General features: G+C 57.9%; 54 protein-coding genes (1 of these 54 cut by a window edge). 27 read left to right on the top strand and 27 right to left on the bottom strand.

The window, feature by feature from the left end; all coding sequences use genetic code 11:
- Positions 1–537: 537 nt before the first annotated feature.
- A complete protein-coding gene (locus tag TX24_RS21000; protein WP_157255559.1) occupies positions 538–1,794 on the top strand; it encodes a protein NO VEIN domain-containing protein in 1,257 nt (418 codons plus the stop codon).
- A gap of 62 nt (positions 1,795–1,856) precedes the next feature.
- On the opposite strand, the gene TX24_RS21005 is transcribed toward TX24_RS21000, so the two are convergent.
- Positions 1,857–3,026: a TRM11 family methyltransferase gene (locus TX24_RS21005; RefSeq protein ID WP_057711015.1), complete on the bottom strand. Its 1,170-nt coding sequence runs from the start codon at positions 3,024–3,026 to the stop codon at positions 1,857–1,859.
- A complete protein-coding gene (locus TX24_RS31130) occupies positions 3,023–4,525 on the bottom strand; it encodes a DNA methyltransferase (protein ID WP_082628840.1) in 1,503 nt (500 codons plus the stop codon). Before TX24_RS31130 ends, TX24_RS21005 begins: the two co-directional genes overlap by 4 nt.
- Positions 4,526–4,773: 248 nt before the next feature.
- Between TX24_RS31130 and TX24_RS21015 the strand changes: the two genes are divergently transcribed.
- Positions 4,774–6,207, top strand: coding sequence for a sigma-54-dependent transcriptional regulator (locus tag TX24_RS21015; RefSeq protein WP_057711017.1), 1,434 nt, complete (start codon positions 4,774–4,776; stop codon positions 6,205–6,207).
- Positions 6,208–6,324: 117 nt separating this feature from the next.
- Here the strand turns inward: TX24_RS21015 and TX24_RS21020 are convergent, their stop codons facing one another.
- Entirely contained in the window at positions 6,325–6,627 is a 303-nt protein-coding gene (locus tag TX24_RS21020; protein WP_057711018.1) for a hypothetical protein, read from the bottom strand.
- Positions 6,628–7,577: 950 nt separating this feature from the next.
- Positions 7,578–7,919, bottom strand: a complete 342-nt coding sequence (locus TX24_RS21025; protein WP_057711019.1) for a hypothetical protein — start codon at positions 7,917–7,919, stop codon at positions 7,578–7,580.
- A gap of 140 nt (positions 7,920–8,059) precedes the next feature.
- Here TX24_RS21025 and TX24_RS21030 point away from each other — a divergent pair, with 140 nt between their 5' ends.
- A complete protein-coding gene (locus tag TX24_RS21030) occupies positions 8,060–8,305 on the top strand; it encodes a helix-turn-helix domain-containing protein (RefSeq protein WP_057711133.1) in 246 nt (81 codons plus the stop codon).
- A gap of 87 nt (positions 8,306–8,392) precedes the next feature.
- Here the strand turns inward: TX24_RS21030 and TX24_RS21035 are convergent, their stop codons facing one another.
- The gene (locus TX24_RS21035) at positions 8,393–9,361 is read right to left on the bottom strand and encodes a DUF932 domain-containing protein (protein ID WP_057711020.1); all 969 of its coding nucleotides are present in this window, start codon (positions 9,359–9,361) and stop codon (positions 8,393–8,395) included.
- Between the two features lie 996 nt (positions 9,362–10,357).
- On the opposite strand from TX24_RS21035, the gene TX24_RS31140 reads away from it, so the two are divergent.
- Both TX24_RS31140 and TX24_RS21040 read left to right on the top strand, forming a co-directional pair.
- Entirely contained in the window at positions 10,358–10,591 is a 234-nt protein-coding gene (locus TX24_RS31140) for a helix-turn-helix transcriptional regulator (RefSeq protein WP_082628842.1), read from the top strand.
- A gap of 321 nt (positions 10,592–10,912) precedes the next feature.
- On the top strand, positions 10,913–12,004 hold the full coding sequence (locus tag TX24_RS21040) for a YagK/YfjJ domain-containing protein (RefSeq protein ID WP_157255560.1): 1,092 nt from the start codon (positions 10,913–10,915) through the stop codon (positions 12,002–12,004).
- Between the two features lie 2 nt (positions 12,005–12,006).
- On the opposite strand, the gene TX24_RS21045 is transcribed toward TX24_RS21040, so the two are convergent.
- The 11 genes from TX24_RS21045 to exaC form a co-directional block, all read right to left on the bottom strand.
- Positions 12,007–12,771, bottom strand: coding sequence for a hypothetical protein (locus TX24_RS21045; RefSeq protein ID WP_057711022.1), 765 nt, complete (start codon positions 12,769–12,771; stop codon positions 12,007–12,009).
- A gap of 308 nt (positions 12,772–13,079) precedes the next feature.
- Positions 13,080–14,294, bottom strand: coding sequence for a tyrosine-type recombinase/integrase (locus TX24_RS21050; protein ID WP_057711134.1), 1,215 nt, complete (start codon positions 14,292–14,294; stop codon positions 13,080–13,082).
- Positions 14,295–14,661: 367 nt separating this feature from the next.
- Positions 14,662–15,432, bottom strand: a complete 771-nt coding sequence (locus TX24_RS21055) for a LexA family transcriptional regulator (protein WP_057711023.1) — start codon at positions 15,430–15,432, stop codon at positions 14,662–14,664.
- A 211-nt stretch (positions 15,433–15,643) separates the two neighbouring features.
- Positions 15,644–16,171 (bottom strand): inorganic diphosphatase, encoded by a 528-nt coding sequence (ppa, locus tag TX24_RS21060; RefSeq protein WP_003176323.1) that lies wholly within the window; start codon positions 16,169–16,171, stop codon positions 15,644–15,646.
- 109 nt (positions 16,172–16,280) lie between these two features.
- Positions 16,281–17,096, bottom strand: coding sequence for a M90 family metallopeptidase (locus TX24_RS21065; protein WP_044269004.1), 816 nt, complete (start codon positions 17,094–17,096; stop codon positions 16,281–16,283).
- Positions 17,097–17,102: 6 nt separating this feature from the next.
- The gene (locus tag TX24_RS21070) at positions 17,103–17,759 is read right to left on the bottom strand and encodes a DedA family protein (RefSeq protein ID WP_003194521.1); all 657 of its coding nucleotides are present in this window, start codon (positions 17,757–17,759) and stop codon (positions 17,103–17,105) included.
- 793 nt (positions 17,760–18,552) lie between these two features.
- Positions 18,553–19,011, bottom strand: coding sequence for a GNAT family N-acetyltransferase (locus TX24_RS21075; RefSeq protein ID WP_014720105.1), 459 nt, complete (start codon positions 19,009–19,011; stop codon positions 18,553–18,555).
- Between the two features lie 89 nt (positions 19,012–19,100).
- On the bottom strand, positions 19,101–19,937 hold the full coding sequence (gene eutC / locus TX24_RS21080; RefSeq protein WP_057711024.1) for an ethanolamine ammonia-lyase subunit EutC: 837 nt from the start codon (positions 19,935–19,937) through the stop codon (positions 19,101–19,103).
- Positions 19,934–21,328, bottom strand: a complete 1,395-nt coding sequence (locus TX24_RS21085) for an ethanolamine ammonia-lyase subunit EutB (protein ID WP_003194516.1) — start codon at positions 21,326–21,328, stop codon at positions 19,934–19,936. The genes eutC and TX24_RS21085 overlap by 4 nt, the downstream gene beginning before the upstream one ends.
- 63 nt (positions 21,329–21,391) lie before the next feature.
- Complete coding sequence (gene eat / locus TX24_RS21090) at positions 21,392–22,825, bottom strand: ethanolamine permease (RefSeq protein WP_003194515.1); 1,434 nt, start codon at positions 22,823–22,825, stop codon at positions 21,392–21,394.
- A gap of 179 nt (positions 22,826–23,004) precedes the next feature.
- Positions 23,005–24,525 carry an acetaldehyde dehydrogenase ExaC gene (gene exaC, locus TX24_RS21095; RefSeq protein ID WP_032895131.1) on the bottom strand — a complete coding sequence of 507 codons (1,521 nt, stop codon included), beginning with the start codon at positions 24,523–24,525 and terminating at the stop codon, positions 23,005–23,007.
- 272 nt (positions 24,526–24,797) lie between these two features.
- Between exaC and TX24_RS21100 the strand changes: the two genes are divergently transcribed.
- Positions 24,798–26,708 (top strand): sigma-54-dependent Fis family transcriptional regulator, encoded by a 1,911-nt coding sequence (locus TX24_RS21100; protein ID WP_047711866.1) that lies wholly within the window; start codon positions 24,798–24,800, stop codon positions 26,706–26,708.
- Between the two features lie 357 nt (positions 26,709–27,065).
- Here the strand turns inward: TX24_RS21100 and TX24_RS32585 are convergent, their stop codons facing one another.
- Positions 27,066–27,248: a hypothetical protein gene (locus tag TX24_RS32585; RefSeq protein ID WP_125970747.1), complete on the bottom strand. Its 183-nt coding sequence runs from the start codon at positions 27,246–27,248 to the stop codon at positions 27,066–27,068.
- Between the two features lie 13 nt (positions 27,249–27,261).
- Here TX24_RS32585 and TX24_RS32330 point away from each other — a divergent pair, with 13 nt between their 5' ends.
- The 4 genes from TX24_RS32330 to TX24_RS21120 all read left to right on the top strand — a co-directional run bounded on the left by TX24_RS32330 (position 27,262) and on the right by TX24_RS21120 (position 30,415).
- Positions 27,262–28,053 carry a hypothetical protein gene (locus TX24_RS32330; protein WP_238348852.1) on the top strand — a complete coding sequence of 264 codons (792 nt, stop codon included), beginning with the start codon at positions 27,262–27,264 and terminating at the stop codon, positions 28,051–28,053.
- 109 nt (positions 28,054–28,162) lie between these two features.
- Positions 28,163–29,512 (top strand): UDP-N-acetylmuramate:L-alanyl-gamma-D-glutamyl-meso-diaminopimelate ligase, encoded by a 1,350-nt coding sequence (gene mpl / locus TX24_RS21110; protein WP_057711025.1) that lies wholly within the window; start codon positions 28,163–28,165, stop codon positions 29,510–29,512.
- Positions 29,509–30,138 (top strand): flavin prenyltransferase UbiX, encoded by a 630-nt coding sequence (gene ubiX / locus TX24_RS21115; protein ID WP_032895136.1) that lies wholly within the window; start codon positions 29,509–29,511, stop codon positions 30,136–30,138. The genes mpl and ubiX overlap by 4 nt, the downstream gene beginning before the upstream one ends.
- Positions 30,131–30,415, top strand: a complete 285-nt coding sequence (locus tag TX24_RS21120) for a YceK/YidQ family lipoprotein (RefSeq protein ID WP_047712257.1) — start codon at positions 30,131–30,133, stop codon at positions 30,413–30,415. The genes ubiX and TX24_RS21120 overlap by 8 nt, the downstream gene beginning before the upstream one ends.
- Positions 30,416–30,926: 511 nt before the next feature.
- On the opposite strand, the gene TX24_RS21125 is transcribed toward TX24_RS21120, so the two are convergent.
- From TX24_RS21125 to TX24_RS21135, 3 genes are all read right to left on the bottom strand, one after another.
- Positions 30,927–31,568, bottom strand: a complete 642-nt coding sequence (locus TX24_RS21125; RefSeq protein WP_057711026.1) for an oxidoreductase — start codon at positions 31,566–31,568, stop codon at positions 30,927–30,929.
- Positions 31,569–31,597: 29 nt separating this feature from the next.
- Complete coding sequence (locus tag TX24_RS21130; RefSeq protein ID WP_057711027.1) at positions 31,598–33,316, bottom strand: C13 family peptidase; 1,719 nt, start codon at positions 33,314–33,316, stop codon at positions 31,598–31,600.
- A 196-nt stretch (positions 33,317–33,512) separates the two neighbouring features.
- A complete protein-coding gene (locus tag TX24_RS21135) occupies positions 33,513–33,968 on the bottom strand; it encodes a MaoC family dehydratase (protein ID WP_003194496.1) in 456 nt (151 codons plus the stop codon).
- Between the two features lie 182 nt (positions 33,969–34,150).
- On the opposite strand from TX24_RS21135, the gene TX24_RS21140 reads away from it, so the two are divergent.
- From TX24_RS21140 to TX24_RS21155, 4 genes are all read left to right on the top strand, one after another.
- The gene (locus tag TX24_RS21140) at positions 34,151–34,504 is read left to right on the top strand and encodes a CidA/LrgA family protein (RefSeq protein ID WP_003194494.1); all 354 of its coding nucleotides are present in this window, start codon (positions 34,151–34,153) and stop codon (positions 34,502–34,504) included.
- Complete coding sequence (locus TX24_RS21145; RefSeq protein ID WP_032895141.1) at positions 34,501–35,217, top strand: LrgB family protein; 717 nt, start codon at positions 34,501–34,503, stop codon at positions 35,215–35,217. Before TX24_RS21140 ends, TX24_RS21145 begins: the two co-directional genes overlap by 4 nt.
- 22 nt (positions 35,218–35,239) lie before the next feature.
- Entirely contained in the window at positions 35,240–35,830 is a 591-nt protein-coding gene (locus tag TX24_RS21150) for an LON peptidase substrate-binding domain-containing protein (RefSeq protein WP_047711863.1), read from the top strand.
- A gap of 100 nt (positions 35,831–35,930) precedes the next feature.
- Entirely contained in the window at positions 35,931–36,146 is a 216-nt protein-coding gene (locus TX24_RS21155) for a hypothetical protein (protein WP_019818751.1), read from the top strand.
- On the opposite strand, the gene TX24_RS21160 is transcribed toward TX24_RS21155, so the two are convergent.
- Both TX24_RS21160 and TX24_RS21165 read right to left on the bottom strand, forming a co-directional pair.
- Positions 36,140–37,456 carry a bifunctional DedA family/phosphatase PAP2 family protein gene (locus TX24_RS21160; protein ID WP_044268980.1) on the bottom strand — a complete coding sequence of 439 codons (1,317 nt, stop codon included), beginning with the start codon at positions 37,454–37,456 and terminating at the stop codon, positions 36,140–36,142. The genes TX24_RS21155 and TX24_RS21160 overlap by 7 nt on opposite strands.
- A 161-nt stretch (positions 37,457–37,617) precedes the next feature.
- Entirely contained in the window at positions 37,618–38,301 is a 684-nt protein-coding gene (locus tag TX24_RS21165; protein ID WP_047711861.1) for a DNA-3-methyladenine glycosylase, read from the bottom strand.
- 175 nt (positions 38,302–38,476) lie between these two features.
- Here TX24_RS21165 and TX24_RS21170 point away from each other — a divergent pair, with 175 nt between their 5' ends.
- The 13 genes from TX24_RS21170 (at position 38,477) to TX24_RS21230 (ending at position 50,968) form a co-directional block, all read left to right on the top strand.
- A complete protein-coding gene (locus TX24_RS21170) occupies positions 38,477–39,742 on the top strand; it encodes a glutamate-5-semialdehyde dehydrogenase (RefSeq protein WP_057711028.1) in 1,266 nt (421 codons plus the stop codon).
- Complete coding sequence (nadD, locus tag TX24_RS21175) at positions 39,742–40,386, top strand: nicotinate-nucleotide adenylyltransferase (RefSeq protein ID WP_003194480.1); 645 nt, start codon at positions 39,742–39,744, stop codon at positions 40,384–40,386. The genes TX24_RS21170 and nadD overlap by 1 nt, the downstream gene beginning before the upstream one ends.
- A 66-nt stretch (positions 40,387–40,452) precedes the next feature.
- Positions 40,453–40,947: a ribosome silencing factor gene (gene rsfS / locus TX24_RS21180; protein ID WP_003176298.1), complete on the top strand. Its 495-nt coding sequence runs from the start codon at positions 40,453–40,455 to the stop codon at positions 40,945–40,947.
- 9 nt (positions 40,948–40,956) lie between these two features.
- Positions 40,957–41,424: a 23S rRNA (pseudouridine(1915)-N(3))-methyltransferase RlmH gene (gene rlmH, locus TX24_RS21185; protein WP_003176297.1), complete on the top strand. Its 468-nt coding sequence runs from the start codon at positions 40,957–40,959 to the stop codon at positions 41,422–41,424.
- A 15-nt stretch (positions 41,425–41,439) separates the two neighbouring features.
- A complete protein-coding gene (gene mrdA, locus TX24_RS21190) occupies positions 41,440–43,338 on the top strand; it encodes a penicillin-binding protein 2 (RefSeq protein WP_003194477.1) in 1,899 nt (632 codons plus the stop codon).
- 31 nt (positions 43,339–43,369) lie between these two features.
- Positions 43,370–44,473 (top strand): rod shape-determining protein RodA, encoded by a 1,104-nt coding sequence (rodA, locus tag TX24_RS21195; RefSeq protein ID WP_044268991.1) that lies wholly within the window; start codon positions 43,370–43,372, stop codon positions 44,471–44,473.
- A 17-nt stretch (positions 44,474–44,490) separates the two neighbouring features.
- Positions 44,491–45,501, top strand: a complete 1,011-nt coding sequence (mltB, locus tag TX24_RS21200; RefSeq protein ID WP_057711029.1) for a lytic murein transglycosylase B — start codon at positions 44,491–44,493, stop codon at positions 45,499–45,501.
- Positions 45,501–46,505: a septal ring lytic transglycosylase RlpA family protein gene (locus TX24_RS21205; RefSeq protein ID WP_014720084.1), complete on the top strand. Its 1,005-nt coding sequence runs from the start codon at positions 45,501–45,503 to the stop codon at positions 46,503–46,505. The genes mltB and TX24_RS21205 overlap by 1 nt, the downstream gene beginning before the upstream one ends.
- Positions 46,506–46,688: 183 nt before the next feature.
- Positions 46,689–47,846 (top strand): D-alanyl-D-alanine carboxypeptidase family protein, encoded by a 1,158-nt coding sequence (locus TX24_RS21210; RefSeq protein WP_057711030.1) that lies wholly within the window; start codon positions 46,689–46,691, stop codon positions 47,844–47,846.
- A gap of 85 nt (positions 47,847–47,931) precedes the next feature.
- Positions 47,932–48,207: a DUF493 domain-containing protein gene (locus TX24_RS21215; protein ID WP_003194466.1), complete on the top strand. Its 276-nt coding sequence runs from the start codon at positions 47,932–47,934 to the stop codon at positions 48,205–48,207.
- Complete coding sequence (gene lipB / locus TX24_RS21220) at positions 48,207–48,854, top strand: lipoyl(octanoyl) transferase LipB (RefSeq protein ID WP_032895159.1); 648 nt, start codon at positions 48,207–48,209, stop codon at positions 48,852–48,854. The genes TX24_RS21215 and lipB overlap by 1 nt, the downstream gene beginning before the upstream one ends.
- 25 nt (positions 48,855–48,879) lie before the next feature.
- Positions 48,880–49,881: a lipoyl synthase gene (gene lipA, locus TX24_RS21225; protein ID WP_161794304.1), complete on the top strand. Its 1,002-nt coding sequence runs from the start codon at positions 48,880–48,882 to the stop codon at positions 49,879–49,881.
- A 157-nt stretch (positions 49,882–50,038) separates the two neighbouring features.
- Positions 50,039–50,968, top strand: coding sequence for a S66 peptidase family protein (locus TX24_RS21230; RefSeq protein WP_057711031.1), 930 nt, complete (start codon positions 50,039–50,041; stop codon positions 50,966–50,968).
- A gap of 102 nt (positions 50,969–51,070) precedes the next feature.
- Here the strand turns inward: TX24_RS21230 and TX24_RS21235 are convergent, their stop codons facing one another.
- From TX24_RS21235 to leuS, 5 genes are all read right to left on the bottom strand, one after another.
- The gene (locus TX24_RS21235) at positions 51,071–52,396 is read right to left on the bottom strand and encodes a lytic murein transglycosylase (RefSeq protein WP_032895161.1); all 1,326 of its coding nucleotides are present in this window, start codon (positions 52,394–52,396) and stop codon (positions 51,071–51,073) included.
- A gap of 61 nt (positions 52,397–52,457) precedes the next feature.
- A complete protein-coding gene (gene arfA / locus TX24_RS21240) occupies positions 52,458–52,622 on the bottom strand; it encodes an alternative ribosome rescue factor ArfA (RefSeq protein ID WP_003176285.1) in 165 nt (54 codons plus the stop codon).
- 665 nt (positions 52,623–53,287) lie between these two features.
- Positions 53,288–54,325, bottom strand: coding sequence for a DNA polymerase III subunit delta (gene holA, locus TX24_RS21245; protein ID WP_032895162.1), 1,038 nt, complete (start codon positions 54,323–54,325; stop codon positions 53,288–53,290).
- Between the two features lie 39 nt (positions 54,326–54,364).
- On the bottom strand, positions 54,365–54,970 hold the full coding sequence (locus tag TX24_RS21250; RefSeq protein ID WP_014720078.1) for an LPS-assembly lipoprotein LptE: 606 nt from the start codon (positions 54,968–54,970) through the stop codon (positions 54,365–54,367).
- An 88-nt stretch (positions 54,971–55,058) separates the two neighbouring features.
- A protein-coding gene (gene leuS / locus TX24_RS21255; protein ID WP_032895163.1) for a leucine--tRNA ligase crosses the window boundary here: on the bottom strand, positions 55,059–56,587 show its 3' portion. Its footprint extends 1,078 nt past the window's final position; the window shows 1,529 of its 2,607 coding nt (coding positions 1,079–2,607); its start codon lies off the right edge, out of view; the stop codon is at positions 55,059–55,061.

The raw sequence follows: 56,587 nt of genomic DNA on the forward strand, positions 1-56,587 counted from the left end.
CTGGGGTGTGCGCCCAGTCAGAAACTGCGAGCCCGCTGGGCCAGTGACACTGAACCCTGAGAAAGAAACGACTATGAAACAAGCAGCTTAAAACGAAGAACAGTGACAACTACCTTGAAAAACACCGCAGCTGTTGGGCAATTGAACTGCATTCTTACAGGCATTAAAAAGCCGGCTTGTGGGCGGCGTTATTTTTTCTTAACTTATTGTTTTTATTGAGTATCGGTAAGAAGTGTATTCTTGTTCCCCCATTTGTCCCCCCACCTTATCATGCCGTCAGGCTATTTCGGGTTACTCGTGCGGAAATTTCGTAACGCTGCCTGATAATTTACCGCAATTGAATTTGCTAGGAATTTGGTCTTGCCTCGAAGCGGTTGGTAGGTGATCAGCTTCAGTTTAATCGCTTTCGTTGCCTAAGATCGACTTCAGGTATCTATCCCTTTGTCGGGTTTATTGACCTGTGGGGCAATATGCTATCTCTTCAGCGCCTTGAATTGTTGGGCTAAAAAGCTCATGGCCATAAGGGAGACAATGGCGATGTCACTGCAAACCGTTGAGAAGGCAATTGTAGATCGGCTTGATGAGGGAGATAGAGGCGACCGTGGATGGTTTATCATAACTCGTGTACACGTCGACTTGCATTGGCTGAAAGATATTGTTGAATATATATTTTCTAAAGCTGGGGATAGGCCGATTAGTCTAACAGCGAAAGATTACTCGTCGCTAGGAAAGTTGGTAGGAATCAGCTTGATTAATCCTGGTATTCAGCTTCGTCGACATCACCTGCTGGTAATGGATAAGCCGTTACAGTTGATACGCAGGACCGAAAAGTCTTCTTGGAATGAGATCCAGCTGACAGACGAAGGCGTTGCGCTAGCTGGAGCCTTAGATCCTGGAGATGTTTTAGAGAGATGTCTTAGCAAAATTAGATTTGCAGTTGAACCATGGTCCCCTCACGACAGGGTTGCACAGTATTCTACTTTTAATGTGTCTGTCTATCAGGCTACCAAACAGGTTCTGTTGGGGTGTGGTGGATATATCCATAGAGATGAATATGATTTTTTTGTCTCTCGTATTCGAAAAACCTCAGAGATTGAAATCGCAATTAAATGGATTTTGGAGTTTAGAAAGCTTAGCGCTGACGAACAAAAAACTTTACATGTTCATGTGTCAGATAGGATTGACGGTAAGAAACCGTATAGCAATTGGAGAGATCAGGCACTGCATACATTTTCCCTTTTCTCACTTGGCACCAGTATGATCAGAAAAGATCATCGGTTGCTGCTTACATCTAACTGGGTTGCGGAGCAAGTCGTAGATCCACCTGTAGGAGTCTTAGCCAAGGCTGACGCTGTAATAAATAAAGGATTGAAAATACCAACGCCCCCACAATCAGAGGAGCTGCTTGAACCGCCAATTCCGCCAGAAGGAAATGTCGGCGCAGAGGCTGAAAGCTTTGTAGCTAAAATATTGAAATCACAAGGGTGGGCAGTCTCATTTTTTACTAATAAGCGAGGATATGGTTTTGACTTATGGGCACGTAAGGACGACCTCGCGATGGTTTTGGAAGTCAAAAGTAGCGTGGGATCTTTAGGTCAAATAAACCTTACGCCGAATGAGTATAAAGCTGCTCAGCATTATAAAGATAATTTTTACTTGGCTCTTGTTGAAAATATTGGGTCTGTAGAACCCAAGGTAACTCTCATACAGAACCCAATTGAATGTTTGGAGTTTAGTAAGAAAATAACTGAGTTTCACGTTGTTAGTGAGCGGGCTTGGAGAGCGCTTGCTTAGTAATTAAAACTTATATAGGTGCATGTCCGAACCGGGTTTTACCGGTTCGGACAAGCAATATGTTATTTTTTAAATAGCACGTATTGGTGGTCAGTGACTGACCCTTTATCGCGGATTCCATGGCTTTCGCAATGGAGTACGCTTTCATCAAAAAAGTCTACTACTGATAAATATTTTTTCCCAATGTCTATAATCATCTTCGCCATATCGCATTTTGAACTTTTTCCGAGGTGAAGAGCGAAGTAGCCTCCTGCTTTCAATCTATTTGCAGATTGAGCGAATATAGGTTCATACACTGAAAAGTTTACTTTTTGCTTAACCTCGACAAAATTTGCTGGTTTAGTCGAAAAGTCCTTGGCATCCCAACCAGAGAACCAGAGCCGCATCCAGTTAGCAGAGTAAAAACGAGTGCTGTCGAAAAATGGTGGAGAAGTGATAACTGCATCTAGATTGTTTATTTCTTCTGGCCATAAACCAGCTGCGTCTTGATGGTACGCTTTGCTCTTATAGCTTTCGCCCACTGTGCTTTTTAGAACCCTTTTTAGTTTTGTTTCCAGTTTCTCTATCAGCGAGTGCTGCACGGCTTCGCCGGTAGGAGCAAAGGGTGTAATTGGGTGAGACCTACGGGATAGGGCGTATGGCCTGTTACCGTGGAGAATATGGAGCAGGCAGCTGAGGATCATGGCTTTCGCTGGGTCCGCGTAGCCGTGTTTTAAAAAATACTCTCGTGCAGAAATTATCTCGGCGAATGTCTCGGGATGAAAGTAATCTTCAATAGGACCATTAAATCGTATTCCACTGAAGTCATAGCTCAATGCAGTAAATTTATTTTCTTTAATCCATACGTCCAGAAGGTGAAGCTCGTTTAGCACAGCGTCCACTTTGAACGGCTCTAACTTAGAGCGTGAGATTGCAATCGCAGTAGGGCTAATATCAAATGCAAATGCTTGGTGTCCCTTAAGTCTCGCCTCAAAGGGAATTGTGCCTACGCCTGAAAATGGATCAAGCATGATCCCGCCACGTTCAGGTAGAAGAGCGTCAACTAGGGTGTGTGCTATGGATGGCTTCAACTTTCCTTGGTACGAGCAAATTGAGTGCCACGGATGTCCCCAGTTTCGCTTACTTAGCTCACCTTTTTGATGTGGCAGGTCTTGTCGAAACTTTATCCATTTCTCTGGGAGCTCGGTGGTGTTTACTTGAAGTTGTTCTAAAAATCCTTCGCGAATATTCATTTGTTGACTCCAAAGACTTGCAATGTTTGCCGAAGACGGCGCCCATCTCTTGACTGTCTTTCACGAAGAATAACTTCATCAATCAGCGTAAAACCTTCGAGCTTCATGATTTCCCTTAGAATTATGTCTGTCTGCACCCATACGCTCCCGTAGCAGGAATCTCCGAGGTCTATTGCTACCTTCGTATTCTCGTGGCACAAACTCTTAATTCTGCGAATGACTTCGGTCATTTCTGCAAAGTAAGAAGCTGCCATCATCGGGATACGTTTATCGTAGGACTCCTTTCTTAATTCCAATAGTGTGCTATTTAAAAGGTCTATTATTGGTGTGATACCCAATCCTGTTTTTGAATTGGTAACGTCATTTATTCCTGATGTCACAGCGCTGTCACGAAAGCGCCTTAGGTCAATTTTTTTGGATAAGTGACGTTGGAACCAGAGTTCGATTTTTGTATTTCTGAAGTAATTTGTGCCGTTCAAGTAGGGGGGGCTTGTAACCACAATGTCAACCGGCTCGATATTATCGGTAGCTAGGGATCTTGCGTCGGAGCCTACGAATGTGATGGTTTGATTGCTGCTATTAAGATCGTTTAAGTCGCTTGCAATCAACCTTAGGCGCTTAGAAACTAGGCTGATAATGTCTGGGAGATGTGTAAGAAGTTCTTTTTCGGTTCTAAATCGAAGGTCTCCCCTGCGAACCAAAAGAGAGCTAGGTATCAGAGCGCCAAGCACAGAAATCTCGAATAACTTACCTACTGCATTGTCGGAAGATAGAAGGTCGTCTGCCATTGATCTTAGCTTTAATACACTGCTAAATGTGCTGGCATCAAAAAAAGGTTTTGAGCTGAATGATTCCTCGAACGTTTTAAATAGAGCTTTATCTTCTCGATGAAATTCTATTTCAGTATTTAATAGCTCTGAAAGATTTTCTAGCTTTGTAGAGATGCGATCTCTATCTTCTGGCTTAAGTTGAATAGCCATTGATTTGGCATCTATTACGTCACGGCAGACTGGGTTTACTTCGCAGTAGATTGATTGTAAGCCCATTGCGGCCGATGTCAGTGCTGTGGTTCCTGAACCGCAGAATGGATCAAATACTCTTTTTGCTTGTGGGGCATATTGTGTGATCACAGTTTTTACAAAGTCTGGGGAGTAACCCTCGAGATAGGGGAACCAGTCATGCAGTGGGCTACCTTTTCCTCCAGAAAAAGTTGATTGTATGGCAGCATCATAACTTTCAATTTTATTGGTGTCAGGCGAGATAGAGCGACTTAGGGCTTTTCTAACATATGCGGACACTGAGAGTTGTGATTGATTTGCTGCTTTGACAATATCGCTATAAAAATTATGGCCGATAGCCGTTCGAATAGAGAAACTGCTCAGTTTGTTGACCGAGAGGTAAAGATTTTTTTCGCTATCTGAAAAAGAAATTGTTAGTCCTGATTTTCCGGACTCTCCAACCTGATAGTCGGGGAAATAAATAGTTTTGAAGCTGGACATCAGGAACGCCTAAGAAGAGTGTAGATACCAAGTGTAGTCAAAAAACTTCCGCGCAGAAAGGGAAATTTCTTCAAAGTAAGATATTTTGAATCGCTCAATTTCCCGTTGGCCTCCGTTGGTAGGGGGCTCGCTCACTGGGCTGGCATAATGGCTGGCGTGAGGTCATCATGGAGGTACAGCCGGCGCAGATCACAGAAAATTGATTCTTCTGAGAGGCTTACGACGGCGGCCGCAGTGAGAGTGTATAAATGCAGCACATTTTGATTGTTGAAGATGAAACTATCATCCGTTCTGCCTTGCGTCGCCTGCTTGAACGTAATCAGTACCAGGTCAGCGAAGCCGGCTCGGTGCAGGAAGCCCAAGAGCGTTTCAGCATCCCCACGTTTGACCTAATTGTCAGTGACCTGCGCCTGCCAGGCGCGCCTGGCACCGAGTTGATCAAGCTTGGCCAGGGCGCTCCGGTGCTGATCATGACCAGCTACGCTAGCCTGCGCTCGGCGGTGGACTCCATGAAGATGGGCGCGGTGGACTACATCGCCAAGCCGTTTGACCACGATGAAATGCTCCAGGCCGTGGCCCGCATCCTGCGCGACCGCCAGTCAGCCAGCAGCGCGCCTGCTGAACAGCGGCCCGCCGGCAAAGCGACCAACGGCGCCGACAAACCCGTGGTCGACAACAGCAACGGCGAGATCGGCATCATTGGCTCTTGCCCGCCAATGCAGGATCTGTACAACAAGATCCGTAAAGTCGCGCCGACCGACTCGAATGTATTGATCCAGGGCGAGTCAGGCACCGGTAAAGAACTGGTGGCCCGTGCCCTGCACAACCTGTCGAAGCGAGCCAAGGCGCCGATGATTTCGGTCAACTGTGCAGCGATCCCCGAATCCCTAATCGAGTCCGAGTTGTTCGGACACGAGAAAGGCGCGTTTACCGGTGCCAGTGCTGGGCGGGCGGGCCTGGTGGAAGCGGTGGACGGCGGTACGCTGTTCCTTGATGAAATCGGCGAGTTGCCCCTGGAAGCTCAAGCGCGTTTGCTTCGAGTGCTTCAGGAAGGCGAAATCCGCCGTGTCGGTTCGGTGCAGTCGCAGAAGGTCGATGTGCGCGTGATCGCGGCAACACACCGTGATCTGAAGGGCTTGGCCAAGATCGGTCAGTTCCGTGAAGACTTGTATTACCGTCTGCACGTGATCGCGCTCAAATTGCCGGCCCTGCGTGAGCGCGGCGCCGACGTCAATGAGATCGCCAACGCATTCCTGCTGCGCCAGAGTGCACGCATCAACCGTACCGACCTGAAGTTCGCGCCGGACGCCGAGCAAGCGATTCGGCATTACTCGTGGCCGGGTAACGTGCGGGAGCTGGAGAATGCGGTCGAGCGTGCGGTGATCCTGTCGGAAAGCCCGGAAATTTCCGCCGAGCTGCTGGGTATCGATATTGAACTCAGTGACTTGGAGGATGACGACTTCATCGGCCTGGCCCCGACACAGGGCGGCGGTAGCAATACCAGCCATGAGCCGACGGAAGATTTGTCACTGGAAGACTACTTCCAGCATTTCGTCCTTGAGCATCAGGACCACATGACCGAAACTGAACTAGCCCGAAAATTAGGCGTCAGTCGAAAATGCTTGTGGGAGCGTAGGCAGCGGCTTGGGATTCCACGGCGTAAGTCAGGTGAAACTATTTAAGCTTGCGGAATTGGCTTGCTGTTGAAATTTAAACTGTATTCCTCACTGCTGAATATGAGTTTGTTATCGCTAGATAGAGTCTTGCTGTCTAAGCGGAATATAATGGGCGGTTAATTATTAAAGCCAGTGCTTCGGTATTTCGAGGCTAAAGTTTTTGGATACGATAAGAATAGTTGCTAGAAGCTCCAAGTGTCGCTTTTTGTCGTCGCTAGTCCAGATCGTTTTTGATTTAAGAAGTATTTCAAATTCTTGCAGGCCGTACATCCCAATTCGATAAAAATTTCCCCAGTTAGGTATGCCAAATAAATTGTAGATGGTGGATGTATCATCACGCTCACTGGCTATTCTTTTCTCTCCTTTGAGCTTCTCTGCGGCATCTTCGGCGTCGTCTCGATCATCGTAAGTGTTAAGTAGTTTCATGCGAACCTTAGGGCGTGCCAGGAGAGATGGATTGTACCCGATACCAGGTACTCTAATCTTCGCCTACGCAAAAAGTGATTAAAGTGTGTTGTGACAATTACCAGTCCTTTCGGCTCCAGTGACCTATGCGTTCGTTCGAAAGGCGGGCAGCGTGACGGTTAAGTTTAGCCTTAATCAAAAGAGATTTAAATCGTGCAGCCGATAGAATTTCTCGACTAGGCTAATCCAGGTTTCTTTAAATCACTGTTGTTTTTCCGCCTCGCACAAAGCCTCCCACTCGTCAAGCATGTCAGCCATAGTCATTGCATCATCACCATTTTGTCTATGGAACGGGTCACCCATTGCTTAACACACCTATCTATAACGGCTTGGTCGAGTGAACTCCTTGAGACAACTCTTAAGGCTGGAGCGATTTTGCCGTTTGCCTTCGGTCCTGTACCTTTTAGGTACGCAACGATCCGCCCGTCTCCTGCGTTTCCTAAATAGTATCCACGTAATAGGACTATTGAGGTTTTTTGAGATTGCTGAATTTGTCCAGCATACTCACCTGTTGAATCCCAGAGACTGCTTGTCCGCTGATACTGATACTCACATATACCTTGCGTGCAAAATACGGGCCCGCGAGTATCAAGTGCTCTCACGATTCCATCCTGCATCTTGTAAGGCAATTTTGCCGGTACATCTTCTGGCACACCATCCAGTCAATCGGAGTTGCGTTTATTGGCTGGGCACTCTTGTATCTCGTTTGCTTGCCAGGCTGCCGCCCCAAAGGAATAAAAACTCGAAATAAAACTGATTAGTGAGAGCAGTAAGAATTTATTCAAAAGCATTTTCCTTGAGGTAAGAGGCTGGTGTTGCGCTAGATAAAGATGTCTAGAGGTGCCAATAAAAAGTGCAAGCTTGTCGGCGTACTTTGTGGCGCATCAGTAAAATAATTTGTATTGTGAATATTAATTTTTCATGTATGTAACTATGATCTTTTTCGTCACAAAGTATTTTGCTATTTCGTAGTCGGGATTGTAAGTGGCGATAATGTGAGCCGCGATTGCAAGTCCAGCGGCTAACCCCCCGAACATAGTCCACGCGGTAGCTGCCCCAAATGCAGCGATTCGGCCTGCGACATATACTCGGCAGCTTAAATTCTGAGCCTCAATGAGTTTTTCAATTGTCTCTACTGTATTCCCAAATGTGGAAGCAGGAATGTCTTTTATAGTAAATGTCTTTTTCTGCAAAATTAGTTTTGATATTTCTTCATTTGTAATGCTGGAGGCCGAATAAACACCAATATCCATTATGTAATTCCCTATTGTGCGTAGTTAATTTATGGCCTGCCATTTCGGTCGTTTCCGTCGTAGCTGGCAGAAAAGCGTCGAATCTCAATGGGTCGTAAATGCCGTGGCCTTAAATGCATCATAGCGCGACCATTTTCGCTATGGCAAGAATCTCAGCAAGTTTCGACAAAGACCTTCATCTCGTTAAGCTCGGGGCCGCAGTGCGGGCTCGCAGGGTCAAGCTCGCGCTTTCCCAAGAAGCTCTGGCGGATGCCGCTAAAATTGATCGGTCTCACATGGGTAAAATTGAGCGTGGGGAGAGAAATGTGACGTTCTTGAACATTTTGCGCATAGCGAATGCCATCGGATGCATGCCATCCGATTTACTCATCGATGCTGGGCTTTAATATCGGATTCGGATCACCCTAACCCTAGTCACTTACACACCTAGCCGGCTCCGACCGGCTAGGTGTGTAAGTGCAGAACGGCTTTCTTTAAGCAACAAGTCGCAATGCTGAGGCGAGCGCTTGTTGTTTTATCGTTACCCCTTGGCCGAACCAGGCTGCATCGAGGCGGTAGTCGAGGCTGCGAGCGCGACGCTCGTGGTCAACATACTCAGTTACGGCATTTAACAAGCCCCAGGCTGTTCCACGAGCGGATTCCAGATCGGAGCCACGACCTTTGCCTTCGTATAGGCTCTGTACCTTCTCTATTGCTCGCTTGTTCGGTAGCACGTCGGGAATCGGGTCGTGGGGGCGGGTGTTGCACAGCACCTCCATAAAGAAGCCTATCGCCTCATTCCACTGCACTTTACGCTCTGCGAGCATGCGCATCCGGTACATGAATTCGTCCCATTGCGAGACTGCGATACCAAGTTGCTTTTTTACTGCCTGTGGGTCAAAGCGCGTGTTGTGTGGAACCTTGATAGCGCGGGTGGCCCCGTTCAGGGATATGGCCAGTGTGTTATTGCAGACCACTCGAACGGAGGTGGGAGTTGCAGTGGTGGCAAGTGTGCCGTCACAGGATGTAGCCAGCAGCAGATAGCCGTTCACCACGTCGTTGCCTTTAATTGCAGTCGACAGTCCGGTTCTCGCCAATGCCCAGAGCTTTCGCCCTCCCTTCAAGACGCCGGCCGTTTCCAGTTCATAGCCAGAGCGCTCGGTAAGATCACGATAAAATTCCAAAACCTCACGCGGCTGGACGACTTGATAGCGATTGGAGACCACGGACAAGGGGGCTCTAGTGTCGGAGCGGTAAAGTACCTTCTGTTCGGGAAAGGAGTGGATGGTGCCGAGGTGACCGACGGCATCAGCCATGAAGCGTACTGGCGATTCTTGAATTTGCCAATTCATACCGGCCTCTTGTTGCCAGACCTCCAGCGGTTGGTTGGGAGATAAACGATTGCCTAGGCCATGCCACGGAATATTACCGACATAAGCCATTTGTTCGATGAGGTGGGCCATGGGAGTTCCTTTCATTGGGCACGGCGAGGCTGCTGAGCATTCAGCGAAAAAATCGACGTGCAAAGTGTTGATAGGGAGAGTTGAGGAGTGGCGATGAAGGTGGCTTTAAAAGGATATGATTAGATCAAACGGAGTGACGGCAGTTAAAAGACAGTCCGCAATCGAGGCAGAGGTAGTTGTCCAAAACACGGTCATCGACGATCTCGCCGAGTTTTGCACCTGCGATACACCCGGTCGCCGCACCCGCTAATCCGCCGAGAATAGCGCCGGCTAGACCACCAACGACTACGCCAGGTGGTCCAGCTACAACGCCTATAACTGCGCCGACTTCGGCGCCTGCCATTGCCCCTGTTACTCCTTGGGCGGCACCTCCCACTGTGCCGATTAGGGCACCCACTTTCCTCGCAAAATCTTTGGCTGTTACCGAGGCTGATTTGCAGCTTGGGCATTGAATAGTCATAAAAAATGTCTCATTTAGAGATGATCGCAAGGGGGTAAAAGCATCAGGCAGAGCGCACACACGCTCTGCCTGATGCTTTATTCCGTAGAAGCTAGGCTGTCATGGTTAAGTCCATACAGCTCAATTCGTGATGTGTGACTGAGATTTATTTAACTAGCCAAAGTTAAGGGTGTTGATTGGAAAAAATGTGAATAACACTCACGAAGAACTAACTTTTTGAGGCTGGAACTAATTTTTTTTCGAAAAAAAACAACTAACTCTGGAGAGAGGTGTGTCGAATTCCCTCAGGCTTCAGTCGAAAGGAGCTCGGTAAAGACTCAACAAGCCCCTGGATGACCCATTTGACCAACTCGCGGTGCTGCGGTGGAGGGCATGCAGAGGGTCATAGGCTGCTTTATTTCACTCAGATTTACTGCGGAAGGACGGAGCGCGAATTTTTCCGTAAAAGTTCTACCGAAGCACGAGTAATTTCCTATCCGAGATAGCCACTCTAAAGTAGGTCCCATTACGCATCAGCGCAGCATGGAGACTAGAAAATGGCTGAAAATAGCTCTACTCATCCCAGGGTCTTACGGCTTAGGCAGGTGCAGGATCGTGTAGGTCTATCGCGATCAACGATCTATGATCGAATGAATTCGGCTTCACCGCGCTACGACAGCTCTTTTCCTAAGCCCATGAAAATTGGTATTTCAGCAATTGGGTGGTTAGAGTCAAGTATCAGCAAGTGGATTGAAACGCGGCTTGAAAGTCGTCAGAGTGGCAGCGAATAAAAACTAACAATCGACACTTAACATATAAAGGTTATGCGTACTAACTTTTTAAAAAAACGAGCTGAATTATTCTCAAATCAAGTAGCCTGTCAGCACCTTTGTGATGGAGTTCCTGGTGTGGGAAGAAATCGTGCATATTGGTTTATATGTTATTAGGTGTTAAGTGAGTAATAGTGGTTAAGGAGTATCAAACAGTTGGTGATTGAAGTGAGTGTGCTATCTGTATCGGTATGCTAAAGGGGGCTGTTTATGTCGAAGTTGTACGTATTACTTTGAGGGGCAGTAGCTCGAATAGTCATGATGAGTTTGAGTGGAGGTATGATGTTTGAAGATGTTGATGCAATGGAAGCTTATAAAGAAAAGGTTGTTGAGGATTTTTATGATCCGGTAAAAGATGAAAGGTATTCCGTTATTGGCGAAGATGGAATGCTATTTGAATCTGTTGGTACTATCATGAAGGCAATGACTGTAATAGAAAAAGTGCCTGGCGACATTTTTACTTTGAGGTCGTTTGAAGGTGCGGGTGAGCCGTATTTGACTCGAAATCAACAATGCGTGCTTTCAGCCGTTTTAATTAATTATTTTGATATTGAGAGAGGTAGAGTTTTATTTAAAGTTAATCCTTATGTGAACTCTTTTTTAGAGTGTTACATGATTGTAAGACCATTAAATCCGTATAAGGTTGGGGCGTTGGATTTGGTTGAGTGCATTCGTGGGCTTAATCGGTTCGTAGCAGCGGTGAGAGATCGTACTTCTACAAAAGCTTTTTCGCGTGAAATAGCCGCACATACGCGTGCAGCTAATAAGAACTACTCCGGGCTATTGGGTTACATTGATGCACTTTTCGGCCGCTATTCTCGATTGCTTGTGTTAAGGATTGACTTCGCATACGGGAAGGGTAAGTTTGAAATTGAAGAATTAAGCGATTCTCGAGATAGGTTAGACGTACTGAATCTTGTATCAAAACAAATTATTAGTCATCGAGCTGAGTTGATTAGCTACCTAAAAAATAAGTGCCCTGAGCTGGGCGTCGTGGGTTATGTCTGGAAACTTGAATATGGGAGAGAGAAGGGGCATCATTACCACATGATGTTTTTTTTAGATGGCTCAAAGGTGCGGCAAGACATTGTCATTGCAAAGTGGATAGGGGAATACTGGAGCAATGTGATAACCCTTGGAAAGGGAGTGTATTACAACTGTAATGGTGATAAGAGTAAGTATAAGTTTTGTGGTGTTGGCATGATTAGCCATAACGAGTCAGATAAGGTGAACAATCTTAAAAAAGCTGCAGTCTATCTTGCTAAAGTGGATCGATACATCAGTGCCTGTATGCCAGAGAACAAAAGAACCTTCGGTAAGGGAGGCGCGCCAAAAGGCAATTGCCGCTCAGTTGGAAGGCCAAGGCGGAATTAATGTCATTTAGTTTCTTTGTCGGTTGGCGGTTGATTGCGGACCATCACGCAGGCGGAAACTAATGGGTCATCTTTTATCCATGTCCTCAGTGTTCTTTGTATATTAGATAGTGCGGGGTATTTGATCTTATTGTCGATAAGATATTTCTCGACTTGTTCTATTATAGCTTTAAAAGCATCGAGCTCTTGATTCCATCCTTCTTGAGGTGTTAGTGCGTTAAGTAAATCGCAAGCCTTCTGTTTGGTTGCTAAGTACTGCCTCGTGCGAGCGATCCCGCCTTCTGCTGCAATTTCTGAACGCGATTTTGTTTTGTTTTTGAAGTATCGATGTTCACCCGAGTAAAGGGCGTATAAGCCAGCGAGCAATATCTTAACCCCCGTGGCGGATGCTAAAGCAAGCGGGATGCTTGAATAAGCATCGTTTATGTGATGAAAGGCTGCGATTTTTTCCTTTGATAAAAAAGGTTGTAAGTTCTTATTTAGTTCTGGCTTGCTAGAAGGCTGGCTGCATTGGTTTGCAAGTATTTTATCAAGTCTGAGTTTGTGTTCGTCTGATAGGGTTCTGCGAAGTAGCATATATCGCTTGATTACTAACCCTAATACCTCGCTTGCGGCTTCTTCTACGCTGAATTTAGCTAAGTGTTTGTACTGGGGAAGGTCCTCTAGTTTTGGCTGAGGGGACCCTTCCTTGAATGGGAACTGTTCAAGTATAAGCTCTAGTTCGGATTTGGGGTTGTCAATCCAATCGTCATAAAGCGTGACCTCCATGATGAATTCTTTAGGCGTAGGGACGTCAACGGCTAGTCGTAAAGAAATTTTTATTTCGATTTTTCGAGTTCGCAAACTTCAGTATCCTTAGATTGGTCGCTGAGATCGCTATTGGTTGTAGGTCGAAGGCATCTGTTTGCCTTGCACCTTGAGCTTAGCGGAAATGATGGCTAGCAGGTATGAGGTTGTTCACTCCTCAAAATTCTTGGTTGGGTCTAGCTTCGATCTTATCTCGAAATTTTCTTGCAGTGCGTCCGGTAAAAGAGAGCAAGAAAGCTCCATCCTACTAGGATGGAGACACCGGTAGCTCAATTTTGGGATGTTGTCATATGAGCATTTATAAAGTTGCTCCAGTCACTCATCAGAGCGCGGCGTTTGTCGAGAAAGTCAGAGCGAGAATAAGCTGCTTCTGTTTGGCCTCGCTCATCATGCGCTAAGGCCATTTCACAGATCTCACGAGGGTAGTGGGTACATTCACCTGCCCAGTCCCGAAAGGAAGAACGAAAGCCATGTCGAGTGATGTGCTCGTATTCCATGCCATGCAGAAGTGTACGTATGGCATTTGCGTGCATGACCCTTGTCTTGCCCTGGCCTGGAAATAGAAAGGGACTTCCTTCATCTCGCGGAATGCTCTTCACCAGCGTTACAACCTGTTCGGCAAGCGGAATTACGAAAGCTATCCGCATCTTCATTCGTTCATCTGGCAGCGACCAAGTTCCAGCTTCTAGATCAAACTCATCCCAGCGAGCGAACCTGACCATGTGCGCGCGTGCGCTTGTCATGATCAGCAGTTGAGCGGCCCAAGACGGAGGTGTGGAGTTTGCTCTGAGCTTTTGCATCAGCTCCGGAACATCCTGCCAGCGCAGCGCATCAAAGTGCTCGCGCTTCCGAGCCTTCTTCTTTTCGGCACGGCTCAACAGATTATCTAAATGCCCACGCCAGCGAGCAGGGTTCTCACCCTGTCGCAGGTTGCGTGCCTTGGCGGCGTCCAATACCTGTTCAATCTGCCCACGTACCTCGTCGGCGGTTCTAGTCTTGGTAGCCCAGATGGGTCGTAGAACCTTAAGCACTTCTGGAGTACCTATGTCTCCGGCTGACAGCTTGCCTATGTGATCAAACGCATATAGCTCTAGCTTCCGCAGCCACCCTTTACGCCACTTCTCCGACCACGCCGCGCCGTGAGCATCACGGTATTCCGTTGCAAGGGTCTCGAACTTCAGTTGCTTGGCTTCACTTGCTCGCTGCGCTTCCCGTTGAGCTGCGCGCTCTATGTCGCGAGCGGCTAATGGGTCTATGCCATCACTCAATTGGGTGCGTTTAGCACTGGCATCTTGTCTGGCCTTCTTGAGACTCACCTCAGGGAATGACCCCAGCCCCATCTCTCTGCGACGGCCCGCCAGTTGGAAGCGAAGCAGCCAGGATTTACGCCCGGTAGGTTTGACGACCAAGCGAAGCCCATCACCATCTTCATAGGTGCCGGGTTCGGTCAGGTTTTCGACTTGTTTCGGATTCAGCTTACCCATTGGATTTCCCCTGTCGTCCGCTTTGTCCCCCCACCTGTCCCCCCACTTCATCGTCGGATGAGGTCGAATGGCGTTGAACACCATCGGACAGAGGAATGCCTGAAAGGCCCGGAATAGCTAAGCTATCAGGAAGATTCTTGGATGGGATAGGATTATTTCGGACAATTAAAAAGCCGGCTTGTGGCCGGCTTCTCGGGGACTGCCTCAGCTTGTTTTTGACAAACCTCACCAGCCTTCAAATCGCTCAGCCCACATTGCGTCAGGCTGAATAGTAGGGGCATCCGCGGGAACTCCTCCGCTTCGCCGGCAGGGAATCAGCTAAAAGCGACCCCTGCCAAATGTGCGGCGCATGATACCCACATTCACTTCAGTTGCCCACCTCCGGTTCCGATTTAGAGCCTTCCCAGCCCAGTAGGTGTTCATCCAGGGGGACCGGTGGGCGGCGGTTGTTGAGGGTGGACCACCAGAATACCCAGCCGACGATCTTGAAGCTCTGCTCGAAGCGTTCTTCGTGGTTGAGGTATTCGTCCGGGTGTTCGCTGGCGTTGTGGCTGCGCATGCGCAGGCCGCCGCCAGGGCGGTTGTAGAGGTATTTGATGCGCAGCATACCGTCGTGTTCGACGGCGTAGATTTCACCGTCGATGATTTGGGTGCGGCCTCGGTCGATGGCGAGGGTAGCGCCTTGTTGGATGATGTCGATCATGCTGTTGTCGACCATGTAGGCGCCTATCGCGCGGTCGGGGTTGACGTTGAGTGTTTCCAGGCTGTGCAGGTTGACGCGGATGCGTTCGGTTGAGATGAAGGTGGGGTGGAGAGGGATCTCCACGTCGGTTTTTTCCGGGCGGCAGGCGGGGCCTGTGAGGTATTTGCCTGTGTCTTCGCGGGCGGTTGCAATCCTTGCGGTGGGGCCTTCCAACAGGTAGTTGGCGGGCGGGTGTTTGGGGCCTTTGCCGTCGCTTAACCAGCGGCTTGAGACGCACAGCAACTCTGCGATCTCGTTGAGTCGGCCCATGGGGACGCCGCGTTTGAACCAATTGTTCACGTGCTGAGGCGTGACGCCGCGGTTCTTGGCGAAGTCGGAGGCGGAAAGATGAACTTCCCGTAGTAGCGCTTTTAAACGATCACCTGATGTATTCATAAACGCAGAGTTTACTGGCCGGAAAGTCTAATCAAATAAACCATGCGTTGATTTGCGGTTGTAGGATTTGGCTTAGTTGTGGCTGGATCTTTCAGGTGTGCAACTTAGTTAAACGCTGCAAATAAACATTGAACTTGATGTTTAATTCGGCCCATAAAAAAGCCCCGAATTAACGGGGCTTTTTAATTGCTGTGGCAATAAGGCGCGGGTATCAGCCTTTGTAGGCGGCAACCGACTTCATGATCTCGGCGCGGGCAGCGTCTGCGTTGCCCCAACCGTCGATCTTCACCCACTTGCCTTTTTCGAGGTCTTTGTAGTTCTCGAAGAAGTGCTTGATCTGTTCCAGCAGCAGTGGCGGCAGGTCGGTGTATTCCTTCACGTCCACGTACAGCTGGGACAGCTTGTCGTGTGGTACTGCGATGACTTTGGCATCGCCGCCGCCGTCGTCGGTCATGTTCAGGATGCCGACTGGGCGTGCGCGGATAACCGAGCCTGGGGTGACCGGGTAAGGGGTCACTACCAGCACGTCGAGGGGGTCACCGTCGTCAGCCAGGGTGTTGGGGATGAAACCGTAGTTGGCCGGGTAGAACATCGGGGTGGCCATGAAACGGTCAACGAACAGGCAGTCGCTGTCTTTGTCGATTTCGTATTTGATCGGCGCGTGGTTGGCCGGAATTTCGATGGCGACGTAGATGTCGTTCGGCAGGTCTTTGCCAGCCGGAATCTTGCTGTAGCTCATTGGGCGTTGCCCCCGTTAGTTGGCCATATGACATGGCCGGATTGGCCTAAAAGTGGCGGCGATTATAGGCATATTCTGACGCCGATGCCATGCGCCAAGCGTCGTACGGTCATTCGCCCTGTGGCGAGTAGCGCGGGTCGCTGGCTTGCAGTTGGGCTAGGCGGGCCAGGGGATCCTGGCGATAAAAGCGGCTGAGTTGGGCGTACACCTGTGGATAACTATTGAGCAGTAAATCCGGGGCGCTGAAGAAATATTCACTGGTGACGGCGAAGAACTCCGCCGGGTTTTCCGCAGCGTAAGGGTCTATCTCGGTCTCGGCGTCCGGGTTGGCGTCCAACTGGCGGTTGAGATCATCGAAGGCGCCTTGCATGACGCTGGCCCAGTCTTGCACGCGCATGTCGTGGTGCAGGGGCGGCAGGCCGTTGGCGTCGCCGTTGAGCATGTCCAGTTTGTGCGCCAGTTCGTGGATGACCAGGTTGTAGCCTTCCCATTGGCCGCTGGCGAGCACGCCGGGCCAGGCGAGGATCACCGGGCCTTGTTGCCAGGCTTCGCCGCTGTGTTCGCCGTCCCACTCGTGTTCGACGCCGCTGGCATCGCGATGGCGTTGTGGGCTGAGGAAGTCGTCGGGGTACAGCACGATTTCATGGAAGCCCTGGTACCAGTCGAGGTCGCCCAGGTTCATCAGCGGCAGTTGCGCCTGGGCGGCGAGCAGCAGGCGTTGTTCCTGGTGCAGTTCGACGCCGGGCAGGGCGGTGAGGTGTTTTTCACTGAGGAACACCACGCAGGCTTCGCGCAGCCACTGGTCTTGCTCTGGCGTGATGCCGTCGAGGAAGGTCAGATGGTGGCGCACCCGTTGCCAAGTGTCATCGGCAATCGGGTGCTTGGCCAGCAGGCGCCGGCGACGCCAGGCGCTGAAGGACCACACGGGCGGTCAGTGCGGGTTGGCTTCGGAGGACGTGCGGCCAAAGCGGCTGCGCACCACGCCAATAATCATTGGCACCAGGGACAGCAGGATGATGAACACCACCAGCAGCGACAGGTTCTTCTTGATAAAAGGCACGTTGCCGAAGAAGTAACCCAAGGTCACCAGGCCGCCCACCCACAGGATGGTGCCCAGTACGCTGAAGCCGAAGAAGCGCGGGTACGGCATCTTGGCCACGCCCGCGACGAACGGCGCGAAGGTACGCAGGATCGGCAGGAAGCGCGCCAGGGTCACGGTCTTGCCGCCGTGCTTGTCGTAGAAGTCGTGGGTTTTTTGCAGGTAGTCGCGGCGGAAGATTTTCGAGTTCGGGTTGCTGAATAAGCGCTCGCCCGCCGTTCGTCCGATCACATAGTTGGTGCTGTCGCCGAGGATGGCCGCCAGCATCAGCAGGCCGGCCAGCAAGACGGGGTCCATACCGCCGCCGGCCGCTACGGCACCGGCGATAAACAGCAAGGAGTCGCCCGGCAGGAAGGGCATGACCACCAGGCCGGTTTCGCAAAAAATCACCAGGAACAGAATGGCGTAGATCCACGGACCGTAATTGGTTACCAGCATGTCGAGGTAGACGTCGAGATGCAGGATAAGGTCGAGCGGGTTGAAATCCATGGATGGCACCTGTGTGAATAGCCCGGCTCAGCGGGCTTGTGCGGAAGCTCAGGCAATAAGGCTACAAGTAATTGTCGCGGTTCTTACAACCCTGAAAGGTCGGCATTATACGGATTGAGAGGTGAAAAGCGTGTGGCTTTTGTAGCGGGGAGTGTCGCGAAATTGTGAAGGGGTTGGGCTTCGCCTGAGTCGCCGGATCAAGTATGGGAGCTGGCTTGCCTGCGATGGCCATAGGTATTAACGCCACTCTGTAGCGCCAAAGGTAACCACGATGCGAAGCGAGCCGCTCTTGATCTTGATCTGCTTTTGATCTTAGGCGCCCCGTTAAACCACGCTGGCCGGAATTCGACAGGGATTTGGGGGGTAAACCGGCAGGGATGCCGGTTTAGCCGCCCCGCGCCATGGATGGCGCGTGGCGGCGGCCCCCCAAATCACTGACGGATTACGGGCACACCGAGCCTGGGCGAGGTGCCGAGTGGTGGGGCAAGAGCGCTTTGCTTACTTTCGCGCTTTTCGAAAGTGAGCCGCCGTCAGGGCGGAACCCTAGGTGGCCGTTACCGCAGCAATGGATATGTACACAATCCAACTGTGTTGGCTGTCAGGCCGTCTTCGCAGGCAAGCCAGCTCCCACATTTGGACTGCGTCGCGTCAGGTAGATAAGTGTCGGCTGTCGGGCCGTCACGGGAGCAAGCTCCCTCGCCACAGGGTCAGCCGATACAGTATTGGCTGACCCTCCGCCATCGCAGGCAAGCCAGCTCCCACAAGGAAATGGCGGTGTTTGGCTTACCGGTTTTCAGTCTTCGTTGATCGGCAACACGTAGTTTTTAAATTCGGTGTCTTCGCGAAACCCAATCGACTCATAGGTCTTCTGCGCCACGTCGTTATCGCTGCTGGTCGATACCCGCAACCGCACCGCGTGGGTGTCTTTGGCCATTTTTTTGGCCGTGCGCATCAAGTTGTCAGCCACCAGTTGCCGGCGCGCATCCTCGGCCACATAGATGTCGTTGAGGATCCACACCCGCTTGAGCGACAGCGAGGAAAAACTCGGGTACAGCTGGCAAAACCCCAGCAGCCGCTTGTCGTCATCGTCGGCCAGGGCCAGGTAGATCACCGACTCCTTGCGCCGCAGGCGCTTTTCCAAAAAGGCCCGTGACGAGTCCGGGAACGGCAAGGCCCCGTAGAACTCGCGGTATTTGACGAACAACGGGGTCAACAGGTCCAGGTGTTCCAGGGTCGCTTGAGTAATCCGCATGCCAGGCCTCAACTTCCAAATGGGGTATGACCACACGAGCGGCCGTGACTCGATGCTGCCTAATGACGCCAAAAAGCGCAATCGTGCCGCTATCGGTCATCCGCCGGGCTGAGCAGGAAATTGCCCTTCATCAGGTCCGGGTCGTCGGATTCGAGGGTCTGAACCTGCGCCTCATCCTTGAGATTGACCCCCGACAACTGCCGGCGACACGCCTCTCGCATCAAGTACAGCAGGCGATGGGCCGCCATGCCATAACTCAAGCCTTCCAGCCGCACGTTGGAGATGCAGTTGCGATAGGCATCGGTGAGGCCGACCTTGGGGTTGTAGGTGAAATACAGGCCCAGGCTGTCCGGCGAGCTGAGCCCTGGGCGTTCGCCGATCAGGATCACCACCATCTTGGCGCCCAATATCTGCCCGATTTCATCGGCCACCGCCACGCGGCCTTGCTCCACCAAAATCACCGGTGACAAGGACCAGCCTTCGGCGTGGGTCTGTTCTTCCAGGCGCGCCAGAAACGGCGCGGTGTGTTTATGCACCGCCAGTGCCGACAGGCCATCGGCTACCACGATGGCCAAGTCCACCCCACCAGGCTGGGCCGAAGCGTAGTCGCGCAGCGTTTGCGCCGACTCATCGCTCAGGCGTCGCCCCAGGTCCGGGCGTTGCAGGTACATGTGCCGGTCTGTAGCGGCGCTGTGCAATAACAGGCTGTCTCGGCCACGTTCGGTCAGTTGGTGGCTGAGCCCGGCGTGATCGAACGGCAGGTGCACCGCGTCCCGCGCCTGGGCGTGGGCAAACTGGAAGTCCAGTTGGGCGCTGGTGGGAAGGCTGGTACCGGTGCGGCCCAGGGCAATACGCGCCGGGGTGAGGCGGCGCAGTTCCAGCCACGGGTTGTCAGGCAATTCTGGTTGCACAGTCGGCTCCTTCATCCCAATTGCGCCAAGGCGTGGCGGAAGGCCGGTGGCAGGCTGTTGCCGAAGTGCACCTTGCCATCAGCCTGCGTGAAGATGCCCATTTTCGCCAGCCACTGCTCGAACTCCGGCGCCGGTTTTAAACCCAATGTTTGCCGGGCGTACAGGGCGTCGTGGAACGAGGTGGTCTGGTAGTTGAGCATGATGTCATCGGAACCGGGGATGCCCATGATGAAGTTGATGCCCGCCACGCCGAGCAGGGTCAGCAGGGTGTCCATGTCGTCCTGGTCGGCTTCGGCGTGGTTGGTGTAGCAGATGTCGCACCCCATGGGCACGCCGAGCAGCTTGCCGCAGAAGTGGTCTTCAAGGCCCGCGCGGATAATCTGCTTGCCGTTGTACAGGTACTCCGGGCCGATAAAGCCGACCACGGTGTTCACCAGAAACGGCTTGAAGTGCCGGGCCACGGCGTAGGCTCGGGTTTCACAGGTTTGCTGGTCGACGCCAAAGTGCGCATTGGCCGACAAGGCGCTGCCCTGGCCGGTTTCGAAATACATCAGGTTCTGGCCCAGGGTGCCGCGCTTGAGGCTCAAGCCCGCGTCATAACCTTCCTGCAGCACGTTCAGGTTGATCCCGAAACTGGCATTGGCCGCTTCGGTACCGGCAATTGACTGAAACACCAGGTCCAGCGGTACGCCGCGGTTGATCGCTTCGATGGAGGTGGTGACGTGGGTCAGCACGCAGGCCTGGGTGGGGATTTCGTAGCGCTGGATGATCGCGTCGAGCATCTCCAGCATGGCGCAGATCGAGGCGATGCTGTCGGTGGCCGGGTTGATGCCGATCATGGCGTCGCCGTTGCCGTACAGCAGGCCGTCGAGAATGCTCGCGGCGATGCCGGCGGGTTCGTCGGTAGGGTGGTTGGGCTGCAAGCGCGTGGACAAGCGCCCGCGCAGGCCCAGGGTGCCGCGAAACTGGGTGACTACGCGGATCTTCTGCGCCACCAGCACCAGGTCTTGCACGCGCATGATCTTGGACACCGCCGCGGCCATTTCTGGTGTCAGCCCCGGCGCCAATGCGCGTAGGGCCTGTTCATCGGCCGCGTCGCTGAGCAGCCAGTCGCGCAGGCCGCCGACGGTGAGGTGGCTGACCGCTGCAAACGCCTGTTTATCGTGGGTGTCGATGATCAGCCGGGTGACTTCATCGCTTTCATAAGGAATCAATGCTTCCTGCAGGAAGTGCTTGAGCGGGATATTTGCCAGCGCCATCTGCGCCGCCACACGCTCACCGTCATTCTGCGCGGCGACACCGGCGAGGAAGTCCCCGGAGCGTGCGGGGCTGGCCTTGGCCATCACGTCCTTGAGGCTGTCGAAGCGGTAGGTTTGAGCACCTACCGCGTGGGAAAAGCTTGCCATACAGTGTCTCCTTGATGACGCGGGCCTGCTGCGGGCAAGGCGCCGCGTCGAGGTTTTCGGCAGTTAGTGCAGGGCGGCCTCTGCGGCCTGGATCGCCGCGAATTCCTCTTCCGGCGTGCCTGCTACCAAGTGATGCCGGCTGTAGAAAGCAAAGTAAGCAATTAATACTCCATAGATGATCGCCGCGCCAATCACCACGCGTGGGTCCACCAGAAAGCCCGCCACCACGGCCACGCAGGCCAGCACCAGCGCCACGCCCGAGGTGAAGATGCCACCGGGCGTGCGGTATGGCCGCTCCATTTTAGGGCGACGGATGCGCAGGGTGATGTGGGCGGCCATCATCAATACGTAGGAAATCGTGGCGCCAAACACCGCCACCAGGATCAGCAAGTCACCCTGGCCGGTCAGCGACAGGCCAAAGCCGATAATCCCGGGGATCACCAGCGCCAATACCGGCGCCTTGCTCTTGTTGGTCTCGGACAATTTGCGCGGCAGGTAACCGGCACGGGACAAGGCAAAGATCTGCCGCGAATAGGCGTAGATGATCGAGAAAAAGCTCGCGATCAAACCGGCCAGGCCGACCAGGTTGACGAAGCTGCCCATCCAGGTGGAACCGCCGTAGGACAACGCCAAAGCTTCCACCAGCGGGTTGCCGGATTTGATCAGCGCGTAAGTCCCCGCACCGCCCGGCGCGATCACCAGGATCAACAGGGCAAAACTGGTCAGCACCACAATGGCGCCAATCAGCCCGCGCGGCAGGTCGCGCTTGGGGTTCTTGGTTTCTTCAGCGGCCAGCGGCACACCTTCCACCGCCAGGAAAAACCAGATGGCATAAGGGATCGCGGCCCACACGCCGACGTAGCCGAACGGCAGGAAGCTGCTGGCGCCCTTGGCCTCGGTCACGGGTATATCGAGCAGATTGGCGACGTTGAAGTGCGGCACCATCGACACCAGGAACACGCCCAGGGCTATCGCGGCGACGGCGGTGATCACGAACATCAACTTCAAGGCTTCACCCACACCAAAAATGTGGATGCCGATAAAGATGATGTAGAACGCCAAGTAGATCATCCAGCCGCCAATGCCGAACAACGACTCGCAATAGGCGCCGATAAACACCGCGATGGCGGCGGGCGCGATGGCGTATTCGATAAGGATGGCAGTGCCGGTGAGGAACCCGCCCCAGGGGCCGAAGGCGCTGCGGGCAAAACCGTAGCCACCGCCAGCAGTGGGGATCATGGAAGACAACTCGGCCAGGGAAAAGCACATGCACAGGTACATGGTGGCCATCAGCAAAGTAGCGAGGAACATGCCGCCCCAGCCGCCCTGGGCCAAGCCGAAGTTCCAGCCGGCGTAGTCTCCGGAAATAACATAGGCGACGCCCAGGCCAACCAGTAGTACCCAGCCGGCGGCGCCTTTTTTCAGTTCGCGTTGTTGAAAGTAATCGGTGCCGACTTTTTCAAAGTCGACAGAAGAACCAGTGGGTTCGCTAGGCATGGGAAGTACCTTCCATTCTTATTGTTTTGATCCCGACAGGTTGCCGCCGGGTAATGTAGGAGCGAGCTTGCTCGCGAAAAACTTGCGAGCGCCTCGGGGGAGTCAGGCTACTCGCGTTATCGTTAACGTTCTTCGCGAGCAAGCTCGCTCCTACAGTGACGGTTGTTGCTTCTGTGGGGTTAGAAAAAACCCAGCGGATTAATGTCGTAGCTCACCAGCAAGTTCTTGGTCTGCTGGTAGTGATCCAACATCATCTTGTGGGTTTCACGGCCTACGCCAGACTTCTTGTAACCGCCAAACGCGGCATGCGCCGGGTACAGGTGGTAGCAGTTGGTCCATACACGGCCGGCCTTGATCGCCCGGCCCATGCGGTAGGCGCGGTTGATGTCGCGGGTCCACAGGCCAGCGCCCAGGCCGAACTCGGTGTCGTTGGCAATCGCCAGGGCTTCGGCTTCGTCCTTGAAGGTGGTGATGCTCACCACCGGGCCGAAGATTTCTTCCTGGAATACACGCATGTCGTTGGTGCCCTTGAGCAGGGTCGGCTGGATGTAATAACCGGTGGCCAGGTCGCCCGTGAGCTTCTCGACCTTGCCGCCGGTGAGCAGTTGCGCGCCTTCGCCCTTGGCGATTTCCAGGTAGGACAGGATCTTGTCGAACTGCTGCTCGGACGCCTGGGCGCCGACCATGGTGTCGGTGTCCAGCGGGTCGCCACGCTTGATCGACTCGACCTTTTTCATCACCACTTTCATGAAGTCGTCGTAGATCGACTCTTCCACCAGTGCACGGGAAGGGCAGGTGCACACTTCACCCTGGTTGAAGAACGCCAGCACCAGGCCTTCGGCGGCTTTTTCGATGAATTGAGGTTCGGCTTTCATGATGTCGGCGAAGAAGATGTTCGGCGACTTGCCGCCCAGCTCAACCGTGGACGGAATGATGTTCTCGGCCGCCGCATGCATGATGTGCGAGCCCACAGGCGTTGAGCCGGTAAAGGCGATCTTGGCAATGCGCTTGCTGGTGGCGAGGGCTTCGCCGGCTTCTTTGCCAAAACCGTGCACCACGTTCAGCACGCCTGGCGGCAGCAGGTCGCCAATCAGTTCCATCAGCACGCTGATGCCCAGCGGCGTTTGCTCGGCGGGTTTGAGCACCACGCAGTTGCCGGCGGCCAGGGCTGGCGCGAGTTTCCACGCGGCCATCAGCAGCGGGAAGTTCCACGGGATGATCTGGCCGACCACGCCCAGCGGCTCGTGGAAGTGATAGGCGGCGGTGAGTTCGTTGATTTCCGCGCTGCTGCCTTCCTGCGCGCGGATGCAGCCGGCGAAGTAGCGGAAGTGGTCGGCGGCCAGGGGGATGTCGGCGTTTAGGGTTTCGCGCACGGCCTTGCCGTTGTCCCAGGTTTCGGTGATGGCCAGCAGTTCGAGGTTTTGCTCGATGCGGTCGGCGATTTTCAGCAGCACCAGCGAGCGGTCCTGGGCCGAGGTTTTGCCCCAGGCATCGGCGGCTGCGTGAGCGGCGTCCAGCGCCTTGTCGATGTCTTTGGCGGTGGAGCGCGGGAAGTCGGCAATCGGCTTGCCGTTGACCGGCGAGGTGTTGGAGAAGTAGTTGCCATCGACCGGCGCCACGAATTCGCCGCCGATGTAGTTGCCGTACTTGGCCTTGAACGAAACGATGGCGCCTTCAGTACCGGGGTGTGCATAACGCATGGTGGGCATCTCCTGCTTTTATGTTTATTGGAGTACAGCGCGGCAAGCGCGTTATAAAGCGTAGAGCAAAGGTTGGGCCACTGCTGTGCGGGCCCGCAAAATCAAGGGGTTGGGCGTTGTTGCAAGGCGTTGCCGTGACAGGGGTGATACAGGCCAGGTGACAGTTTGTGCCACAAACGGTACAGCCTGTGACCGGTGGGTCGGGCCGGGATTGCAATGGCCGGATGGCTGGGGGATGCTGGGCGTTCTCACGCAGGGAGAATAATAAGAACATGCATAACGATCATTTCAGTCGCCATGCCCAGCAAGTCTTGACCGTCACCCGGGGCCAAGAGCTTTCCCAGGGGCCTGGCAGCGACCCGTCCATCGCCCGCTCCTGGCTGCGCTGTGTGGAGGACTACCACCTCGACCCGGCGCTGACCATCGCGCCCACTGTGCTCGAACACGGGCGCCTGCTGGAAAGTCGCGAACGCCTGCGCCAAGTGCTGCACATTGCCGGCAGCGAAATGAACAGCCTGCACCAGCAACTCTCCGGCGCCGGTCACGCGGTGCTGCTCACCGATGCACGCGGGGTGATCCTCAACTGTGTCACCGCGCCGTCGGAGCGCAAGATCTTCGAGCGCGCCGGCTTATGGCTGGGCGCTGACTGGAGCGAAGCCTGCGAAGGCACCAACGGTATCGGCACCTGCCTGGTGGAACGGCAGTCGTTGACGATCCACCGTGACGAACACTTTCGCGGCCGCCATACCGGGCTGACCTGTTCGGCCAGCCCAGTGTTCGACCCTCATGGTGAATTGCTGGCGGTGCTGGATGTGTCCTCGGCCCGCGAAGCCGTGTCACGCCAGAGCCAGTTCCACACCATGGCGCTGGTGAACCTGTCGGCCAAGATGATCGAAAGTTGCTACTTCCTGCGTCACTTCGAACATCACTGGCTGTTGCGTTTTCACCTGCAGGCCGAGTCGGTCGGGTTGTTCAGCGAGGGCTTGCTGGCGTTCGATGGCGAAGGGCGCATTTGTGCGGTCAACCAGAGCGCCCTGAACCTGTTGGGGCAGTTGCGCGGCGGTTTGGTGGGCCAGCCGGTGGAAGCGTTTTTCGACTGTTCCCTGGATCAGTTGCTGGGGCGCGCCAGCGCAAATGCCACGGCCAGTTGGCCATTGCGCACCCGCGAGGGTCGGCCTCTGTTTGCAGCGTTGCGAGGCCAGCCGCGCAGTGTGCCGGCCCCTATCATCAAGCCGCAGGCGCCACGGCCTTTGGGTATCTGCCTGGGCGACCCGGCGTTGCAAAATGAGCTGCGCAAGGCCTCGCGAGTGTTCGAGCGCGACGTGCCCTTACTGATCAACGGCGAAACCGGCTGCGGTAAAGAAGCCTTCGCCAAGGCCGTGCACCAGACTAGCCAGCGGGGCGACAAGGCCTTTGTCGCGCTGAACTGTGCGGCGATTCCAGAAAACCTGATCGAGAGCGAATTGTTTGGCTATCGCGCCGGCAGTTTTACTGGCGCCCTTAAAGAGGGTATGCGCGGCAAGCTGCAACAGGCCGATGGCGGCACGCTGTTTCTCGATGAAATCGGCGACATGCCCCTGGCGCTGCAAACCCGCCTGTTAAGGGTGCTGGAAGACCGCCTGGTGGTGCCTATCGGTGGTGAGCCCCAAGCCGTGAACGTGCGCATCATCAGCGCCACGCACCGCAATTTGCTGGAGCGTGTGGCCGATGGCAGCTTTCGCGAAGACCTGTATTACCGCCTGAACGGCTTGGAAGTTGCCCTGCCGCCGTTGCGCGAACGCACTGACAAGTCGCAACTGTTGGACTTCCTCCTGGCCCAAGAGGCGGGCACCGAGCAGGTGATGCTCGACGAGCCTGCGCGCCAAGCCTTGTTGGCATTCCATTGGCCCGGCAACCTGCGGCAGTTGCGTACGGTGTTGCGCACAGTAGTGGCGCTTTGTGAGGGCGGGCGAGTCGGGCTTGAGGACTTGCCGGCGCTGATTCGACAGGCGCGGCCCCAAGGGCAGAGGCTGGATGCGCCGTGCGCCTCGCCGCTGGAGAGCGCCGAGCGTCAGGCATTACTCGATGCGTTGGCGCAGCAGCGCTGGCATATGAGCCATGTGGCTGAACAGTTGGGCGTCAGTCGCAATACGCTGTACCGCAAGTTACGCAAACATGGGATTTCACGGGAGGTTATGCATTAGGGGCGCGACAGTTGTCGGAATAACTCAGTTATTGCGGACTGCTCGTTTTTTGTCCCACGTGATTTAAGGTTTTTTATCGCTCTACGCACTCACGTCGTCCCGGAACGTGGTGCGCTGTTTTAAGCACTGATGGAATAAGGGCAGAGCATCACTTGCCCTTAAACACCGTTGTTTGAAACTTCTAGGGTGACAACACATGAATATTACAAGTCCAATAACGACTCCTGTGCCACAACTCCCTGTTCAACTTGATGTTACGCCCACGCCTGCACCGCAGCCCTTGATGGCGGGCTGGGGCGAACCGATGCACCCCCTTGAGCATGAGCCTGGCACGCAGTTGTCTGAGCCGCAGGCTGATCAAACGCCGAAGGTGCGCATCAGGCGTGGAATCTTCGGGCGGCGGTTCGGGGGAGGGTCCAGGCCCACGCCGCCGGTGTCTCCCCCGCCGTCGCCCAGGGTACCGCCTGCCCCGGTCAGTCCCACGCCTACCCGGCCCCAAACCACGACGGGAGGGAAAAAACCGACGACAACCCACGACACCTCTGGCACCAGCGTGACCGCGGGCAGTTCAGGCCAGTCGACGGCCAGTAAGCTCAAGGACGCGCTGACCAAGGGGCCTCAGACGCCCCCTCTCGGTGGCACCACCGCTGTGAAACCGGCGGAATCGCCCAAGGTCAGTGTGGCCGATGTCACTCAGCGGCTGTTGGATGCCGACAGGCTGGTCAAGGCGGGCGTTATTTCTACATCGCCCTCTACCGGCAAGATGGTCAAGGACGCGTTCATCAACGCAGGCATCAATGGCATGGTCAGCGCGCCGATCAATGTGGGCGCCTATGCCGGGTCCGTGGCTGCGGGGGAAGCGATCAAGGGCCAATACGTACCGTCGCCGGTAACGCCACCGCCACCGCATTTGCCTGGCGGTGTGCAGGCCGGTCAGAAGCCAGCGCCGCCAGTCGTTACGCCATCCACACCCGATGAGCCTGCGCCTGGGGCCACACGCCATTTGGATCGCGTAGAAAAGGTGATGCTGGAGTTTGCCAATCTCATCATCACGCTGGCGGGAAACACCGGAGACCGGCTTGTCATGGGCGACGCCTGGCCCAAGGAGCGCGGGGCACGCATGAGTAACCTTGAGCAGTTACTGGACGTTTCAGAAACCCATATGAAACAACTGGCCGAGGACCACGAGCTGATTTTCAAACCTCACATCGAGTCACAAACGTCCCCTGGTACCGGTGGCCGCTTAGGCGTGATCGAGCGTCGGTACCATGCCTTGAAAAAAACCGCTGACCGAATCATGACCTTGAAAGGCGCTGAGCTTAACAACACGCGCACCACGGTTTAAGTCATTCCTTTTGCCCGCCGGATCCTACCGGCGGGCGTTTCGCCCTCAGCTAATGCGTGCGAACTTTCCCACCCTACGCTAACCTGCCTCGATGTTTACGAGGTCGACTATGCACATTCATATTCTGGGTATCTGCGGTACGTTCATGGGTTCGATGGCGGTTCTGGCCAAAGAGCTGGGCCATCACGTAACAGGCTCCGATGCCAATGTTTATCCACCCATGAGCACGCAGCTAGAGGCGCAAGGGATTGAGCTGACCCAAGGTTACGACCCTGCGCAATTCGACCCGGTGCCGGACCTGGTCGTCATCGGCAACGCCATGTCGCGCGGCAACCCGGCGGTGGAATACGTACTGAACAAAGGCTTGCCTTACGTCTCCGGCCCCCAGTGGCTGGCCGACCATGTGCTGCAAGGCCGTTGGGTCCTGGCAGTGGCGGGTACCCACGGCAAGACCACCACCAGCAGCATGCTGGCCTGGGTGCTGGAACATGCGGGCATGAGCCCGGGCTTCCTGATTGGCGGTGTGCCTCAGAACTTCTCGGTGTCGGCGCGCCTGGGCCAGACACCGTTTTTTGTGATCGAGGCCGATGAATACGACAGCGCCTTTTTCGACAAGCGCTCCAAGTTCGTCCACTACCGCCCGCGCACGGCGATCCTCAACAACCTTGAGTTTGATCACGCGGATATCTTCCCCGATCTGCCGGCGATTGAGCGGCAGTTCCACCATTTGGTGCGCACCATTCCCAGCGAAGGCCTGGTCATTCATCCCACCACCGAGCCTGCGTTGCAGCGTGTGATCGACATGGGCTGCTGGACCCCGGTGCAAACCACCGGCGCGGGTGGGCAGTGGCAGGCCAGGTTGCTCAGCGACGACGGTTCGCGGTTTGAAGTGCTGTTCGAAGGCCAGGCCCAAGGCATCGTCGACTGGGGCATGACTGGCCAGCACAACGTGGCCAACGCCTTGGTGAGCCTGGCTGCCGCTCGGCATGTCGGCGTGGTGCCGGCCATGGGCATCGCCGCCTTGAGCGCGTTCAAGAGTGTGAAGCGGCGCATGGAGAAAGTCGCCGACGTGAATGGGATTACCATTTACGACGACTTTGCCCACCACCCAACCGCCATTGCCACCACCCTGGATGGCCTGCGCAAGCGCGTGGGCGATGCGCAGATCATCGCCATCGTCGAACCGCGTTCCAACTCCATGAAGCTCGGCGCACACCGTGATGGCCTGCCTGAAAGCGTCAACGATGCCGACCAGGTGGTGTGGTATGCGCCAGCCAACCTCGGCTGGGATTTGCCGGGCATTGCTGCGCTGTGCACCATACCTTCGAAGGTTTGCGATTCGCTGGAAGGCATCATTGAGCAGGTGAAGTCCTTGGCCCAGCCCGGCACCCACGTGGTGGTCATGAGCAACGGCGGCTTCGGCGGCCTGCACGGCAAGTTGGCCGAGGCGTTGAAATGAGCGGGCCGGAGCGCATTACCCTGGCGATGACCGGCGCGTCTGGTGCGCCTTACGGCCTGCGCCTGCTCGATTGCCTGGTGCGTGAAGACCGTGAGGTGCATTTTCTGATCTCCAAGGCGGCGCAGTTGGTGTTGGCGACCGAGACCGATGTCGCGCTGCCTTCCAAAGTGCAGATGATGCAGGCGTTCCTCACCGAGTACACCGGTGCGGCGGCGGGGCAGATCAAGGTCTACGGCAAAGAAGACTGGATGTCGCCGGTAGCTTCGGGCTCCGGTGCGCCGGCGGCCATGGTGGTGGTGCCATGCTCCACCGGTACCTTGTCGGCGATTGCCACGGGCGCCTGCAACAACCTGATCGAACGGGCGGCGGACGTGACCTTGAAGGAGCGCCGCCAATTGATCCTGGTGCCGCGCGAAGCGCCGTATTCGAGCATTCACCTGGAGCACATGCTCAAGTTGTCGAACATGGGCGTGACCATTCTGCCCGCGTCGCCTGGCTTCTATCACCAGCCGCAGACCATCGATGACCTGGTGGACTTTGTGGTGGCGCGCATTCTCAACCTGTTGAACATTCCCCAGGACATGCTGCCGCGTTGGGGTGAGCACCATCTGGGCGGCGATGAATAAAGCGCTGCTGCTGTTGATGGCGCTGCAACTTACCGGCTGCGCCACGGCGCGCACGCTGGATGCGGCGCAACCGGGCGCACCGGTGGTGTATGCCGGCACGCGGCTGGATCTGTACGCGATCAATGGTGGCTGCTGCGCCAAGGACCGCTTTGGCGCCGAGGCCCCGAGCTATCCCCAGCTCGACCTGCCGGCCAGTGCGTTGCTCGATACCTTGTTGTTGCCACTGTCGGTGTTGACGGTGCTGGGGGTTGGCTTCAACGCCACGGGCGGGCTGTAAGGCAGTGGCTGCCTGGGCCGGCCCCGGCGGCCAGCGCATATCTACTTGACGCCCGGCGATCCAAATGTGAGCGGGCTTGCTCGCGAAGGCGGCCTGGCAGTCAACACAGTTGGATTGTGTGCATATCCATTGCTGCGGTAACGGCCGCTTAGGGTTCCGCCCTGACGGCGGGTCACTTTGGAAAAGCCCCAAAGTAACCAAAGGGCTCTTGCCCCACCACTCGGCACCTCGCCTAGGCTCGGTGTGCCCGTAATCCGCCAGTGATTTGGGGGGCCGCCGCCACGCGCCATCCATGGCGCGGGGCGGCTAAACCGGCATCCCTGCCGGTTTACCCCCCAAATCCCTGTCGAATTCCGGCCAGCGTGGTTTAACGGGGCGCCTGAGATCAAAAGCAGATCAAGAGCAAGATCAAGAGCGGCTCGCTTCGCATCGTGGTTAGCGTCTGCTGCTACAGCCGACAAAGTTGTGTAGATACCGATGCTGCGATGAGGCCAGTACCAGCCCCGCATCATTACTTGCCGAGCTTGCGCAACTCGTCCGACTCCACCACCCGCACGCCATCCTGTTCTTCCAGCGCCAGGCGCCACATGGCGCGGGCCAGTTCGCAGACTTCAATACCGTGGTACTTGCCCGGAATAAGCCGTGACAAAGGCCCGGCTAACTGCTCGGCCAGGCGCGGTTCCAGTCGTTCGCCCAGCAGCAGCGACGGACGTACGATGGTCAACTGCGGCCAGTCTTGCGCTCGGAGCGCCAGTTCCATTTCCCCCTTGACCCGGTTGTAGAACACCGAGGATTTCGGGGCGGCGCCAATTGCGCTGATCACGATCAGATGCCGCGCGCCCAGTTCCCGTGCGCGCTTGGCGAAAGCCACCACCATGTCCAGGTCGACCGCACGGAACGCCGCTTCCGAGCCGGCCTTTTTGATCGTGGTGCCCAGGCAGCAGAAGGCGATATCCACGCGGCCGCTCAGTTGCGGCAGGAACACCGCCGGCTCGCCCACCGGGTTTTCCAGGCGTGGATGTTCAGCCAATGGTTTGCGGCTGGGTGCCAGCACGCGGGTCACGGTGGGTTCGTTGAGCAGGCGGTCGAGCAGGTGTTCGCCCGTGAGGCCGGAAGCCCCGGCCAGCAAGATATGCTGCGGTGTCAGGTACATGGTGTTTCCCCCTTGTTACACGTTACAGCTTAGTTGCCTTTGGCTTCCTTGCTATTCATTGAGACGCTTTCGAGCGCCTTTCGTGCCTGCTGTTTACGTAATAATTGCCAATGGGCGATCACGCCTTTGGGCGCCCAGATCTGCGGTTCGGAGGCTTCGAAATTGTCCGCCTGTTCGCGTTCGGCCACGTGCAGTTGTGCCAGTTTGAAGGCGTGTTGCAATTCATCTGTTTGGTTGAAAGCTTGTGCGAAAAGGGCATCACCGAAGTAGGTGAAGTCTGCTTCTTCCGAGCAGCCGAACGAAACGCGGTCCGCGCGGGAGGCGGTCATGATCAGGGTGCGCTCATCTTTGAGCGCCGGTATGAAGCCGCCGGAGTAACAGGCGGAGATCACGATGACTTTGTCACGGTTTTTCAGTGGTGCGAGCACGGCCGCTAGTTCATCGGCGGGCAGGTCGGCCAGTTCCATGCGCGGTTGGTCGAGCACCAGTTCATGCTCATGGGTGCCATGGCTGGTCATATAAATGAACACCAGGTCTTCCGGCCCGGTGCGTTCGGCCAGGGTTTGCACGGAACGACGCAGGCTTTCGCGGGTGGCCAGGGGGCGGTCGGCGATGTGGTCGCGGTGGTTGACCAGGCGCAGCTGCCCGCGAGCACCAAAGCGGGTGGCGAGCAGGTTGCTGACGTAATCGGCTTCGCGCAGGAACACGCTTTGTTTGCCGTCACCGGCCAGCACCAGGGTGTACAGCTCCACGGCTGGGGTGGACGCGGGCACGGCTGCCAGGGCGTCATCGAGCAAGCGGCCTTGGGCCAGTATGCCGGTCTCCAGTGGGTCGGGCAGCAGCTTGCCCTCGGCGTCGCGTACGCGCAGGCCATTGACCCAGGTGCCGGACTGCACGGTGCCGTCCGTGAGTACCAGGGTGCCACGGCCTTGATAGTTGTCGCTGTCGAAGCCACCGATATAGAAACTGCCATCGGTGAGGTTCAGACGCCCTTCACCGGTAAAGCGCCAGTCACTGAACTGGCCGACGTAGTGGCTGCCATCGACCCCGATCAATTCGCCTTTGCCGGTCAGCGCGCCTTCCTTGAACTGGCCGATCCACACATCGCCGTCGGCGTTCTCATAGCGGCCTTTGCCGTTGAGCTGGTTCTGCTTGAATTGGCCGACATAGATATCGCCCTCGGCGCTATTAAAGGTGCCATTGCCTTCCAGTTGGCCATCGACAAAGCGGCCGCTGAACTGGTTGCCGCTGTCGTCATTGCGTTGGCCTTCGCCATTGGGCTTGCCGTGGGCGAACTGGCCCTGGTACTGGCTGCCGTCGGCCAGTTCCAGGCGGCCGAGGCCTGAGTACTGGTCGTCCTGGAATTCGCCGCGATAAGTCATCTGCCCCTCTTTGAGGGTGCCTTCGCCGTTGCGTCGACCGTTCTTGAAGCCGCCCACGTAGCTGCTGCCCGAGGTGGTCAGGCTGCCCTGGCCGTCAAACAGGCCCTGCTTGAATTCGCCTTTATAGACTTCGCCATTGCTGCCGTGCCATTCGCCCTGGCCGTGCCACTGGCCTTTGTCGAATTGGCCGGCGTACCAGCTGCCATTGGGGTAGTCCACACGGCCTTGGCCTTGCAGCAAACCGTTGACCACATCGCCACGGTAGCGGCCGCCATCGGGCAGGCGCGCATCGGGCGGCAACAGCGATTCGCCGTCTCCGCAAGCGGTGAGCAACAGGGCAAGGGCAAGGGGAGCGAGTGGGCGCATAGCGGGATCCGGATAATTGAGCGCCGAGTATGCCGTAGCCGGGGTGCCGAACCTAGTGGTCTATGCGCAGGATCCATCACCTGTAGGAGCGGGCTTGCCCGCGAAAAACTCACAGGCGCCGCATTTATTCAGCCAGCACGCGTTATCGATGACGACCTTCGCGAGCAAGCTCGCTCCTACAGTGGGGGTGTGGTGGTTATACGAAGCACAGTGACAGCGACTCGGCGATGTAAGCCGGCTTCTCCTGGCCTTCGATTTCCAGGGTGGCCGTGGCCTTGAACAGCCATTGGCCCGGCTTCTTCTCGGTGACGTCTGTGAGGGTGACGTTCAGGCGCACCTTGGAATTCACTTTCACCGGCTGGATAAAGCGCACGCTGTCCAGGCCGTAGTTGACGGCCATCTTCAAGCCTTCGGGCATGATCAGGATGTCTTCCATCAGCTTGGGCATCAGCGACAGCGACAGGAACCCGTGGGCGATGGTGCTGCCGAACGGGGTTTGCGCGGCCTTGACCGGGTCGACGTGGATGAACTGATGATCGCCGGTGGCTTCTGCGAACAGGTTGATACGCGCCTGGTCGATGGTGAGCCATTCGGAACGTCCCAGTTCCTTGCCGACGTAATCTTTGAGCTGCGCTACGGGTACATAGGGCATTGCGTCTCTCCTTGGTTCATCATTTTTGCCCATCGGTAACGGGCGTTTTTATCGGTTACAGAGAACCAATGTAGATCATCATGGGCAATCAGCCCGGTCAACCCAAGATGCTTTTGGCGAATGCCGGAGCATAGGGCGGGCATGCTTATAATGCGCGCGAGCGTTGAGGGGGAGAGAGCGGGATGCTGTTACGTGGCCTGACCTGGCTGGTGCTGTTTCAATTGATCGGCACCGCGATCAATCATTTGTTGGTGCCGGTGCTGCCGGGGCCGATCATCGGCTTGCTGCTGATGCTGGGCTTTCTGGTCTGGCGCGGTGAAGTCGGCGAGCCCCTGAGCCTGGCGGCCGGCAGCCTGTTGCGTTACCTGCCACTGCTGCTGGTGCCGCCGGCCGTGGGGGTGATGGTGTACGCCAAGGACATCGTGGCGGATTTCTGGGCCATCGTCGGGGCGTTGGTGTTGTCGCTGGTGATCGCCATGGGCTTTGTCGGTGTGCTGATGCAGCAGATGGTCAAGCGCAAGGAGAAGGACCAATGATCCTCGACTGGCAAGGCGCCTGGACGGCGGTCATTCATCACCCGCTGTTCGGTATCGGTATCACCCTGGGCGCCTATCAACTGGTGCTGGCGGGGTTCGAGAAAACCCGCTGGATCTTCCTGCAGCCGGTGCTGGTGTCGATGTTGCTGGTGATCGGCGTGCTGCTCACCTGCGGCCTGAGCTACGCCGAATACCGCAAGAGCACCGAGATCATGGGCATCCTGCTGGGGCCTGCGACCGTGGCCCTGGCGGTGCCGCTTTATCTGAACCTGCGACGGATTCGCCAATTGTTCTGGCCGATTTTTACTACGCTGGTGGTAGGCGGGGTATTGGCCACCGGCCTTTGTGTGGCGTTGGGGTGGTGGTTTGGTGCCGAACACAGAGTGCTGATGACCATGGCGCCCAAGTCGGTGACCTCGCCGATTGCCATGCTGGTGGCCGAGCAGATCGGCGGCGTGGCGGCCTTGGCAGCGGTGTTCGTGTTGATCACTGGCGTGGTCGGCGCGATGATCGGCCCAGCGCTCTTGACGCGCCTGGGTGTACGCAGCCCCGAAGCGCGCGGCATGGCCTTGGGCATGACCGCCCACGCCGTCGGTACTTCGGTGGCCCTGCAGGAAAGCGAAGAATGCGGCGCCTTCGCGGCGCTGGCCATGAGTTTGATGGGCGTGGCCACGGCGGTGTTCCTGCCGTTGGCGGTGTCGGTCATTGTTTAAACCAGGTTTTAAGGAAACCGTTATGAGTCTGGCGCTATTCCCCCTCAACACTGTGCTGTTCCCAGGCTGCACCCTCGACTTGCAGATATTCGAGGCGCGCTACCTGGACATGATCGGCCGTTGCATGAAAAAGGGCGAAGGCTTTGGTGTGGTGTGCATCCTGGACGGCTCAGAGGTGGGCATGGCCCCTGACGGTTATGCGCTTGTCGGTTGTGAAGCGCTGATTCGTGACTTCAAACAGCAGGACAACGGCCTGCTGGGCATTCGCGTCGAAGGGGGGCGTCGTTTCCGCGTGCATGAGACCGACGTGCAGAAAGACCAATTGCTGGTGGCCGACGTGCAATGGTTGCAAGAGTTGCCGGACCCGCCACTGGGCGAAGAAGACGCCGACTTACTGGCGTTGCTTGAGGCCCTGGCCGAGCACCCGATGGTGGCTTCGCTGGACATGGGCGGTGACGTCGAAGGCCAGCAAGCCCTGGGCAACCGGTTGGCCTATCTGCTGCCGTTTACCGAGGCCGACAAGATCGACTTGCTGCAACTGGACGACCCACAGCAACGCTTGGATGCGATCCAGATGTTGCTCGATGAACTGCAGGGCGAACTGTTCACCTGAGGTTCGGATTTGCCTGACAGAGCTTTCAGACTTTGCTCGGTCGTCTCCACTGCGTCGCCTGCACTATTTTCCGATCACACAACAATGATCGGAGATAACCATGATTCGGCTGACACCCTCGGAACAAGTCGCGTGGGACGCTTATTTCGTCAGCGTGACCACGCAATTACTCCAGCAGCAAGCCACGCGGGGCGCGGAGTACATCGCCGAGCGCGCCGCCGAAGTGGCCGATGAGATGCTGCTGGAGCGCCGCGAACGTTGCGTTGAACGGCGCAGCGCCTCCGTGGACTGGATCGGCCCGGCCAAGGGTCAGTAGGCGTACCTGAGCAGGGCGTGGGGCGTGCCGGTAAAGGCGATAAAACCGAGCACGGCTACCACGGCGGGCAGCACCAGCCACCAGGCTTTTTGCGACATGGCTGGCAATGGGCTGCGGTACTCGATTGCCGTCAGGCTGAACGCACACACGGTCATGGCCAGCAACGTGCCGGCCAGGATGTCTGTAGGCCAATGGGCGCCCAGGTAGACCCGCGACAAGGCAATGAATGCCGCCGGAATGCAGCCCAACAGCATCCAGGTCAGGCGCAGCCGCGTGGGTTGGCCGCGACCGGCCAATACCGCGAGCGCCAGGAAGAAGGCAAAGGCACCGGAGGCATGGCCGCTGGGCATGCTGAAGCTGGTCAGCGGGTCGGTGAGGATTTCCGGGCGGCCACGGGCAAAGAACAGCTTGGTGCCGGTGTTGATCACTGCCGCGCCGGCGAGGGTGGCGCCGACAAACACGGCGTGGCGCCATTGCCGCGCTAGCAGCAACAGGCCAGTGAACACCGCGCTGGCGAAAAACATCTTCTTGAACTCGCCCAGTTGGGTGACCCGCACCATCACTTCGTCCAGCCACGGGCTGCGATGTTCCTGCACCAGGGCGCTCAGGCCCTGGTCGAAGTCATTGAGATGGGGGTAGCCGATAAACAGTGCGATCAACAACACCAGGCTGGCGCAACCGATCCACAAGGTGGCGCGCCGATGCCCACGCCAACTGCTGTTCAAACTCAGCCCCAGCAGCACCGCCAGGCACGCCGCGATAATCGCCGCTTCCGGCCAGAAACCTTCCGGCAACGGCAGGCGGAACGCGGCGCCGGCGGCCCAGCCCGGCAGCAGATAGGCCACGGTCCAGCCCGCTGCGGCAATGATGCTCACGGCGGCGAAGCGCGGGAAGGGCATGTCGCACATACCCGCCACCATCGGCAGCATAGGGCGCAATGGTCCGATGAAACGCCCGACCAACAGGCTGGCAATCCCGTACTTGTGGAAGTAGGTTTCTGCGCCGTTCATCCATTCAGGATGCTGGCGCAGGCCGGGCAGGCGCCGGATGTTCTGATGGAAGTGGCGGCCCAGATAATAGGAAACGCCGTCGCCCAACAAACCGCCGAGGAAGCCCAGCAGCAGGGTTTCACTCAGCGACAGCGCACCGCTGCCAGCCAACGCGGCGATTGCAAACAGCAATACCGTGCCTGGCACGATCAACCCGGCAATCGCCAGACACTCCACGCACGCGACAATAAACACCGCCGCTGCCAGCCATTGTGGGTTGAGGGTCAACCAGCCGGTAATGCTATCGAGCCATTGGCCCATACAATCCACTCCATGCATACATATTCAAAAACACTGAAGATTCAATTGTGGGAGCGGGCTTGCTCGCGAATGCGGTGTGTCAGACACAGATTCCTACACTGACACGCCGCATTCGCGAGCAAGCCCGCTCCCACATTGGATCCGCTGTGTTGCGGATATCATCAAATCAAAAAATAATCCCGGCCTTCGACCTGCCCCCGACGCAGCGGGTTCCGCGTGCAATAAGGCGCATAGCCAGCATCGACGAAACGGTACATCAAGTGCTCATCGCGCCCACTGGGGATGCCCAGGCGCGTGGTCTGGATAATCTGCGTGGGCACTTGGCCCACGTCTTCGACATACAGCAGTTCCTGGTCGAAGCGCTTGGCGTCCCACATCGGCACTTTCAGTCCCAGTGCCTTGCACAGCAGCGTCTGGCCCGCACACAGCTTTTGCGAGGGGCGTGGGCTGCCATCGGGGTTGGGGTTGTTCAACAGCATCTGCGCCAGGCTCGCCGCGCCGGAAATGTCATCGACCCAGGGATAGGCCGATTTGATCAACACGGCATTGCCCGGGCCATGGGCGCTGAAGTTCAGCGAATCACCGCCACGGGCGTAGTACATGTAGATATGGCCACCATCCAGAAACAAAGCCTTACGCTTTTCTGTGTAGCCGAGTGAGGCGTGGCTGCCTTTTTCGGCCACGTAATAGGCTTCGGTTTCAATAATTCGCGCCGAAAGCCAGAGATCGCCCACGCGATGGCGAATGACTTTTCCGAGTAGTTCGCGGGCAAGCAGTTGCGCGTCGCGGTCGAAGAAGCTATCGGGCAGGGGGCTGGCGGGGAGCTGGGGCAAAAAATCGGGCATGGCGGTCAAGGGTTGATACGGCTAAATGTGACCGAATCATAACAACTCTCAGCTTAATTACGCCTGAACCTGGGGTTTTTACAGTTCATTTCGACCATCCGCCCCTCACCGCTGTCAGTCGGGCGGCGTCACAGCTATAATCTGCCGCTTTCCTCTTTGCCAAGACTCCCTGACCATGACTGAGTCCGTTCTTGACTACATGACCCGCCTGGGTCGCGCTGCCCGGCAGGCCTCGCGGTTGATCGCCCGTGCGAGCACCGCGCAGAAGAACCGTGCGCTGCTGGCGGCTGCCGATGCTCTGGATGCTTCGCGCTCCGAGCTGACTGCCGCCAACGAGCTGGACCTGACCAATGGGCGCGCCAATGGCCTGGAGCCAGCCTTGCTGGACCGCCTGGCGCTGACCCCGGCGCGTATCGACGACATGATCGAAGGCCTGCGTCAGGTGGCTAAGCTGCCTGATCCCATCGGTGAAATTCGCGACATGCGTTACCTGCCGTCCGGTATCCAGGTGGGCAAGATGCGCGTGCCCCTGGGCGTGATTGGCATCATCTATGAGTCGCGCCCGAACGTGACCATCGACGCCGCGAGCCTGTGCCTCAAGTCCGGCAACGCCACCATCCTGCGTGGCGGTTCCGAGGCGATCAACTCCAACCGCGCCATCGCCGCCTGCATCCAGCAGGGCCTGGCCGTGGCCGAGTTGCCGGCTGAAGTGGTGCAAGTGGTGGAAACCACCGACCGCGCCGCCGTGGGTGCCTTGATCACCATGCCGGAATTCGTCGACGTGATCGTACCGCGAGGTGGCAAGAGCCTGATCGAGCGCGTCAGCCGCGATGCCAAGGTGCCAGTTATCAAGCACCTGGACGGCGTCTGCCATGTGTTCATCGACATTGCCGCCGACCTCGACAAGGCGATCCGCATTGCCGACAACGCCAAGACCCACCGCTACGCGCCGTGCAACACCATGGAAACCCTGCTGGTGCACGCCGGCATTGCCGAGCGCGTGCTGCCGCCGCTGGCTGCCATCTACCGTGACAAGTCGGTAGAGCTGCGCGGTTGCGAGCGCACCCGGGCGTTGCTGGGCGCGGACGTCATCGAGGCGACCGAGCAGGACTGGTACACCGAGTACACGGCCCCGATCCTGTCGATCCGCATCGTCGACGACCTGGACCAGGCCATCGAACACATCAATACCTATGGCTCCAAGCACACCGACGCCATCGTTTCCGAGCATTTCAGCGATGCCCGGCGTTTCCTCAACGAAGTGGATTCCGCTTCGGTGATGGTCAACGCCTCGACGCGTTTTGCCGACGGCTTCGAGTACGGCTTGGGGGCGGAGATCGGTATTTCCACCGACAAGCTCCACGCACGCGGCCCGGTGGGCCTCGAAGGGCTGACCAGTGAGAAGTACGTGGTGTTTGGCGACGGTCATGTGCGCACTTGATGACTAAACGCATCGGGCTGCTCGGCGGTACTTTCGACCCCGTGCACATCGGCCATTTGCGCAGTGCCCTGGAAGTTGCGGATGCCCTTGCGCTGGATGAGCTGCGCCTGCTGCCCAATTTCCGGCCGCCCCATCGCGACACGCCGCAGGTGGCCGCCGAGCAACGCCTGGAAATGGTGCGTGTTGCCGTAGAAGGTATATCGCCGCTGGTGGTGGACGATCGCGAACTCAAGCGCGATAAACCGTCCTACACTATCGACACCCTGGAGCTGATGCGCGCCGAATTGGCCGCAGATGACCCACTGTTTCTGCTTTTGGGCTGGGACGCATTTTGCGGCCTGCCCTCTTGGCACCGCTGGGAGGAACTCCTCCAGCATTGCCACATCCTGGTTTTGCAACGCCCGGATGCCGACAGCGAACCGCCGGATGCCTTGCGCAACCTGCTGGCCGCGCGGTCGGTAAGTGACCCCTTGGCCCTGACCGGGCCGAACGGGAATATTGCATTCGTCTGGCAGACCCCGCTTGCGGTGTCCGCCACCCAGATCCGTCAACTGCTGGCCAGCGGGAAGTCGGTACGTTTCCTGGTGCCTGACGCGGTCCTGGCCTACATCGATGCGCACGGGCTTTACCGTGCGTCGAACTAAAAAGGCGCGCTTGAACGCACGAACCGTGCAGCAAGCGCCCGAACATACGAGCAAAACGAGTTTTATATGACGAACAAAGACGTAAGCAAAGTTAAGCGCAAAGGCACCTTCAAAAGCGCACCGCTGCCGGTTGAAGCCCATGTTGGCCCGGAACTGGCTGGCGAAGAGCTGGTGAAAGTCGCCGTGGCTGCCCTGGAAGACGTTAAAGCCCAGGACATCCAGGTGCTGGACGTGCGCGACAAGCAGAGCATCACCGACTTCATGATCATCGCCACCGGTACCTCCAACCGCCAGATCGGCGCGATGCTGGACAAGGTTCGTGAAGCCGTCAAAGCCCAGGGCGTCAAGCCATTGGGTGAAGAAGGCAAGGGCGACAGCGACTGGGTGTTGCTGGACATGGACGATGTGATCGTTCACATGATGACCTCCAACGCTCGCCAGTTCTACGACCTGGAGCGTCTGTGGAAAGGCGCCGAGCAGAGCCGTGCTGCCGATGGCAAGCACCACAGCCCGGAAGTGGGCCACGCGCACTTCGACAAGCTCAACAAAGACCAGGAATAAGGAACGGCTGTGCGCCTGCGTCTGATCGCTGTCGGTTCACGCATGCCCAAGTGGGTGGAAGAAGGCTGGCACGAATATGCCAAGCGTCTGCCCGCTGAGCTGTCGCTTGAGCTGGTGGAAATACCGCTCAATACCCGGGGCAAGAACGCCGACGTGGCGCGCTTTATCCGTCAGGAAGGCGAAGCCATGCTGGCCAAGGTCGGCCCCAATGAGCGCATCGTCACCCTTGAAGTGCACGGCAAGCCCTGGAGCACCGAGCAACTGGCGGTGGAACTGGATCGCTGGCGCCTGGATTCGCGCACGGTCAATTTCATGGTCGGCGGCCCCGAAGGGCTGGCGCCGGAAGTCTGTGCGCGAGCCGATCAGCGCTGGTCGCTGTCGGCGCTGACGTTGCCGCACCCGTTGGTAAGGATTCTGATCGGTGAACAGCTGTATCGCGCCTGGACAGTTCTGTCCGGGCACCCTTACCACAAATAGTCTGCGCCGCCCCCGATGACCCAGCCGATCCGCATCAAGGACCACGAGAAAGACGCACGTCTGGTACGCGCGCGGGTGGTGTTCGGTGCTGTTTTGGTGGTGGTGCTGATGTGCGTGCTGATTGCGCGGCTGTATTTCCTCCAGGTGATCCAGTACGACTATCACTCCACGCTGTCGGAAAATAACCGGGTGCATGTGCAGCCGATTCCGCCGACCCGTGGGCTGATCTTCGACCGCAATGGCGTAGTGGTTGCCGATAACCGACCCAGCTTCAGCCTGAGCATGACCCGCGAACGTTCCGGCGACTGGAAGCAGGTGCTCGATGTCATCGTCGAGGTGCTGCAACTGACGCCGGAAGACCGGGTGGTTTTCGAGAAACGCATGCGGCAGGGGCGCCGGCCGTTCGAGCCGGTGCCGATTCTGTTCGAGCTGACCGAAGAGCAGATCGCCCGCATTGCGGTGAACCAGTTCCGCCTGCCAGGTGTGGAAGTGGTGGCGCAGTTGGTGCGGCATTACCCGCAAGGGCCGCACTTTGCCCACTCCGTTGGCTACATGGGGCGGATCAACGAGAAAGAGCTGAAAACCCTCGACCCGATCAACTACAGCGGCACCCACCATATTGGCAAAACCGGCATCGAGCGCTTCTATGAGGCCGAGTTGCATGGCCAGGTAGGTAACGAGGAAGTCGAGACCAATGCGCGTGGCCGCGTATTGCGGGTACTCAAGCGCACCGACCCGGTGCCGGGCAAGGACATCGTCCTGAGCCTGGACATCAAGTTGCAGGAAGCTGCCGAGATGGCCCTGGGCGGTCGGCGGGGTGCCGTAGTGGCGCTGGACCCGAAAACCGGCGAAGTGCTGGCGATGGTCAGCCAGCCCAGCTTCGACCCCAACCCGTTTGTGACCGGCATCAGCTTCAAGGCCTACGCCGAGCTGCGTGATTCCATCGACCGGCCACTGTTCAACCGCGTCTTGCGCGGCCTGTACCCACCGGGCTCGACCATCAAGCCGGCGGTGGCGATTGCCGGCCTGGATGCTGGTGTGGTCACGGCTTCAAGCCGGGTGTACGACCCTGGCTATTACATGCTGCCCAACTATGACCACAAATACCGTAACTGGAACCGCTCCGGTGACGGCTATGTCGACCTGGATACCGCGATCATGCGCTCCAACGACACCTATTTTTACGACCTGGCCCACAAGCTGGGGATTGATCGGCTGTCTGCCTACATGGGTAAGTTCGGCCTCGGTCAGAAAGTCTCCCTGGACATGTTCGAAGAATCCCCCGGCCTGATGCCGTCGCGGGAGTGGAAGCGTGCGACCCGCCGCCAGGCGTGGTTCCCCGGTGAAACCCTGATCCTCGGTATCGGCCAGGGCTATATGCAGGCCACACCGCTGCAACTGGCCCAGGCCACGGCGCTGGTGGCGAACAAAGGCGTGTGGAACCGACCGCACCTGGCCAGGACCATCGAAGGCGAAAAGCCGGTGGACGACAATCCGATTCCGGACATCGTGCTGCGTGACCCGTCCGACTGGGCCAAGGTCAACCACGGCATGCAGCAGGTGATGCACGGTGCTCGCGGCACCGCACGCAAGGCGGCAATCGGCGCGCAGTACCGCATTGCCGGCAAGAGTGGTACGGCCCAGGTGGTCGCGATCAAACAGGGCGAAAAGTATGACCGTTCCAAGGTGCAGGAACGCCACCGCGACCACGCCTTGTTTGTCGGCTTTGCCCCGGCGGAAGACCCGAAAATCGTGGTGGCCGTGATGGTCGAGAACGGCGAGTCCGGCTCCGGCGTCGCGGCCCCTGTGGTACGCCAGGTGATGGATGCCTGGCTGCTGGCCGACGATGGCCGGCTCAAGCCCGAGTATGGCGGCCCCCCTTCAAGCCCCGAGGTTACGGCCCGTGAAGAGTAATTTTGACCGCATCCTCTCCAGCGAAGATGTGATGCGTCGCCGTGCGACGTTGCTGCAACGCATGCACATTGATGGCCCCTTGCTGATCCTGCTGCTGACCCTGGCGGCCGGCAGCCTGTTCGTGCTGTATTCGGCCAGCGGCAAGAACTGGGACTTGCTGATCAAGCAGGCGTCCTCGTTTGGCCTGGGCCTGCTGTCGATGGTGGTGATCGCCCAACTGGAGCCGCGCTTCATGGCGCGCTGGGTGCCCTTGGGCTATGTCGCCGGCGTGTTGCTGCTGGTGGTGGTGGACGTCATGGGCCACAACGCCATGGGCGCCACACGCTGGATCAACATCCCCGGGGTGATTCGCTTCCAGCCGTCGGAATTCATGAAGATCCTGATGCCGGCCACCATTGCCTGGTACCTGTCCAAGCGCACCTTGCCGCCGCAGCTCAAGCACGTGGCCATCAGCCTGATCCTGATCGGCGTGCCCTTCGTGCTGATCGTGCGCCAGCCGGATCTGGGCACCTCGTTGCTGATCCTCGCCGGTGGCGCGTTCGTATTGTTCATGGGCGGATTGCGCTGGCGCTGGATCCTCAGCGTGCTGGCCGCCGCCGTGCCCGTGGCCGTGGCCATGTGGTTCTTCTTTATGCACGACTACCAGAAGCAACGGATCCTCACGTTCCTCGACCCGGAGAGCGACCCGTTGGGCACCGGCTGGAACATCATCCAGTCCAAGGCGGCCATTGGTTCCGGCGGGGTATTTGGCAAGGGCTGGTTGCTGGGCACCCAGTCCCACCTGGACTTCTTGCCCGAGAGCCATACTGACTTCATCATCGCGGTGATGGGCGAAGAGTTCGGCCTGGTGGGCATTTGCGCGTTGTTGCTGATCTATCTGCTGTTGATTGGTCGCGGCCTGGTGATCACGGCCCAGGCGCAGACGCTGTTCGGCAAATTGCTCGCCGGCAGCCTGACCATGACGTTTTTTGTTTACGTTTTCGTCAACATCGGTATGGTCAGTGGCCTGCTGCCGGTGGTTGGGGTGCCGTTGCCATTCATTAGCTACGGCGGAACTTCGCTGGTGACATTGCTGTCAGCGTTTGGGGTTTTGATGTCGATTCATACGCATCGCAAGTGGATCGCACAGGTTTGAATAAGGTGAAGATGTCAATGCAAGTAATGCGCGGCTGGGCGACTCGGCATGCGACCTGGATGGGCCTGATTGGGCTGCTGGGGGCAACGCAAGAGGCGCAGGCCGGTGACTACGATGGCTCTCCCCAGGTTGCCGAATTTGTCGGTGAGCTGACCCGCGACTACGGTTTTGCCGGTGAGCAACTGATGGGCGTGTTCCGCGAAGCCCAGAAAAAGCAGGCGATCCTCGACGCCATCTCTCGCCCCGCCGAACGCGTAAAGCAGTGGAAGGACTATCGCCCGATGTTCCTCACTGATGCGCGCATCGCCCGCGGCGTGGACTTCTGGCGCCAGCACGAGGCAGTCCTGGCCCGCGCCGAGCAAGAGTACGGCGTGCCGGCCCAGGTGATCGTCTCGATCATCGGCATCGAAACCTTTTACGGGCGCAACACCGGCAGCTATCGGGTGATCGACGCCTTGTCGACCCTGGGCTTCGATTACCCGCCCCGCGCCGAGTTCTTCCGCAAGGAACTGCGCGAATTCCTGTTGCTGGCCCGCGAAGAGCAGGTCGACCCGCTGAGCCTCAAGGGCTCCTACGCCGGGGCGATGGGCTTGCCGCAGTTCATGCCCAGCAGCTTTCGCGCCTATGCGGTGGATTTCGACGGTGACGGGCACATCAATATCTGGAGCAACCCCGACGATGCCATCGGCAGCGTGGCCAGCTACTTCAAGCGCCACGGTTGGGTTGGCGGCGAGCCGGTGGTTGTCCGCGCCGATGTCACGGGCGAGCGCGCCGACGAGGGCCTGACCCAAGGTATCGAACCGGTCAAGACCGTTGGGGAGTTGCGAGCGCTGGGCTGGTCGAGTCAGAATGCGCCACGCGACGACATGCCGGTGACGGCATTCCGCCTGGAAGGCGCAAATGGCCCTGAATACTGGATGGGCCTGAAGAATTTTTACGCAATCACGCGTTATAACCGCAGTGTGATGTACGCCATGGCCGTGCATCAGCTGTCAGATGAGCTGGTTCAAGCACGGGGCAACAAGTAATGCGGGTATCGCCGTTCAAAAAACCGCTCAAGCTGGTGGCGTTCGCCGCGTTGTCCTTGTTGGTAGCCAGTTGTTCCACCACCCCTAACCGTGCGCCGGCCAAGAAAGCGGGCGGTGCGGTGGTCCGCGCCCAGCCGGGCCTGGACATCAACCGCGCGCACAAGGACGGCGCGCCGTGGTGGGATGTGGATGTATCGAAAATCCCGGACGCCACGCCCACCCTGCACACCGGCCCGTACAAGGCCAACCCTTATACCGTGCTGGGCAAGAATTACTTCCCGCTGCAGGAATCCAAGACCTACGTGCAATCGGGCACCGCGTCCTGGTACGGCACCAAGTTCCATGGCCAGAACACCGCCAACGGCGAAGTGTATGACCTGTATGGCATGAGCGCGGCCCACAAGACCCTGCCGCTGCCCAGCTATGTGCGCGTGACCAACCTGGACAACAACCGTACCGTGATCCTGCGGGTCAATGACCGCGGGCCGTTCTATTCGGACCGCATCATTGACTTGTCCTACGCGGCCGCCAAGAAACTCGGTTATGCCGAAACCGGCACCGCACGGGTCAAGGTCGAAGGCATCGACCCGGCGCAGTACTGGGCCCAGCGTGGCAAACCCGCGCCGTTGATGCTCAACGAACCGGCTACCCCGCAACCGCAAGTGACGGCCTCGACCGGCAAGATCGAGCAGTGGACGCCGCCGCCGGCGCAACATGCTCCGGATACTGTCGTCGTGCCGCACGCGGCACCGGGCGCCTCGATGGCGGGCGGGCAATACCTGCAGGTCGGCGCTTTCGCCAACCCGGATGCGGCAGAACTGTTAAGGTCCAAGCTCAGCGGCATGGTCAGCGCGCCGGTCTTCATCAGCTCCATCGTGCGTAACCAGCAAACCTTGCACCGTGTACGCATGGGCCCGATCGGCTCGCCAAGCGAAGTGGCGCAAGTGCAGAACAGCGTGCGCCTGGCCAACCTGGGGCAACCCAGCGTGGTCACCGCAGAATAAGCAGTAACGGTTTGATGGCTCAGGCGCGCCTGCGCGCTTGAACCCTGGTTGTTGGCTCGTTGAACAATAAAAACCCAGGGGCAAGGGGTGAGCGGGCAACCGAACACGTGACAGTCTGGAAGCGGGCTGTCTGAATAGTTTTGCCCGCGAGGGCAAGTTTCCATAAGCAATTTCGAGAGACGGATGAACATCACCACCTTAGCCAAACGTATGTGCCTGCTTATCTCGCTGATCATCACCCCAGCCGCCTGGGCGGTTGAGATGGTGCCGGCCTCCCCGCAACTGGCCGCCAAGTCCTGGGTACTCATGGATGCCGCCAGTGGCAACGTGCTGGTCGAAAACGGCGGTGACGTGCGCCTGCCGCCTGCCAGCCTGACCAAGCTGATGACCGCCTACATCGCGACCCTGGAAATCCGTCGCGGCCAGATCGGCGAAAACGACCCGGTAACCGTCAGCGAAAACGCCTGGCGTACCGGTGGTTCGCGGATGTTCATCAAGGTGGGTTCGCAAGTCACCGTGAGCGACCTGCTGCACGGCATCATCATCCAGTCCGGTAACGACGCCAGCGTCGCCCTGGCCGAGCACATCGCCGGCAGCGAAGACGCCTTCGCCGACATGATGAACAAAACCGCCGGCGAGCTGGGCATGACCAACAGCCACTTCATGAACCCGACTGGCCTGCCAAACCCAGAGCACTATTCGTCGGCTCACGACATGGCGATCCTGGCACGCGCGATCATCCGCGTTGACCCGGTGCACTACGCGATCTACTCCCAGAAGGAGTTCTTCTGGAACAACATCAAGCAGCCTAACCGCAACCTGTTGCTGTGGCGCGACAAGACCGTCGATGGCCTGAAAACCGGCCACACCGACGAAGCCGGCTACTGCATGGTGTCGTCCGCCGTACGTGATGGCCAGCGCCTGATCGCCGTGGTATTCGGCACCAACAGCGAGCAGGCCCGTGCGGCCGAGACGCAAAAACTGCTGACTTACGGCTTCCGCTTCTTCGAAACCCAGACCTTCTACCAGAAGGGTGCTGAGCTGGCGACCGCGCCGGTGTGGAAGGGCGCGACTTCGCAAGTCAAGGCCGGCCTGGCCGACGACCTGACCCTGACCATGCCTAAAGGCCAGCTCAAAAAGCTCGCCGCCAGCATGACCCTGAACCCGCAATTGGTTGCGCCAATCGCCAAGGGTGATGTGATCGGTAAGGTTGAAGTCAAGCTGGACGACAAGGTGGTGCACAGCGCCGACCTGATCGCACTGGACGCTGTCGAGGAAGGTGGTATCTTCCGCCGCGTATGGGATAGCATCCGTCTATTCTTCTACGGCTTGTTCAACTGATTGTGTGCACCTGCAAAGCCCCGCGTTGATCCAACGCGGGGCTTTGCCCGTCGCCACGGCTTAGCGCTTACGAGGCTGTTCTGCCATGACCGATAAAGAAGTAAAAGCGCCAAAAATCGAATTCCCTGTGACGGATTATCCTATCAAGGTAATCAGCGACACCGGTGTGGGCCGCAAAGACACGATTCTTGAGATCGTGCGTAAACATGCGACGATCAACGATAACCGGGTGGATGAGCGCTCCAGCACCACCGGTAAGTACACGACTATCCAGTTGCACATCGTTGCGACCGGTCAAGACCAGCTCTACGACATCAACAGCGAACTGCGGGCCACCGGCTTCGTGCACATGGTGCTGTGATGTCGCAAACCCTGGGCTTTCGCGAGCTCGGCCGGATGGCCTATGAGCCGGTCTGGCATGCCATGCAGCGCTTTACCAATGAGCGCGGCACCTCGGCCCCGGATGAAATCTGGCTGGTGGAACACCCGCCGGTCTTCACCCAGGGCCAGGCCGGCAAGGCCGAGCACTTGCTGCTGCCGGGTGATATTCCGGTGGTGCAGGTCGACCGAGGTGGCCAAGTGACTTACCATGGTCCCGGTCAACTGGTGGCTTACCTGCTGCTGGACGTGCGCAAGCTGGGGTTTGGCGTGCGCGACCTGGTCAGCCGCATGGAGACGTGCCTGATCGAGCTGTTGGCCAGTTACGGCGTGACCGCCGTGGCCAAGCCCGATGCACCGGGTGTGTACGTGGATGGCGCGAAAATCGCCTCCCTGGGGCTGCGCATTCGCCACGGTTGTTCCTTTCATGGCCTGGCCTTGAATGTGGACATGGACCTGGCACCGTTCCGGCGCATCAACCCGTGCGGTTATGCCGGGCTTGCAATGACCCAGTTGAGTGACCATGCAACATCCATTGAATTTGCCGAGGTAAGTGCCCGGCTGCGCGCGCAGCTCGTCAAACACCTCGACTATGCAGAGCAGACGACCCTGACGGGCGGAATCGATTGATATGACTACTGATGTTGTGCAAACCATGATCCCGACGCTGGACATCACTGAGCGTCCAGCCCCGGCCCCGCGTGCCAAGGTGGAAGCCGGCGTCAAGCTGCGCGGCGCCGAGAAGGTTGCACGCATCCCGGTCAAGATCATCCCGACCACCGAGCTGCCGAAAAAACCCGACTGGATTCGCGTGCGCATCCCGGTTTCGCCGGAAGTTGACCGTATCAAGTCGCTGCTGCGCAAACACAAGTTGCACAGCGTATGCGAAGAAGCGTCCTGCCCGAACCTGGGCGAGTGCTTCTCTGGCGGCACTGCCACCTTCATGATCATGGGTGACATCTGCACCCGTCGCTGCCCGTTCTGCGACGTCGGCCACGGCCGTCCGAAGCCGTTGGACGTCAACGAGCCAGAAAGCCTGGCCATCGCCATCGCCGACCTCAAACTCAAGTACGTGGTGATCACCTCGGTGGACCGCGACGACCTGCGTGACGGCGGTGCCCAGCACTTTGCCGACTGCATCCGCGAGATCCGCAAGCTGTCGCCCAACGTGATGCTCGAAACCCTGGTGCCGGACTACCGTGGCCGTATGGACGTCGCCCTGGAAATCACCGCCGCCGAGCCACCGGATGTGTTCAACCACAACCTGGAAACCGTGCCGCGCCTGTACAAGGCTGCGCGCCCGGGTTCGGACTACCAGTGGTCGCTGACCCTGCTGCAAAAATTCAAGCAGATGATGCCGCACATTCCGACCAAGTCCGGCTTGATGCTGGGCCTGGGTGAGACCGACGAAGAAGTCATCGAAGTCATGAAGCGCATGCGCGAACACGACATCGACATGCTGACCCTGGGCCAGTACCTGCAACCCTCCCGCAGCCACTTGCCGGTGCAGCGCTTCGTGCACCCGGACACCTTCGCCTGGTTCGCCGAGGAAGGCTACAAGATGGGCTTCAAGAACGTAGCGTCTGGCCCGTTGGTGCGGTCTTCGTACCACGCCGATGAGCAGGCCAAGCTGGTCAAGGCGAGCCTGGTTTCGTAAGCCGCCCCCAGCATCAATGTGAAATGCGGGCTTGTGTGGGAGCGGGCTTGCTCGCGAAGGCGCCGTGTCAGTCACCTGATCCATTGACTGACACGGCGCCTTCGCGAGCAAGCCCGCTCCCACATTGGGTTCTGCATTACAGATAGGGAGAACATGGATGACCGCTCTACCGAGTGCCGCCGTACCTGCACTGCCCCCCGAAGGCACCCTCGGCCTGATCGCCCCCGCCGGCCCTGCCGAGTTGGATGTTGAAAAAGCCAGGCAATGGATGCGTGCCCGTGGCTACGACCTGCATATTTTCCCGGGTGTGCACGAACGCGACGGCTACCTGGCCGGTAGCGATGAAGTGCGCCTGCGCGATTTGCATGCGGCCTTCGCCAACCCCGACATCGATGCCATCCTTTGCCTGCGTGGCGGCTATGGCACGCCCCGTTTGCTGGATGCCGTGGACTTCGACCTGCTGCGTGCCAACCCCAAGCCGTTTGTGGGCTACAGCGATATCACCGCCTTGCACCTGGCGATCAACCGCTACGCGGGATTTGTGACATTCCACGGCCCGATGCTCAATGCCGACCTGCTCGGCGGCAAACAGCCGCCCACCGAGTCCTCGTTGTTCAGCCTGCTGCGTGGCCAACGGGGCGCCGGCAGTGTGCTGCCGCACCCGATGGCCTACCCGCTGACCACCATCGAGCCGGGTGTGGCCTGTGGGCGCTTGCTGGGCGGTAACTTGTCGATGATCGCCGCCGTCATGGGCACGCCGTACGAACTAGACGCCGATGGCATCATCCTGTTTATCGAAGACGTCAACGAACCGCTTTATCGCATCGACCGATTGCTGACTCACCTGCGGTTGGCGGGCAAGCTGGCTCAGGTTGCCGGTGTGCTTGTAGGGGATGTGGCCGGTGTGGATAACCTGGCGCTGGCGCGTCTGTTGAAGCAGACCTTTGCGCCGCTGTGCATTCCAGTGCTGGCGGGCTGGCGCAGTGGGCATTGCGACCCGAACCTGACATTGCCGATGGGTGCCTTGGTGCGCCTGGATGCGGGGGAGCAGCGGGTGGTGCTGGAGCAGGATGTAGTCTTTAAATAATGGGCGCCTGTTGGGCCCCTTTCGCGAGCAAGCCCGCTCCCACATTTTGAAATGCATTCCAAGTGTGGGAGCTGGCTTGCCTGCGATGGCGGTGGTCGCGGTTTACTGACCCTGCAACGACTCCAGCAACTTCACTGTCGGATACCCATCCGCCGGCCAGCCCAGCGCCTGCTGTGCAGCCCGAATCGCCTTGCGCGTGTTGGCGCCAATGATCCCGTCGGCATTACCCGCGTCATAGCCTTTGGCGCTGAGCGCCGTCTGCAGGTCTATGCGTTGCGAACGGCTCAGCGGCAGCTCATCCTTTGGCCAACTGCCCCGAATCACACCGCCACCGCCAAACCGCTCCGACAGCAGGCCAACCGCCAGTGCGTAGGACGACGAATTGTTGTACTTGAGGATCGCGCGGAAGTTATCCAGCACCAGGAATGCCGGGCCACGGTAGCCGGCCGGCAGCAGCAGGGCGGCGGACAGCTGGTCGACATTCGCCGGCAGGCTCACGCCAGGCGGCAGTTGGATGCCCAGTTGCAGCCATTGCGCCACGGTCTTGCGCACGCCACCATCGGCCAGGCTGTAGTCGAAGCCCGACGGCAGCGGCTGCACTTCAACACCCCACGGCTGGCCTTTTTGCCAGCCGGAGCTTTGCAGGTAGTGCGCGGTGGAGGCGAGGGCATCGCCCGGGCTGTTCCAGATATCGCGGCGACCGTCACCGTCGAAGTCCACGGCGTGGGTGTTGTAGGTGGTCGGGATGAACTGGGTCTGGCCCATCGCCCCAGCCCAGGAACCTTTCATCTGGTCAGCCTGGATATCGCCATGCTGGATGATCTGCAGCGCCGCCAGCAGTTGCGCTTGTGCAAAGGCCGGGCGACGGCCTTCGTAAGCCAGGGTGGCCAGGGAACGGATTACCGAGTTATTGCCCTGGAACTGGCCAAAGTTGCTTTCCATGCCCCACACCGAGACCAGTGCCTGGCGGTCAACGCCATAGCGCTCTTCGATGCGCTGCAGGATATCGGCGTACTTGACCAGCAACGCCTGGCCATTGCGCACGCGCAGCGGCGACAGGGCGCCCTCGATGTATTCCCACACCGGGCGGGAAAACTCTGGCTGGCTGCGGTCGGCACGAATCACCGCCATATCGGGGGTGACGCCGGCAAAGGCGTTATCGAACACCGCGGGCGTAATCCCGGCTTGCAGGGCTTGTGCACGGAAGCCAGCCTGCCACTCGGCAAAGGTCTGGGTGGGTTGGATATCGAGATTGTCCACTGCCAATGGGGCAACCACGGCAGGCGCAATAGCCGGGGCGGTCTGGAGCTTGGGCAGGGGTTGAGCGTCCGCAGCCGTGGGCTTTTCGGCGCAGGCGACGAGCAGAATGAGGCTGGAGGCAGCGATCAATTGGCGTAGGTGCCAACGACGGGAAAGACTAGAGGGCATGCACAGGTCCAGGGATTACCAATCAGGTACAGACCTTATCATGCCAGAGGGGCGCTTGCCTTCAGGCAGCCAGAAAGTAAGAAGCCTCCCAGCTATTAGACTGGAAGGCTTCGCGGCGGTAGCTGCCTTTGCCTTTGCCGGCGCGTTCCTGGCGGCTGCGGAACAAGGGCTGGGCGATGATGGATTTGGCCTTGTTGGGGCCATGCTTGGATGGCTTTTTGCTCATGGTGGGTTCTCTCGCTTGGGGTGGAATGTGGCGGTGCAAATCATCTGCCGAAGTGGGCTGGCTGTAAAGCCCGGCGATAGGTGGGAAATGTCGCAAATAAGGGGTGGGCAGAGTCCATGTGGGGGCTCGCTCCCGCGACGGCCTGACAGTCGACACTTATCTACCTGCCGCCCCGCGATCGAACTGTGGGAGCTGGCTTGCCTGCGAAGGCGGCCTGGCAGTCAACACAGTTGGATGGTGTACATATCCATTGCTGCGGTAACGGCTACTTAGGGTTCCGCCCTGACGGCGGCTCACTTTTGAAAAGCGCAAAAGTAAGCAAAACGCTCTTGCCCCACCACTCGGCACCTCGCTTAGGCTCGGTGTGCCCGTAATCCGCCAGTGATTTGGAGGGCCGCCGCCACGCGCCATCCATGGCGCGGGGCGGCTAAACCGGCATCCCTGCCGGTTTACCCCCCAAATCCCTGTCGAATTCCGGCCAGCGTGGTTTGACGGGGCGCCTGAGATCAAAAGCAGATCAAGAGCAAGATCAAGAGCGGCTCGCTTCGCATCGTGGTTAGCGTTGAGCGCTACAGAGCTGTATCAGGAGCAAATGGGCCAACTGGCCCGCCGCCATCGCAGGCAAGCCAGCTCCCACAGGGTTTTGTGGTGTGGTGCTGAGGGGGTTATTCGGCAGGCAACGCCAGGCGCTGGCCGGCCATCAATAGCGACAGACGGCTCAGGCTCATCCATGGCGAGCCGGCTGCCTGGCCTTTGATCTGTGCATCGATGCGCTGCGCTTCCAGCAGCAGTTGCGCCCAGCGCTGCGCCGAGTGCCGTTGCAGGGCTTTGCTCATCAGGGGTTTGCGTTTGTCCCACACCGGTGGCCGGGCCTGGCTGAAGCATTTGTCCAGCGGGGTGCCCTGGCTGTATTGCAGGGCAATGTTCGCCAACACGCGCAGCTCACGGGCCAGGGCCCAGAGGATCACCGGTGGTTCCACCCCTTCGCCGCGCAGGCCTTCGAGCATGCGCAACGCGTGGGCCGGCTCGCCGTTGAGGATGGCGTCCACCAGGCCGAACACATCAAAGCGCGCGCTATCGGCCACTGCGCCTTGCACGGTTTCGACGGTGATCTGCCCGTCTTCAGCCATCAACTTGAGCTTTTCGATCTCCTGGGCGGCGGCAAGCAGGTTGCCTTCGACCCGAGCGGCGATCAGCTCCACGGCGTCCTGTGTTGCCGCCAGGCCTGATTGCGACAGGCGCTGACGAATCCACTGCGGCAACTGGTTGCTGTCCACCGGCCAGATCTGGATGAACTGAGTCTGTGGACCTTCGACCAGGGCCTTGCCCCACTTGGTTTTCTGAGCGCTGCCGTCGAGCTTGGGCAGGCTGATCAGCAACACGGTGTCTTCGGCGGGGCGCGAGCAGTATTCCATCAGGGCTGCCGCGCCTTTATCGCCCGGCTTGCCCGAGGGCAGGCGCAGTTCCAGCAGGCGTTTCTCGGCAAACAGCGACATGCTCGCGCCAGCTTGCAGCAGCGTGCCCCAGTCGAAACTGGCGTCAGCGCTGAACACTTGGCGTTCATCGAAGCCTTGCTGGCGTGCGGCGGTGCGGATCGCGTCGGCCGCTTCCTGGCACAGCAGCGGGTCATCGCCGCTGACGATATACACAGGCGCAAGGCCACCTTGCAGGTGTTTGGCGAGTTGGGCGGGGGCAAGTTTCATAGGCGGGGCGAACGGGGCGCCAGGGGCGCCCCGTCTGGCTTACTCGACAGGGACTTCAACAGGCGACTGTTTCGGCGTGTTGTCTTCATATTCCTGCGCGGCTTTCAGGGCGTCGGCGTCAGCCTTGGCCTTGTTGTCGGCCACTTGCTGCAGCTCAGCCAGTTTTTCCGGGGTGAGCATTTGCAGGCGAGTCATCATGCGCTGGATCAGCTCACGACGCATTTCCTTGCGCACCTGGATGGTCTCGGAGTCCGAACCCACCAGGTTGTTGCCGTCGTGGCTCACCACTTTCTGCACCTGGATCTTGTCACCCATCAGCGGCAGCTGATCACGGCCTTGTATTTCGAACATCAGCGCCGTGTTCAATTCAACGTCGGACGCACGGCCGGCACTGGCGTAGCTGATATTGCGCTGGGTTTCGCGTTCATCCGTCAGGATCAGCTTGTAGGTGGCGCCGTTGTACACGTGCACACCGCTGTTTTCCAGGGTCTGGCGCAGCTGGGTGACGGTTTCGCCGTAGGCGTTGCGGGCGCTGACGTCGAGTTCCTTGAGCGACAGCTCATTGGTGCCGGTGCCGCGCAGCTGGAAGCCGCAAGCGCTCAACAGCACGGCAAGGCCCATAACCAGCAGATTGCGTTTGATCATTTTGTTGCTCCCCTTGAAACCAGGTGGGCCTTCTCGGGCCCTAAAGGTTTAGTTCGGCGTGGGGCCCAAGCCCCGCGCCCGATCCGATTTAGCTGGCGACGATATTGACCAGTTTGCCGGGCACCACGATCACCTTGCGGATGGTCAGGCCTTCGGTAAAGCGCAGCACGTTCTCATTGATACGTGCAGCTGCTTCAACCTCTTCACGGCTGGCGCTGGCCGGCATGTCGATCTGGCCACGCAGTTTACCGTTAACCTGGATGACCAGTTGCAGCGTGTCCTGTACCAGGGCGCTGTCATCCTGCACCGGCCAGGCGGCATCGATGACGGCACCGCTGTGGCCCAGGCGGCTCCACAGTTCATGGCTGATGTGCGGCGTGATAGGCGCGAGCAACAGGGTAACTGTTTCCAGGCCTTCCTGGATCAGCGCACGGTCTTGTTCGGTCGCCTGCGGGGCTTTTTCCAGCACGTTCATCAGCGTCATCACCTGGGCGATGGCGGTGTTGAATTTGTGGTTCTGCCCGACGTCCTGGCTGGCCTGGCGGATAGCCAGGTGGATGCTGCGGCGCACGGCTTTCTGCTCGTCGTTCAAGGCGCCGAGGTCCAGCTTGCCCGGCAGGCCCTGGCTGACATGGGCGTGGGCCAGGCGCCAGACGCGCTTGAGGAAACGGTGCGAGCCTTCGACCCCCGAGTCGGACCATTCGGCGCTCATATCGGGCGGTGAAGCAAACATCATGAACAGGCGGCAGGTGTCGGCGCCGAACTGATCGATCATCGACTGTGGGTCGACGCCGTTGTTCTTGGACTTGGCCATCTTCTCGGTGCCGCCGATTTCCACTGGCAGGCCGTCGGCTTTCAACTTGGCGCTGATGACCTTGGCTTTGCTGTCACGCTCAAGCTCGACATCCGCCGGGTTGAACCAGGTGTAGGCGCCATTGGCTTCGCGACGATAGTAAGTATCGGCGATCACCATGCCCTGGGTCAGCAGGTTCTTGAACGGCTCATCGGAGCTCACCAGGCCTTCGTCACGCATCAGCTTGTGGAAGAAGCGCGCGTACAGCAGGTGGAGGATGGCGTGTTCGATGCCACCGATGTACTGATCCACCGGCAACCAATGGTCGGCTGCGGATTTCTCCACCAGGCCACCTTCATAGTGCGGCGAGGCATAACGAGCGTAGTACCACGAGGACTCGACGAAGGTGTCCATGGTGTCGGTTTCACGCTTGGCCGGCGCGCCGCATTTAGGGCAGCTGCACTCGTAGAACTCAGGCATGCGTGCCAACGGCGAGCCAGCGCCATCCGGCACCACGTCTTCTGGCAACACGACCGGCAGTTGGTCTTCTGGCACCGGCACGTCACCACAGGTTTGGCAGTGGATGATCGGGATCGGGCAGCCCCAGTAGCGCTGGCGGCTGATGCCCCAGTCGCGCAGGCGGAACTGGGTGCGCGAGGCGCCGAGGTTTTTCTTGATCAGGGCCACTTCCATGGCGTCGAACGCGCCCTGGAAATCCAGGCCGTCGAATTCGCCGGAGTTGATCAGCGTGCCGTGCTCGCCGTAGGCGTCTTGCCACGGCGCGGGGTTGGTGTCACCCGAGCTGGTGCGCACAACCGACTTGA

Source organism: Pseudomonas lactis (assembly GCF_001439845.1).
Taxonomy (GTDB): domain Bacteria; phylum Pseudomonadota; class Gammaproteobacteria; order Pseudomonadales; family Pseudomonadaceae; genus Aquipseudomonas; species Aquipseudomonas lactis.

Excerpts from the sequence above, each read along its gene's own strand:
- TX24_RS21235 (WP_032895161.1), bottom strand. The coding sequence starts at position 52,396 with ATGCCCTCTAGTCTTTCCCGTCGTTGGCACCTACGCCAATTGATCGCT.
- TX24_RS31140 (WP_082628842.1), top strand. The coding sequence starts at position 10,358 with ATGGCTGAAAATAGCTCTACTCATCCCAGGGTCTTACGGCTTAGGCAG.
- TX24_RS21130 (WP_057711027.1), bottom strand. The coding sequence starts at position 33,316 with ATGCGCCCACTCGCTCCCCTTGCCCTTGCCCTGTTGCTCACCGCTTGC.
- lipB (WP_032895159.1), top strand. The coding sequence starts at position 48,207 with ATGTCGCAAACCCTGGGCTTTCGCGAGCTCGGCCGGATGGCCTATGAG.
- TX24_RS21000 (WP_157255559.1), top strand. The coding sequence starts at position 538 with ATGTCACTGCAAACCGTTGAGAAGGCAATTGTAGATCGGCTTGATGAG.
- ppa (WP_003176323.1), bottom strand. The coding sequence starts at position 16,171 with ATGAGCTACAGCAAGATTCCGGCTGGCAAAGACCTGCCGAACGACATC.
- mltB (WP_057711029.1), top strand. The coding sequence starts at position 44,491 with ATGCAAGTAATGCGCGGCTGGGCGACTCGGCATGCGACCTGGATGGGC.
- holA (WP_032895162.1), bottom strand. The coding sequence starts at position 54,325 with ATGAAACTTGCCCCCGCCCAACTCGCCAAACACCTGCAAGGTGGCCTT.
- eutC (WP_057711024.1), bottom strand. The coding sequence starts at position 19,937 with ATGAAGGAGCCGACTGTGCAACCAGAATTGCCTGACAACCCGTGGCTG.
- TX24_RS21150 (WP_047711863.1), top strand. The coding sequence starts at position 35,240 with ATGAGTCTGGCGCTATTCCCCCTCAACACTGTGCTGTTCCCAGGCTGC.
- TX24_RS21035 (WP_057711020.1), bottom strand. The coding sequence starts at position 9,361 with ATGGCCCACCTCATCGAACAAATGGCTTATGTCGGTAATATTCCGTGG.
- TX24_RS21215 (WP_003194466.1), top strand. The coding sequence starts at position 47,932 with ATGACCGATAAAGAAGTAAAAGCGCCAAAAATCGAATTCCCTGTGACG.
- TX24_RS21205 (WP_014720084.1), top strand. The coding sequence starts at position 45,501 with ATGCGGGTATCGCCGTTCAAAAAACCGCTCAAGCTGGTGGCGTTCGCC.
- TX24_RS21145 (WP_032895141.1), top strand. The coding sequence starts at position 34,501 with ATGATCCTCGACTGGCAAGGCGCCTGGACGGCGGTCATTCATCACCCG.
- TX24_RS21055 (WP_057711023.1), bottom strand. The coding sequence starts at position 15,432 with ATGAATACATCAGGTGATCGTTTAAAAGCGCTACTACGGGAAGTTCAT.
- TX24_RS21050 (WP_057711134.1), bottom strand. The coding sequence starts at position 14,294 with ATGGGTAAGCTGAATCCGAAACAAGTCGAAAACCTGACCGAACCCGGC.
- exaC (WP_032895131.1), bottom strand. The coding sequence starts at position 24,525 with ATGCGTTATGCACACCCCGGTACTGAAGGCGCCATCGTTTCGTTCAAG.
- rodA (WP_044268991.1), top strand. The coding sequence starts at position 43,370 with ATGCGTCGCCGTGCGACGTTGCTGCAACGCATGCACATTGATGGCCCC.
- TX24_RS21160 (WP_044268980.1), bottom strand. The coding sequence starts at position 37,456 with ATGGGCCAATGGCTCGATAGCATTACCGGCTGGTTGACCCTCAACCCA.
- arfA (WP_003176285.1), bottom strand. The coding sequence starts at position 52,622 with ATGAGCAAAAAGCCATCCAAGCATGGCCCCAACAAGGCCAAATCCATC.
- TX24_RS21120 (WP_047712257.1), top strand. The coding sequence starts at position 30,131 with ATGAATAAAGCGCTGCTGCTGTTGATGGCGCTGCAACTTACCGGCTGC.
- TX24_RS21210 (WP_057711030.1), top strand. The coding sequence starts at position 46,689 with ATGAACATCACCACCTTAGCCAAACGTATGTGCCTGCTTATCTCGCTG.
- TX24_RS21125 (WP_057711026.1), bottom strand. The coding sequence starts at position 31,568 with ATGTACCTGACACCGCAGCATATCTTGCTGGCCGGGGCTTCCGGCCTC.
- TX24_RS21230 (WP_057711031.1), top strand. The coding sequence starts at position 50,039 with ATGACCGCTCTACCGAGTGCCGCCGTACCTGCACTGCCCCCCGAAGGC.
- TX24_RS31130 (WP_082628840.1), bottom strand. The coding sequence starts at position 4,525 with ATGTCCAGCTTCAAAACTATTTATTTCCCCGACTATCAGGTTGGAGAG.
- TX24_RS21070 (WP_003194521.1), bottom strand. The coding sequence starts at position 17,759 with ATGGATTTCAACCCGCTCGACCTTATCCTGCATCTCGACGTCTACCTC.
- TX24_RS21100 (WP_047711866.1), top strand. The coding sequence starts at position 24,798 with ATGCATAACGATCATTTCAGTCGCCATGCCCAGCAAGTCTTGACCGTC.
- TX24_RS21045 (WP_057711022.1), bottom strand. The coding sequence starts at position 12,771 with ATGGAGGTCACGCTTTATGACGATTGGATTGACAACCCCAAATCCGAA.
- mpl (WP_057711025.1), top strand. The coding sequence starts at position 28,163 with ATGCACATTCATATTCTGGGTATCTGCGGTACGTTCATGGGTTCGATG.
- rsfS (WP_003176298.1), top strand. The coding sequence starts at position 40,453 with ATGACGAACAAAGACGTAAGCAAAGTTAAGCGCAAAGGCACCTTCAAA.
- TX24_RS21040 (WP_157255560.1), top strand. The coding sequence starts at position 10,913 with ATGTTTGAAGATGTTGATGCAATGGAAGCTTATAAAGAAAAGGTTGTT.
- TX24_RS21170 (WP_057711028.1), top strand. The coding sequence starts at position 38,477 with ATGACTGAGTCCGTTCTTGACTACATGACCCGCCTGGGTCGCGCTGCC.
- mrdA (WP_003194477.1), top strand. The coding sequence starts at position 41,440 with ATGACCCAGCCGATCCGCATCAAGGACCACGAGAAAGACGCACGTCTG.
- TX24_RS21140 (WP_003194494.1), top strand. The coding sequence starts at position 34,151 with ATGCTGTTACGTGGCCTGACCTGGCTGGTGCTGTTTCAATTGATCGGC.
- TX24_RS21025 (WP_057711019.1), bottom strand. The coding sequence starts at position 7,919 with ATGGATATTGGTGTTTATTCGGCCTCCAGCATTACAAATGAAGAAATA.
- TX24_RS21005 (WP_057711015.1), bottom strand. The coding sequence starts at position 3,026 with ATGAATATTCGCGAAGGATTTTTAGAACAACTTCAAGTAAACACCACC.
- TX24_RS21030 (WP_057711133.1), top strand. The coding sequence starts at position 8,060 with ATGGCAAGAATCTCAGCAAGTTTCGACAAAGACCTTCATCTCGTTAAG.
- TX24_RS21085 (WP_003194516.1), bottom strand. The coding sequence starts at position 21,328 with ATGGCAAGCTTTTCCCACGCGGTAGGTGCTCAAACCTACCGCTTCGAC.
- TX24_RS21155 (WP_019818751.1), top strand. The coding sequence starts at position 35,931 with ATGATTCGGCTGACACCCTCGGAACAAGTCGCGTGGGACGCTTATTTC.
- TX24_RS21020 (WP_057711018.1), bottom strand. The coding sequence starts at position 6,627 with ATGAAACTACTTAACACTTACGATGATCGAGACGACGCCGAAGATGCC.
- lipA (WP_161794304.1), top strand. The coding sequence starts at position 48,880 with ATGATCCCGACGCTGGACATCACTGAGCGTCCAGCCCCGGCCCCGCGT.
- nadD (WP_003194480.1), top strand. The coding sequence starts at position 39,742 with ATGACTAAACGCATCGGGCTGCTCGGCGGTACTTTCGACCCCGTGCAC.
- TX24_RS21165 (WP_047711861.1), bottom strand. The coding sequence starts at position 38,301 with ATGCCCGATTTTTTGCCCCAGCTCCCCGCCAGCCCCCTGCCCGATAGC.
- ubiX (WP_032895136.1), top strand. The coding sequence starts at position 29,509 with ATGAGCGGGCCGGAGCGCATTACCCTGGCGATGACCGGCGCGTCTGGT.
- TX24_RS21135 (WP_003194496.1), bottom strand. The coding sequence starts at position 33,968 with ATGCCCTATGTACCCGTAGCGCAGCTCAAAGATTACGTCGGCAAGGAA.
- TX24_RS21250 (WP_014720078.1), bottom strand. The coding sequence starts at position 54,970 with ATGATCAAACGCAATCTGCTGGTTATGGGCCTTGCCGTGCTGTTGAGC.
- eat (WP_003194515.1), bottom strand. The coding sequence starts at position 22,825 with ATGCCTAGCGAACCCACTGGTTCTTCTGTCGACTTTGAAAAAGTCGGC.
- TX24_RS21075 (WP_014720105.1), bottom strand. The coding sequence starts at position 19,011 with ATGCGGATTACTCAAGCGACCCTGGAACACCTGGACCTGTTGACCCCG.
- TX24_RS21015 (WP_057711017.1), top strand. The coding sequence starts at position 4,774 with ATGCAGCACATTTTGATTGTTGAAGATGAAACTATCATCCGTTCTGCC.